Source organism: Nocardiopsis sp. NPDC058631 (assembly GCF_042716955.1).
In the GTDB taxonomy this organism is placed as follows: Bacteria; Actinomycetota; Actinomycetes; order Streptosporangiales; family Streptosporangiaceae; genus Nocardiopsis.
Map to the genome: position 1 here is coordinate 1 of NZ_JBHXQY010000028.1, position 55,986 is coordinate 55,986.

The following is a 55,986-nucleotide window of genomic DNA, read 5'->3' on the forward strand; positions in this document are numbered from 1 at the left end:
GGCTCAGAGCCCGCGTGGCCGAGCAGAGCATGACCCAGCCCGCCGTCGTGCCTCCAGCCTCGGAGAGCCCGGAGCGGGCGCCCCCTCGGCGGGCACCGACTCCGGGGGCACCGACTCCGGGGGGATCCCCTCCGGGGCCGGCTGCGTGGTCGGGGAACCCTCGGACGGGGGATCCGGCGACGGGGCCGCGGCGGACGCCGCGGCCCCGCCCGTCCCCGCCGGGAACGCACCCGGGGACGCGGGTCCGGTCCGGCCGGTGGTGCCCTACTGGCTCTCCCAGATCCCCTATCTGCTGGTCATGTCGGCCCTCGCCGCCGGGATCGTGGTCGTGGCGGCGGCCTACTTCAAGCGCGGTCCGGCGATCATCGCGGGCGCGCTGCTCCTGGCGGCGGCCTTCCGGCTGTTCCTGCCCAAGGACTGGATCGGCATGCTCGCGGTCCGCCGCCGCTGGGTCGATCTGCTCACCCTCGTCGGCCTCGCGGTCCTGCTGATCGTGCTGGCGTGGGTGGCGCCGCAACTCTCCTCCTAGGCGTCGAATAAGCTTGACGTCGAGATACCGCGACACTGACAAGCCACCGTCTCCCCGGCAGGCACGGACACCGGGCGGGATCAGGGGATCGCCGCGCGCGCGGACCGGCTCCGGCCACGAACCGGCAGCCGCCTCCGCCGCACGAGGCGGTGGCGAAGACTGAAGGGACAGCCACACAGCCATGGCCAAGATCAAGGTCGAAAACCCCGTAGTCGAGCTCGACGGCGACGAGATGACCCGGATCATCTGGTCCTTCATCAAGGACCGACTGATCCTGCCGTACCTCGACGTCGACCTGAAGTACTACGACCTGGGCATCGAGGAGCGCGACCGCACCGATGACCAGATCACCGTCGACGCCGCCAACGCCATCAAGGAGTTCGGCGTCGGCGTCAAGTGCGCCACCATCACCCCGGACGAGGACCGGGTCGAGGAGTTCGGCCTGAAGAAGATGTGGCGGTCGCCCAACGGCACCATCCGCAACATCCTCGGCGGCGTCGTCTTCCGCGAGCCCATCATCTGCGAGAACGTGCCGCGTCTGGTGCCCGGGTGGACCAAGCCGATCATCATCGGCCGTCACGCGCACGGCGACCAGTACAAGGCCACCGACTTCAAGGTGCCCGGCCCCGGCACGGTCACCATGACCTACACCCCGGCCGACGGCAGCCAGCCGGTCGAGTTCGACATCGCGAACTTCCCCGAGGGGGGCGGTGTCGCGATGGGCATGTACAACTTCCGCAAGTCGATCGAGGACTTCGCGCGCGCCAGCCTGAACTACGGCCTGGACCGCGACTACCCGGTCTACATGTCCACCAAGAACACGATCCTCAAGTCGTACGACGGCATGTTCAAGGACGTGTTCCAGGAGATCTACGACGCCGAGTTCAAGGAGCGGTTCGACGCCGCGGGGCTCACCTACGAGCACCGCCTCATCGACGACATGGTCGCCTCCGCGCTCAAGTGGGAGGGCGGCTACGTCTGGGCCACCAAGAACTACGACGGCGACGTCCAGTCGGACACCGTCGCGCAGGGCTTCGGCTCGCTCGGCCTGATGACCTCGGTGCTGCGCACCGCCGACGGCAGCACCGTCGAGGCCGAGGCCGCGCACGGCACGGTGACCCGCCACTACCGCCAGCACCAGCAGGGCAAGCCCACCTCGACCAACCCGATCGCCTCCATCTTCGCGTGGACCCGCGGTCTGGAGCACCGGGGCAAGCTGGACAACTCCCCGAAGGTCCTGGAGTTCGCCAACACCCTTGAGGACGTCGTCATCAAGACGGTCGAGGGCGGGCAGATGACCAAGGACCTCGCGCTGCTGGTCGGCAGCGAGCAGGAGTGGCTGACCACCGAGCAGTTCCTCGCCGCCCTGGACGAGAACCTCGCCAAGCGTCTGGCCTAGGCCGTGCCCTCCCGGGCCTTCGCCCCGGTCCGCGGCCGTGCCGCCGCGGGTTCGCGGAGTCCCGCGGAAGGCGCGGTCCGGGCGCGCCCGCGGACCGTCCTGAGCCGACGGTCCGAAGCCGCGTCCGGGTGAGACCTTGACCACGCCCGGGTGCCCCCGTCACGGGGGCGCCCGGGCGTCGGTGTGCCCGGACCCCGAAACCGGACCGAAGGCGTCGGGAAAGCGGTCTTCGCGGGTTTTGTGGTCGGAAACCGAGGGAAGTTTCCCGCGTGTTTCCCGTGTTCGGCGTACGCGCGGGGGCTCGTGGTGGGAGGATGGCGGTGCCGGATCAGCGGGGCGGCGTGACGGTGCGACGTAGGACACGTGAACTGGATTCGCCCCTTACGCGAACTTTGACCTATTGTGGAGACACGCCGGTGAGAACCGGCAGGCCAGAGCGGGTGAAAGCCCGCTCGGCCACACGGACCGACGTGCCGGCCGTGCGCCCGCTGGGGGGTAGGCGCGCACAGTACGGAACGTCACGAAGAAGGGCCCGCTGCTTCGGCAGCGGGCCCTTCGCCTTTCTCCGACCGGGGCGGTCCCGCTTCCCGGACCGCCCCTCGGCCCCGCCCCCCGGGGCGCCGGACGTCAGTCCTCGAATGCGCTCTCGGGGATCGGCTCGCCCTCGCGCATGGCGGAGAACATCTCCTCCGACCGGACCTCGTCCCAGAGCACGACCGAGCCGACCTGGTCGATGCTCGGAGTGCTGCCCACCGGAACGGCCGTGGTCTGCGTGCCGCCCCGCATCGCCAGCAGCATCGTGGCCAGGTGCCGAAGGTGGTCGCCCTCGTCGACCATGAAGGTGTCCGTGCCCGCCGTCACCAGCGGGAGCGCCTGGAACGGGTTGAACATCGTGGACGGGGCGCTCGCCTCCGCGACCAGCGCGGAGAAGAACTCCCGCTGGCGGGCGATCCGGTCCAGGTCGGCACGGGGGGTGGCGCGGGTGCGCACGTAGCCCAGCGCGGTGCCGCCGTCCATCGTCTGGCAGCCCGCCTCGATGTCCAGCCCGGCCTTGGGGTCGGCCATGGGCTCCTCGGGGCACAGTTCCACACCGCCGACCGCGTCCACGATGTCGACGAAGCCGCCCATCCCGATCTCGGCGTAGTGGTCGATCCGCACGCCCGAGGCGCGCTCGAAGGACTCCACGAGGGGGGCCGGACCGCCGCAGACCTCCTCGCCACCCTCGTCCGTGCCGCACACGGCGTCGGCGAAGGCGGTGTTGATCTTGTTGTCGGCGTAGCCGGGGATGGCCATCGGCACGTAGGAGTCACGGGGGACGCTGACGATGGTGGGCTCACCGTCGTCGGGGATGTACAGCACCATGATCGTGTCGGTACGGCGGCCCTCGGCACGGCCGGTGGCCAGCTCCTGGATCTGGTCGTCGTCCAGTCCGTCGCGGCTGTCCGAGCCCACGATCATGAACGTCGTGCCGGGCTGGCGGTCCGGGCGGCCCTCGTAGTCGAGCAGGGCCTCCACACGGGCCAGGCGGGAGTCCGCCCAGAGGTAGAGGGCGGCAGGGGGCACCACCAGGATGATGAGCACCACCACGAGGACGGTCACGAGGGTGTTCCGCGTCCGCTTCTGCCGCTTCTCCCGGGCCTGTCGCTTGGCCCCCGTGCCGTCGTACTCGCGCCCGGCGTGGTGGGTGCGGCGCTTCGGCCGCTTGGGTCGGACCGGGGGGACCTCGTCGGCGGCGGGGAGCCTCCGGGTCCCGCCGACCGCCTTCTGCTCGGACTCGCGCGAGCGGTAGAGCTTCTCGAACTCGTCCGCACGGCCCGGGGTGCCGCCGCGCCGGAACACGCCCTGCCGGTCGTGCTCGCCGGTCGAACCGGACTCACCCCGGTTTCGTCGGTCAGCCATCGAATCGCCTATCTGCTCCGCGCCGTGGAGCGCCTGGTCGCCGCTTGGACCCTGTCTGATCGCAGAAAGAGTAGCCGGGTTCGCGCGGATGCCCCTGAACCGGGACCGAGGCACCCCTAGGGGGAGCAACCGGTGCTCACCGCAGCCGGTGCGCCCCGGCCGCGGGGACGGCCGCGCGCACACGCGGGGGCACCCAGCCGCTCGCGGCGAACTCCCTGGCCAGAGCAGTGGCAACACCCTCCACCCGCTCCTCCGCCACCAGGGCGAGGGCGGTCCCGGCCCACCCCGACATCCGCACTCCGCGGGCCCCGGACCGCGCCGCGGTCTCGGCGGACAGGTCCACCTGGGGTGTGGGCAGCCCGAACCGGCGCAGCGAGAGGTGCGAGGCGGACAGGATCGGACCGGTCTCCCCGAACCGCCCCGCGCGCAGCAGGCCGACGGCCGCGTTGAGCCTGTGCACCTCCGTGACGGCGTACTCCACCCGGTCGCGCAGGGCGGGCTGGGGCAGGCGCCGCAGCGCCCCGGGAAGGTCCTGGACCGAGCGCAGCGGTCCCAGCGTCCGCTGGGCGCGTTCGAGCTCGGCGGAGCGGACGGACCGGAGGTCGCGCCGGGGCAGGGCGCCGGTGTCCACGACGACCAGGCGCATCCCCTCCCCGGCGAGGTCGAAGGGCAGGACGGTCGTGCGCATGCTCCTGAAGTTCACCCGGACGGCGCAGCCCGGCCTCGCGGCCAGGGCCACCCGCTGGTCGGCGGTGGCACCCTCCGGGGGAGGACCGCCGTCCAGGTCGGCCAGCGCGAGCGACACCGCCGCCCCCACCGCTCCCGCGTACCCCAGGGAGGCCTGTTCGGGCAGGTCCGCGCCGAGGAGCACCCGCAGGCCCGGGGAGGCGTCCAGCCCGCCCGCCCGGCGCGCGGAGGCCACCGCCTCGGCCACCGCCCGCGCGGCGGTCTCGCGTGCCCGCAGGGTGCCGCTCAGCGTCGCGACGCGCAGTCCCGGGGTCGGGGCGGGCCCGACCGCCGCCGTCACCCCCCAGGGCAGCGCCGTGTAGAGGCCGACGCCGCCGCTGGCGGCGGTGTGCTCTCCCATGACGGCGAGCCGCCCGGGCGCGTGCCACACGCCTACGGGCGCCTCCCCGAACCGTGCCCGGAACCCCTCCGCCAGCGCGTCGGGGTCCGGTGCCTCCCCGGGCCATGATCCCCGCGGCCCCGCGGACCGCACACCCAGAACCGCGCGCAACCGCGCCCCCGCGCCCCCCACCGCTGCCCCCTCTTCCCGCCGACCGAATGCCTCCAGTCTGCCCAAGCCGTGGGAGTGCCCGACCCGGCGTGGAGGGTTCCCGGGATCGGCGCGGCGCCGCTAGGGTGGCGGTCCATCGGCGGACGCGGGCGGGGAGGGAGCTTGGTCTCAGTGCGGGATCGGGCCGCGGGCGCGGCCCGGCACTACCGGAACCTGGCGATGGACGCCTACTGGGAGCTGCGGCGCCGGAGCCCGGGTACCGACCACCTCGTGCGCGCGTACGAGCGCTACGCCGACCGCAACGGCAGCCAGCTGGCCGGGGCGGTGACCTACTTCGCCTTCCTGTCGTTCTTCCCGCTCCTGGCGCTGGCGTTCGCCGCGGTCGGTTTCCTGGCGACGATGCAGGTGGAGGTGGGCGACTACCTCCAGACGGCGCTGGACGACGTGCTGCCCGGCCTGTCGGACCAGCTGCCGATCGACCAGATCGCGAACGCGCGCGTGGGCGCGAGCGTCATCGGCACGCTGGGCCTGCTGTACGCGGGTCTGAGCGCGGTGTCGGCGCTGCGCGAGGCACTGCACTCGATCTGGCTGAAGAACTTCAGGGAGGGCCCGAACTTCCTGCTGCGCAAGGCGGGTGACCTCCTGGTCATGCTCGGCCTGGGTGTGGCCCTGCTGTTCGCGGTGGCTTTCACGAGCATCGCTCAGGCCGCCACCCACTGGCTGCTGTCACTGGTGGGGCTGGACGGCTCGTTCCCGGCCAACCTGACACTGCGCCTGCTGGCCCTCGCGATCGCCGTCGCGGTCAACATGGGGATCTTCGTGCTGGCCTTCTCGCTCCTGTCGGGCAGCGGGCGGCCGGCCCGGATGATGTGGCGCGGCGCCCTGCTGGGCGCGGTCGGGTTCGAGATCCTCAAGGCCGCCGCCGCGCTTCTGCTCTCGGGGACGCTCAGCAACCCCGTCTACGCCTCCTTCGCGGTCCTCGTGGGGCTCCTGGTGTGGATCAACCTGGTGATGCGCCTGACCATGTTCAGCGCGGCGTGGACCGCCACGTGGCTGCCGATGCCTCCCCCCTACACGGGGATGCTCCCGCTGCCGGAGGAGAACGGGATGGACTGGACGAGGCCGGCACCGGTCCTGTGGGTCCCGCGGAAGGAGCTGTCCGAGCACCGGTGGGCCCAGCGGGTGCTTGCCGGGTCGTTGTCCCTGATGGGCGCGGCGGGGGCCGCCGGGGCCGCCGCGTGGGCTCTGCGCAACCGTCGCGGGGACGGCGCCTGAACTGAGCGGTCCTCTCGGGAATTCGCGTTATTGCGAGACTCTTGTCCTGTATGCGGGTGGTGTGCGGAGGGTAGTCCTCCTCTGCCCCGGTTGACCGGTTCGCCGGGGCGTGCACGTGCGGCGGCCAGGAAGGCCGGCGGACCCCCCCCACGGAGGACAGATGGGAATCACATTCACGTCGTCCGAGCGCGCGACGCTCGGGGTGGAGTGGGAACTCCAACTCGTGGACCGGCGCAGCCGGCACCTGCGGCAGGAAGCACAGAAACTCCTCTCCGAACTCCCCGAACTCAGTTCGGAGGGCGCCGCGCCCCCGCTGCGGCACGAACTCATGCAGTCGCAGGTGGAGGTCGTGACCGGGATCTGCGAGACGGTCGAGGAGGCCAAGAGCGACCTCGGCCGCAACATCGACCGCATGCGGGAGGTTCTCGCTCCCTGGGGAACCACCCTGACCTGCTCCGGGACCCATCCGATCGACGACTGGCGGGATCAGGAGCTCAGTCCCGGCAAGCGGTACGGCGAGCTCGTCGAGCAGATGCAGTGGCTGGCCCGGCGCATCCTCACCTGTGGGGTCCACGTCCACGTCGGGGTGCGCAGCCAGGAGAAAGCCGTGCCCATAGTGAATGCACTTGCGAAGTATCTACCGCATTTTCTTGCTTTGAGTGCTTCTAGCCCATTTTGGGGCGGTCGTGACACTGGTCTGGCCTCCGCGCGGTCCGTCGTCTTCGGCGCGCTCCCCACTTCCGGGCCGCCTCCGAACCTGCCGCACTGGGCGGCTTTCGAGGAATACCTCGAAACGCTTCTCAGGGCAGGTACCATCGCCTCTATCAAGGAAGTGTGGTGGGACATCCGTCCGCACCCGGACTTCGGCACCATCGAGATCCGGATGTTCGACGGGATTCCCACCCTGCGCGAGGTGGGAATGGCCGCCGCGCTCTCTCAGAGCCTGGTGGAGATGTTCGATCGCCAGCTCGACCGTGGGTACGGTCTGCCCAGCCCGCCGTCCTGGCTGGTGAAGGACAACAAGTGGCGTGCCACCCGCTACGGACTCGACGCTCGTGTCATCACGGACGCACACGGAACCACCGTTCCGATCCGTGACGACCTGTACGAGCTGGTCCGCGAGCTGAAGCCGGTCGCGACCCGCCTGGGTTGTGCCGAGGACCTGGACCTGGTCTCCGAGATCCTGGACAAGGGTGCCTCCTACGAACGTCAGCGCGCGGTCATCGCCGAGGGCGGTTCCCTCGACGACGTCGTGGACATGCTCGCCGCCGAGCTGCATGGCGGTCCCACTTACGCGGAGGTCGGGGAGCCGGGGCACGCAAGACGTGAATGAAGAGGGGACCCCCGGATGCAGGGACGTGACCTGCCGGAACAGTTGACCGCTTTTCTGGCGCGCCATGAGCGTGAGTTCACCGGCTTCCGCCGAGACCTGCACATGCACCCCGAACTCGCCTTCGCCGAACACCGCACCACCGGTCGGATCGCCGAACGCCTGCGTGATGTCGGTCTCAACCCGCGTGAGCTCCCCCAGGGCACCGGGCTCATCTGCGACATCGGCTCCGGGGCCGGCCCGCTCGTCGCCCTGCGGGCCGACATCGACGCCCTGCCCATCACCGACGAGAAGGACGTCCCCTACCGTTCGACCGTCCCCGGCGCGGCCCACGCGTGCGGACACGACGTGCACACGACGGTCCTGCTGGCAACGGGGATCTTCCTCGCCCAGCAGGACCGGGCGGGTGCGCTGCCCGGCCGGGTCCGGCTGGTGTTCCAACCGGCCGAGGAGCTCCCGGGCGGCGCCGTCGAGGTGGTCAACGCCGGGGCCATGGAGGGCGTCGACCGGATCTTCGCCCTGCACTGCGACCCGCGCCTCGTGGTCGGCCGCGTGGGACTGCGCACCGGCGGCATCACCGCCGCCTGCGACCAGCTCATGGTGCGGCTGTCGGGTCCGGGCGGCCACACGGCGCGCCCGCACCTGACCGCCGACCTCGTCTACGCCATGGGCAAGGTCGTCACCGAGCTGCCCGCCGCGCTGTCCAGGCGCATCGACCCCCGGGCCGGGTTCAGCCTGGTGTGGGGCCGGATCAGCGCCGGGTCGGCGCCCAACGTCATCCCCGACGACGCCGTCGCGGAGGGCACCGTGCGCTGCCTGGACGACGAGGCCTGGCACGCCGCCCCCGACATCGTCAAGGGCCTGGTGGAGTCCGTGGCCTCCGCGTACGGCGCCCAGGCCGAGGTGACCTACCGGCGGGGGGTGCCGCCCACCATCAACGAGGCGAACAGCGTGGACATCATGCGCGAGGCGGTCGCCCTCGCCCTGGGGCCGGACGCCGCCGCACCCACCCCGCAGAGCCTGGGCGGGGAGGACTTCGCCTGGTACCTGGAGCATGTCCCCGGCGCCCTGGCCCGCCTGGGAACCCACTCCCCGGACTGGGACGGGCCGATGCTGGACCTGCACCGGGGCAGTTTCGACGTGGACGAGCGCGCGATCGGTGTGGGGACCCGCTTCCTGGTCACCACCGCGCTGACAGCGCTGGGGGAGGCCGCCGGCCACAGCGTACGGGCGGACAGCCAGGAGGCCCTCGCCTAGGTCGTGTTTTTTTGGATCCTTCCGGGCTCGCGTCCACCAGGCTTCCTCTCGCCGCGCCTCTGCGCTCGTGAAGCACAACCAGGCTGAACTTCGCACATCGTCTTGCGAGAGATCGCCTGGACGGCCGCTCGCCGACCCGAAAACCTCCAAAAAACACTCCCTAGGGCCTGGACGATCTTGTACTTGTGGACGGGGGCGCCCACACCCGCCACAAGTACAAGACCACGGAGGGAGGGCCCGCCGGGGGTCACACCCCCGCAGGGCGGCCCTTGCGCATCAGCCCCGCCGCGCCGGCCGCGCGGGCCGTGGCCAGCACCGCGGCCCGGCGGCCGAGCAGCCGGGGCAGGGCCGTGGCGACGACGTTGCCCGCGCGCGACAGTGCGCTCGGCACCGACCGGCGGCGGTCCAGGACGCGTACCAGCGCCGCGGCGACCTCGTCGGGCGTCTGGAAGTGCCCCGAGTACCCCTCGGTGCCGATCCCGTCGAAGAACTCCGTCCGGGTCAGCCCCGGCGAGAACACCAGGGTGCGTGGCCCGCTCCCGCGCGTCTCCCACCACAGTGCCTCGGTGAAGCTCAGCACGAACGCCTTGCTCGCCGCGTACACCGCCATCCCCGGGATCGGCTGGTAGGCGGCCATGCTCGCGATGTTGACCAGGTAACCGTCCGTGCCCAGCCGTCCGACGAACGCCCGTGACACGTCCACCAGGGCGGTCACGTTGAGCGCGAGCAGGGTCTCCAGCTCGTCGGGATCCTGGTCGGCGAACGCTCCGTCCGCGCCGACCCCGGCGTTGTTGACGAGGCCGGTCACGCGGATGCCGCGCCGGTCGACCTCGGCGGCCAGGTCCCGGCCCGCCCCGGGGCGGCCGAGGTCGGCGGAGACGGTCTCCACGCGGACGCCGTGGGCCCCGCGCAGTTCGGCGGCCAGCGCCTCCAGGCGGTCTGTGCGGCGGGCGACGAGTACCAGGCCGGTTCCGCGTGCGGCGAGCCGGCGGGCCAGGGCCGCGCCGATACCGGAGCTGGCGCCGGTGATGAGCGCGGTCTGGGAGGAATGATCGATGGTCATGCCGACACCTTACGCCATATGTGGCACTTAGTGTCGACTTCGCCCCCGGGTGTCTTCTCTTGTAGGCTGGCGGGGTGACCACTGGAGAACCGACACCCGGCCTGCGGGAGCGCACGCGCCGCGCGGTCCACCGCGAGATCGCCGCGGCCGGGATGGCCCTCTTCCTGGAGCAGGGCTTCGAGGAGACGGCCATCGAGCAGATCGCCGAGGCCGCCGGGATCTCCCGCCGCTCCTTCTTCCGGTACTTCCCGACCAAGGAGGACGTGGTCCTCGGCGACATGATCGACCGGGGTCACCGCGTCAGCGCCGCGCTGGCCGCCCGTCCGGCCGGAGAGGAACCCTGGGCGGCGGTCCGGGCGGCTCTGCTGGCGCTGCGGGAGGAAGGGCCGTTCGACCCTGCCGTCGACCTGCGGATCGCCCGGATGATGCACCAGGCCCCGTCCCTGCGCGCACGCCACCTGGAGAAGCACCTCGCCTGGCAGGAGCTCCTCGTCCCCGAACTCGCCCGGCGCCTGCGCCACACGCACGGGTTCGACGAGGTGACCGCCGAGCACCGCGCCGCCGCGATCGTCGCCACCGCGCTCACCTGTCTCGACGTGGCTACGGCGACCTGGATGCGCCTGGACGGTGAAGTCCCCCTCGAAGGGCTGTGGGACGAGGCGGTCGCGGCGGTCCGGGCCTGACACCGCCACGGGCGGACGCCGAGCCCCGACCGGAACCACTGCGGGCGCGACGTCGAACGCGCGCCGGCCGGCCGGTCCCACGGCGGCCTGCGACCAGCGACCAGCGACCCCTCGGAACGCCCCCTGTGGTGGACCGCCCTGTTGCGTGAGGGGCCTCCGGCCTGGCCGGTCCTGTGCTCATGGCCGATGACCCGCAGCCGGTCCCGGCGCCCGACCCGCAGGTACGAGATCACGGCGGCGTGGCGAGGGCCGCCCCGAGCTGGTGGCATCCTGAATCCATGAACCAGCCACTCACAGTTGAGCAGATCCGGCGGGCGCCCAAGGTGCTCCTCCACGACCACCTCGACGGAGGGTTGCGCCCGGCCACCATCGTGGAACTCGCCAGGGAGGCCGGCTACACCGACCTGCCCACCTATGACCCGGCAGAGCTGGGCCGGTGGTTCCGCGACGCCTCCGACTCCGGTTCGCTGGAGCGCTACCTGGAGACGTTCGCGCACACCACCGCGGTCATGCAGACCCGTGACGCCCTCGTGCGCGTCGCAGCCGAGGCCGCGGAGGACCTGGCCGCCGACGGCGTCGTCTACGCCGAGCAGCGCTACGCCCCCGAACAGCACCTGGAGGGCGGCCTCACCCTGGAGGAGGTGGTGGAGGCGGTCCAGGAGGGCCTCGAAACGGGCGAGAAGCGCGCAGCCGACGCGGGCCGCAGCATTCGCACCGGGCAGCTGGTGACCGCGATGCGGCACGCCGCGCGCTCCTCGGAGATCGCCGAGCTCGCGGTCCGCTACCGCGACGCGGGCGTGTCCGGGTTCGACATCGCGGGGGCCGAGGCGGGCAACCCGCCCACCCGGCACCTCGACGCCTTCGAGTACCTGCGCCGCGAGAACTTCCACTTCACCATCCACGCGGGCGAGGCGTTCGGGCTCCCGTCCATCTGGGAGGCCCTCCAGTGGTGCGGGTGCGACCGTCTGGGGCACGGCGTCCGCATCATCGACGACATCGCGTCGAACGAGAACGGGATCCCGCAGCTGGGCCGCCTCGCCCAGTACGTGCGCGACAAGCGCGTGCCACTGGAGATGTGCCCCAGCTCCAACGTGCAGACCGGAGCCGCCGAGTCCATCGCGGCGCACCCCATCGGCCTCCTGCACGACCTGCGCTTCCGGGTCACCGTCAACACCGACAACCGCCTCCAGAGCGGCACATCCCTCTCCGAGGAGTTCGCGAAGCTCTCGGAGGCCTTCGGGTACGGCTGGGACGACCTCCAGTGGTTCACGGTCAACGCCATGAAGTCGGCGTTCCTGCCGTTCGACAAGCGCCTGGCGCTGATCAACGGCACCATCAAGCCCGGGTTCGCACAGCTCAAGTGGGCGGCGACCTGATGGAGGGACAGAACCCGACCAGCCACTACTCCACCTTCTCGCGGGTGGCGGCGATCGTCTGGATCGTCATCGCCGTCCTGCTGCTGCTGGACGTGCTCTGGCGGGGGGAGGGGCGTTCCTCCTGGATCGCCGGGGCTCTGCTGGTCGCGAGCATCGCCGTGGTCCACCTGGCGTGGCTGCGCCCGCGGGTGGTCTCCACGGAGCGCGGGCTGCGGGTCGTCAATCCCCTGCGGGAGACGTTCGTGCCCTGGCCCGCCGTGGTGTGGGTGGACGTCACCGACGTCCTGAGGGTGCACACCCCGGGGCGGATCATCCGCTCCTGGCCGCTGCGCGAGACCAAGCGGCACAGGGTCCGGGACAACATGCGCCGGGACTCGGGTTTCCTCGACCCGGGCCAGGACGACGAGGACCCCACGACGATGCGCCCGGTCGACCTGGCCGCGCGCCGGCTGCGCCAGGACGCCGAACAGCGCAAGGCCCGTCCGCTCAGCGGCCCCGTCAGGGACGTGGACGAGGCCGGGCCCGCCGCACTCGGGGCCGGGGACGAGCCGCAGACGATGGTCCCCGTCGAGGTGATCGTGGTCCTCGGAGCGACCGCGGTGCTGCTCATGGCGGTGTTCCTGCTCGCCTGAGGCGCGCCGGACCGGACCGGCCCCGGCCCTTCGCCGACGCGGGGGCGGCCGGGTCCGCCGTGTCCCCGGCGGGGGTTGACGCGAACCCGTGGGTTCTGGTTAGGTAAGGCATGCCTAAGGGAGAGGGTTCCGGGTGGGCGGGCTTCGCGCGGATGGCCACCTGACCGGAACCCCGATCCGAGGGCAACGCGCGGTTCAACTGAATATCGGGAAGTAGAGAAGGGTGTCGGAGTCGCGAGTCCAACGGGATCTGCGGGGATTTCGCGCGACAGACGACACCGGGGCAAGCACTGCCTCCGGCCGGACCGCGGCCGGTACCGTCCATCCCAAGGCCTCGGGGTGTACGCTCGCCACGCCGGTACCGGGCGGGTCCGGTCGGAGGCGCCCCACCACTTCACGACGCTTCGGGCGACCCACGCGGTCGGGGTCCGCGGGGACCCCGCGATACACGGGTTCCGAGCGCGACGTCCCACGCGCGGCAGGACCCGGCACACACGTGCCGGGTCCTGCTTCTGTTCCCGCCCCCGCCCCGCCGTGCCGTTCGCACACGCGAGACCGTTCAGGCACGCGAGAGCAGCTGGTTCAGGAGTTCGCCCAGCCTCCGCGCCCGCCGCGTGACGACCTCCAGCGCGCGCTCGGCCCCGAAGGGTTCGAGTACCGGGCCCACGGCGTCGTTGCTGACGATCGCCAGCCCCAGGACCTCCGCGCCCATCTCCACGGCGGCGATGGTCTCCAGGGCGAGCGACCGCCCCACCACGTCCGCGCCCGAGCGGACCAGCACGTGCAGCTCGGACGGCGTCTGCAGCTGGGGGCCGACCGTGGACGCGTACACGCCCTCGGCGAGCGAGGGGTCCACCTCGCGGACGAGCCGGCGCAGGCGCGGGCTGTACGCCTCGGACAGGTCCACGAACGACGGTCCGGTCAGCGGGGAGCGCGACGCCAGGTTGATGTGGTCCCGGACCACCACCGGCTGCCCCGGGGCGAAGTCCGCGCGCAACGACCCCGCCGACCCCGTGAGCACGGCCGTCGCTGCGCCCGCGGCGAGTCCGGTGCGCACCGCGTGGACGGCCTCCGCCGGGCTGTAGCCCTCGTAGACGTGCACGCGCCCCATGAACACGACGACCCGCTTGTCACCCACCCACATGCTGCGGACCTTGGAGGAGTGGCCCTGCGCGCCGGGCGCGTGGAATCCGGGCAGCTCCGTCGCGTCGAACTCGATGTCGGGGGAGCCCAGCGTGTCCGCCGCGCCCGCCCAGCCGGATCCGAGCACCACCAGGGCGTCGAAGCTGTCGGCGCCGGTCCGGGCCAGCAGGTCCTGGGCGGCGGCGGAGGCCAGGTCCTTCGCGTTCTCCGTGGTCGTCGGCCGCTGCTCTGGTTCGCTCACACGACGGATGCTATATCCGGGTGGCCGCACCGTGACGGAACGCAACGCAGGCCCGGCGCGCGGGCGGATCGGGGCCGGACTCACCCCTCGCCGGGCAGGCACTCCCGGGCGAGCAGGTCCGACACGTACGACCCGGGCGCCCCGGCCTTCTCCGCGGCGGCGGCCAGTCGGCCCAGTTGGACCGCGGTGGGCAGGCCGCCCTCGTAGGCGTCGAGCAGGTACGCCCACGCCGTCACCGTTCCCAGGTCGGTCGTCGTGGCGCGGACCGTGACCCTGCGGTACGCGCGGGCCTCCCCGGCTCCGCCCCTCTCCACGACGCCCTCCCACGCGTCCAAGTGGGGTTCGTCCCATTCCATGACGTCGTACAGCGCGACGAAGACCCGCTCTCCGGGATCCTCCACCAGGGTCGCCAGGGCGCCGGAGGAAGCGGGAGGGCCCTCGCCGAACGTCAGCCGCCAACCCTCCAACCAGCCCGTGGTCAACAGGGGCGAACGCGGAGCCCGGCAGGCCATCTGCGCGGGATCGAGATTGGTGCCGTACGCGGCGTAGATGGACACGGGCAACATCGTAGACCCGCTGACCGGGGGTGCCTGAGGATTTCGCCAGTTGACATGGCCGACAATGGGAGGAAGCGATGAAAACTGGCGGAGCCACACCATGCCCGAATATCGCCCGGACCGGGAACGCGCGTGGGGGCTCCGACGTAGAGGGAGTGAGGCAGAGTGACGAAGGTCGTGATCATCGGTGGCGGACCCGGGGGCTACGAGGCGGCCCTGGTCGCGGCGCAGCTCGGTGCGGACGTGACGGTGGTGGACCGCGACGGCATCGGCGGTGCCTGCGTCCTCACCGACTGCGTGCCCTCCAAGAGCCTCATCGCCACGTCCACCCGGACCACGTACGTGCGCGAGTCCGACAGCCTGGGCATCCACATCCCGGGCTCCGGGGACTCACCCGTCCAGGTGGACATCGACGAGGTCAACTGCCGGATCAAACGCCTGGCCCAGGCGCAGTCCGACGACACCGCCGCCCGCCTCCACAAGGAGGGCATCCAGATCGTCAGCGGCGAGGCCCGGCTGGTCGACCCCCACATCGTCGCCGTCGGCGACCAGCGCCTGCGCGCCGACGTCATCCTCATCGCCACGGGCGCCCACCCCCGTGAACTCCCCACCGCCGAGCCCGACGGCGAGCGCATCCTCACCTGGCGCCACCTCTACGACATGGAGGAGCTCCCGGAGAAGCTGATCGTGGTCGGCTCCGGTGTGACCGGTGCGGAGTTCGCCAGCGCCTACCAGTCGCTCGGCTCCGACGTCACCCTCGTCTCCTCGCGCGAGCACGTCATGCCGACCCAGGACCCCGACGCCGCCGAGGTGCTGGAGGAGGTCTTCATGCGCCGCGGCATGACCGTCCTCAACCAGACGCGGGCCGAGTCGGTCGTGCGCACCGAGAAGGGCGTCCTCGTCACCCTCTCGGACGGCCGTACCGTCGAGGGCAGCCACTGCCTGATGACGGTCGGCATGATCCCCAACACCGGCGACCTCGGGCTGGAGGAGGCCGGGGTCCGCCTGGGCCAGGGCGGGTTCGTCGAGGTCGACCGGGTCTCCCGCACCACCGTTCCCGGCGTGTACGCCGCCGGTGACTGCACAGGGGTGAACATGTTGGCGTCGGTCGCCGCCATGCAGGGCCGCATCGCCATGTGGCACGCCCTCGGCGAGGCAGTCTCCCCCCTCAAGCTGTCCACCGTCGCCTCGACGGTGTTCACCCATCCCGAGCTCGCGGCCGTGGGCGCCAGCGAGGACGACGTGCGCAGCGGCCGGATCGACGGCCGCTCGGTCACCCTGCCGCTCAACACCAACCCGCGCGCCAAGATGAACGAGGTCACGGATGGCTTCGTCAAACTGATCTGCCGTCAGCACACCGGCATCGTGTTGGGCGGCGTCATCGTCGGCCCGCGTGCCAGCGAACTCATCCTCGGCGTGTCCATCGCGGTGCAGCAGCGCCTGACGGTGGACGACCTCGCGCACACCTTCTCGGTGTACCCCTCGCTGTCGGGCAGCGTGACCGAGGCCGCCCGCTCGCTGATGCTGGCCTCGCCCGAGTAGGCTCCGATCCGCCGGGGCCGCCGCGTGCGCAAGCCCGCGGTGGACCCGGTTCCCTTAACCGTTTTTGACACGGATCAAGTAATGTCTTGACGTGATCTGTCCCAAGTGCCAAAGCACCATGCGTACGTTCGATCGTCAAGGCGTCCACATCGACCGCTGTGACGGCTGCCAGGGCATCTTCCTCGACCGGGGAGAGCTGGAGCGCATCGCGGACGGTGAGCAACGCCACTACGGCGTCGCGCCGCCCCCCGACCCCCATGTCCAGCCCCGCTCCTACCCGCCGCGGGGAGGCGGTTACCCCGACTCCCCCGGTGGCTACCGAGGGGGGTACCAGGACTCGCCTCGCGGCTACCGGGACTCGCCCCGTCCCTACCGCGGTCGCCGCAAGGGATTCCTGGAACAACTCTTCGACTAGTACAGCCGAACCATCCATGCACCCGTTGATCTGTACACACTGCGGGGAGTGGGACGAGACCCCCGACACGGGCGCGGGGGTCTCCCTGCTGCGCTGTGCCTCCTGCGGGCACACCCGGCCCTTCCTCCGCATGCCCCTTTACTGCGTCTCGGGACCGAGCGGCACCGGCAAGTCCACCATCGCCGGACTGCTGCTCGAACGCCTCCGGGACCGCTTCGTCGTGCTCGAACAGGACCTGCTGTGGGTCAGCGGCCTCCGCGACCCGGCGGGCCACCACCGCCACTTCCGGTCCACCTGGCTGCGCACCGCCGCGATGGTGCAGCAGAGCGGGCGGCCCGTCGTGCTCTGCGGGACCGTCGTGCCTCCGGAGTTCGAGCCACTGCCCGAGCGCGCCCTGTTCACCGGCATCCACTACCTGGCGCTGACCTGCGAACCCGAGACCCTGGCCGAGCGTCTGCGTGCCCGCCCGACCTGGCGCGAGTGGGACGGGGAGCGGATCGCCGACAACGCCGACTTCGCCGCCTGGGTGGCCGCCGAGGCCGCCCGCCTCGAACCGCCCGTGACCCTGGTCGACACCACGCACGCGGCCCCCGCCGACACCGCGGACGCCGTGTGCCGGTGGATCGGGGACCTGCACGCGGCCGAGACCGCCGGACGCTGAGGCGCGTCACCGGTCCTTGAAGTAGCGGAACAGATGCCTCTCCCGCACCAGCGAGACCGCCACCGCGGCTCCCGCGAGTGCGGCGAGCGCCGCGGCCGCGGGCCCGCGCGCGTCGACCATCACCGCGTCCCACGGGTCGGCGGGGTTGCCGAGGTGCGCGGCCACCACCAGGGAGCAGAGCGCCGGCACCAGCCCCGCCAGCGCCCACACGGCGGTCTCCAGGACCGCTCCCGCCAGGAGGGACCCCCGGGCCACGCCCACGTGCAGCGCACCGGCCAGCTCCAGTCGGCGCAGCCGTACCGAGACGAAGCCCAGCACCAGGCCGGCCAGGGCCGCCGCGGGCAGCGCGAACCGGGTGGGCCGCTCGGCGAACTCCGCCGACCCGTCGAAGGCGGCGCCCAGGGTCGAGTTGAGCTGGCCCTGGGTGACGGACAGGCCAGGGGCCGCCCCGGGGCGCACCGCCCACCGGAGCAATTCGTCCGCCCCGTCCGTCGGCGGGCGCACGTCCGCCCAGCACTGGTCGAACACCCCGGCCGCGGGCTCGGGCACGAGGACGGCGTAGCCGAGGCGGCTGTCGCGCCCGTCGTCGGGGTAGTCGAACACCCCCGCCAGGGTCACCGGCCCGGCGTCGGTCTCCACAACCTGCCCCGGGCCCGCCCTCAGGGTCTCCGCGGTCCGGGAGGACACCCACACCCCCGACGCCGACTCCGCGCGCACCCCCAGCACCGCGGCCATTCCCGGCGTGACCCGGTAGGCGGGCAGCCGGTTGTCGGGCATGGCGGCGAGCAGAAGGGTGCCGTCCTCGGCCAGAGCCCCGGAGGAGGCGACCCCGGGGACACCTTCGAGGGCGTCGCAGGCGTTGCCGTCGACGTTCGCGGCGACGCTCAGCACCCGGACCGAGGCGCCCGCTGCGACGAACTCGGCCGCGCGCTGGTGCAGAGCCACGACCGCGCGCGCGTCGGCGACCGCCAGGCTCCCCACGATTGCGGCGAAGGAGAGGCCGAACAGGGCTGCGCGGGAGGTGCCGGAGCGCAGGTTGCGCCACACCTCGCCGAGGAGTTCACGGCCGTTCATCCTCCACCGCCCCGAACGGCGGGTGGGAGGACCGCCGTGGTCGGCGGCACTGTCCTGCGGTGAGTTCTCACGAGTTCTTCCCTGATCTGGTCGTGGAGGGCGCCGCCCCGGGGCCGGTGGGCGGTGACCGGAGGCGCTATCCTGGCCGCAGCGGGACCGGGCGAGTGCGTTTCGCCCGGTCCCGTTCCGTGCGCCGCGTCGGACCGCCACGGGGTCCCCGGGCCTACGGGCACCGCCGTTCAGCGGACGGTGCGGACCTGGTCCTGGAGGTCGATGACGTGCGTGCAGGCGTCCCGGGTGTGCGGGTCGTGGGTGGCGATGACGACGATGGTCCGCTCCCGGGCGATCGCACCGAGCGTGGCGTTGACCGTCTCCGCGGTGCGCAGGTCCAGCTGCGCCGTCGGCTCGTCCACCAGGAGCAGGTCGGGGGCGGAGCACACGGCGCGGGCGAGCATGAGCCGCTGTGCCTCACCGCCGGACAGCTGGCGGAACGGCCGGTCGGCGACGGTGTCCAGCCGGAAGTCGCCCAGGACCTCGCGGGCGCGCTCCTCGGCCTCGCCACGCCGTCGGCCCCGGGCCAGCAACGGGAGCGTCACGTGGTCCAAGGCGGTGCGTCCCGGAACACCGTAGGGGTTCTGGAACACCCAGCCGGTGCGTTCCACCCCGGTCGTTTCGACACTCCCGGCGGTGGCCTCCACCCACCCCGCCAGGATCGAGAGCAGCGTGGACTTGCCGCAGCCGGACGGTCCGCACAATCCGGTGATCCGTCCTGGTTCAAGGGTGAAGGAGAGGTCCTCGAACAGCATCGGGTCGTCCCCGAAGCGGTGTCCCAGGCCGCTGGCCCTCACACTCCTCGTGTTCACGCGCCCCCCTCACAGGACTCCCGGGCCAGGGCGGAACCCAGGTCGACCTTGTCGGGCAGACCCGCGCCGTCCTCCACGGGAACGACGACGGAGCTGCCGACGCCCGAGCCGATGATCCGCACCGCGTAGAGGGAGCTGCCCGAGCGCAGGCAGCCCGTGTCACCGGAGACGCCGAACAGCGCGCCGGGCGGGACCCGCGAGGCGTCCACGTGCTCGTTGAGCGCCACTGAGCCGGTGAGGGGTTCGCCCTCGCCCGCCACGGCCGCCCGCGCCTCGGGCGTGTCCGCGAGCTCGCGCAGGAAGTCGGGGTCCTCGGCCACCCCCTCCTCGTCGATCGGTCCGGTGACCCCGGCGACGGTGAGCCGCCGGTCGCCGGGCACGTCCAGGTCGGGGACCGAACTGAGGCGTGCCCCCTCCAGCGCGCCGGGCACGCTGGCGAAGGAGCCGCCCGCGGACGCCGCGGAGCCGGGCGCGGCCTTGCACTCCTCGAAGGTCACCTTGGAGGAAGGTATCCAGACCACGTCGGCGAGCTCCACGGAGCCGCTGGGGTTCCTCACCCCCGCGTCCAGTTGGAGTTCGCGGACGGCCTGGTAGGTCTGCCACCCGTACACCCCGTCGACCGCCACCGGGTGGTCGAGCCGGCCCAGCTCCTTCTGGAGCGCCCGCACGTCGCCTCCGCGCGTCCCCCGGCGGAGGTCGCGGTACAGGGGCATGGACGTGGCCAGGGCGATGACCGGCCGGTCGTTCACGCGGGCGGCCTCCTCACCCGACGACAGGGTCGCCCCGTCCACGCACGCGGACGCCGTGACCCGGCCGGTCCCGCCGAAGGCGAGGTCGAGGGTGGGCGAGGTCGTGAGTTCGACCTCGACGCTGTGTGCGTCGTCGAAGGGTTCGTGGAGGACCGGTGCGCTGTCGATGTCCGTCGCGGCGGCGAGGTCGGCGGGCGGGTCTGCGGGACGGAGCAGGAATCCGGCGGTGCCTCCGGCGGCGAGCAGGAGCACCGCGGACAGCAGCACCATCCCACTGGGACGAGTCTTCACGTGCGTTTCCCGTGGTCGGCCCGCGGACCGGGGACGGTCCGCGGGAACGGAAGAGGTGTGGAGGCGCGTGGGAGGATCACTAGCCCACGCTGCCGTTGTCGCCTCCGGAGTCGTGCTGCAGACCGGCTTCGGACATGCAGTCGGCGAACGCCTCGCTCTCCACGTCGACGGAGGCCTCCTCGGGCGGGGACATCATGTCGGTGCCCAACTGCTCGACGGTGTAGGACTCCGGGGCCAGTCCCTCGTCGACGAGGCAGTCCACGACGGTGTCGCCCTCGGGGCCGAGGTCGGCCGCTCCGCCGGCGTTGGACTCCTCGGACACACCATTGTCACCCTGGGTGGTGGAATCCGTTTCGTCGACGGACACGGATCCACCCGGTTCGGAGGTGTCGCCCCCCGCCGCGCAACCGCCGGCGACCACTACCGCGGCAGCCGCGCAGAGGAGCGGAAGGACAATGTAATTCTGATTGTTTTTCATGTTTTCCTCGTTTTCGTCAGCCCGTGGATATGGCGAATCCCGCCATATAGAGACACAGGTTGGTTGCTTCGTCGGAAGGGTCGAACGGGGCGTCGGAGAAAGCGTCCTCCAGATCCTCGTCGAACTCGTCCGGCGTGTAGGAGTCCGGCTCGATGAGGCCCTTGTCCTCCAGGCACTGGATCGCGGCCTGACGCGGATCCTCGATGCCCTCGGGGTTGCCGAGCTGGAGCGAGTAGGCGCTCTCGATCAGCAGGATCGTGCCCTCGGCGCAGTCGGCGCTGGTCTCCATGTGGGCGTTGTTCGCCTCCTCGTATGCTTCCTGGTCCTGCGGGTCGGCGTCCACCTCCCACTCGGTCAGCTGGTAGAGCCCGTTGGGAAGCTTGGTGTAGGTCTCCCGCAGGCCCGCCGCGTCGGCGCACTCCGTGTACCTGTTGAACGCCTCCTCGTAGTCCTCCTGGGTGATGCCGCCGTCCTCGATGGCGCGGTCGAACACCTCCTGCTCGAAGTCGGTGCCCGCCCTCTCGCGGAGGCTCTCGAACTCGGTGAGCAGGCCGGGGCCCAGCGGGCTCTCGGTCTCCCCGCCCCCGCCCGAGCAGGCGGAGAGGGCGAGCGTGAGTAACAGTGCGCCGCGGAGGGCGCGCGCGGTCGTGGTCGACGCCATGGTGGTCAGCGGTTCCCTTCGGTCTTCCCGCCGTCCACGGCGGCCGCTCGGGGGCGGGACCGGGCGAGTGCGTTTCGCCCGGTCCCGCCGTTCAGCGGAGACTCAGTCCGTGGACCGGTCGGGTGTTAGCGGAAGGCGTATCCGGCCACACGGGGGTAGGAGCCGTAGCTGTCCGCCGCGCGGGCGCTGGAGCTGTGCGTGGTCCACCCGGTGGCGGCCGAGTAGTTGCCGTGGGTCGCCCAGGAGCGGCCCTGGTAGCTGCAGTCGGCGGTGTTGGTGCGGCCCCACGAGTAAGACGGGCCGATGGTGGCGGCGCCCCAGCGGCACGCCGCCTCGGCGGGGGTGGCCGTCGCGACGGTGGAGACGAGTCCGCCGCCCATCAGCAGGGTGAAGGCGAACAGCACACCGGCCATCCGCGCCCCCATTCGGGGGCGCGAAATGCCCGAACTTGTCTGGTTCGACATGTTTTTTTCCTTTTGAGTTAAAGTGATTATTCGCAGCGCTGCATTTCGTTTATACCCCAGCCCAACCGCGAATCCAATGTGGTTGTGTGCCCACTTGTGTCCGGCTACGGAAAGTCAGTTCGGACAGTGATCTCCGGATGGTCTCCGCGGAGGCCGTTACACACGGTCATCATGGCTCCGGGTAGTCGTGGCGACCTTGCGCGGAACTCCATCCTCATTACTGGGAGTAGTGGTTCTGGCCGGATGCGGTCGGTACGCCCGGCGGTCGAACGGCAACCCGGCCGGTGTCAGGACCAGGGCGAGGAGGACGGACGCGCCCAGCACCCCGGCCAGGCACGCGGCCAGCAGCGGCCAGGGCACGACCAGGGGCCACGTGGGGTTGGCGAAGCCCGCCCTGTAGGTCTCGGCGGCCACGCGCGCCGCGCCGACGCAGACCCCCGCGGCCGCCCCCCAGACCACGCCGACCGCCGCCACGACGCCGCTCTGGGCGGCACCCAGCCGTCGTCCGGTGCCCGGATCGGCCCCGACGGTCACCAGGACCACCGCGTCCCGCCGGGAGTCCGCCGCGGCCAGCCGGACCGACACCAGGCAGGCTCCCGTCGCGACCACCGCGGCCAGCCCCAGCATCAGGGCCATCTGTCGCGTCCGGGGGGAGGAGTACGGACTCTCCACGGACAGGTCGGCCCCCGCCGCCTCGCGCACGGCCGCGCGGGCGCGGTCGGCCTCCGACTCGGAAGGGGCGCGGGAGACCGGGCCCACCATCCCCACGGCGGTCGCCCCCAGGTCCCACTCCCGTGTCAACGCCGGGGGGACGATCAGCTCGTACTGGGCACTCGGCCAGTCCACGGCGGTGGCGGGCACCTCCAGGACCCGGCCCTCGTACCCGGTTCCCGGGCCGTCCGGCACATCGCCCTCGCGCATCCAGGCGAACTCCACGCGCGCGTTGCCGTCCGACCACAGATCGAGGTCGCGCGTCACGACCACACGACCCGCCTCCAGCGCCCGAGCCGCCTCCTCGGCGCCCGGTAGGTCCAGGGCCCGCACGAGGGTGCCGTCGTCGACCAGCGGGTTGATCCCGCCCTCGGTCTCCCACCAGGACAGACGGTTCTGGTCGCCGTTCTGCTTCATCGGCGCGCAGTCGGGTGAGTCCAGCGGCACCTCGTCCGGCACGGGTTCGGTCCGGATGCTCACCGGCGGCCACACCGCCCAGTCGGGGCAGGGCTGCCCGGGGTCGGGCAGGGGGTGCACCCACAGCGGGGTCTGCGCCATCAGGACGGTGACCGGGGAGCGCACGGGCAGGTGCTCCGTGAGGGCCGACGCCGTGTCGTCCGCGTCGTCCGCGCCGACAGGGCCGGGGAAGTGCACCAGGACGCTCCCCGTCGCGGCACGCGGGTGGTGCTCGGACCCCTCGAAGGCCACCGCCGACGCCGTCGTGACGGCCACCGCCACGAGGAGGGCCACCGCGGAGGCGACCACGGTGACCGCCGCCGTCGTGCGCTCCCGGTGGCGTCCCGCGTCCCGCAGCGCCAGCCTCCACGCCAGCGGAAGGCGGCCGGCGGCCCCGGTGAGCGCTCCGACACCCGTCGGAGCCCACAGCACCGCGCCGAGGGCCGAGGCCACGGCACCGGGCACGAACAGGTCCGCGCGGGGCAGGACGAAACCGCCCCCGACCAGGAGTGTGCCCGACAGGAGGAGGAGGGCGGACAGCACGGCGCGGCCCCAGCCCCGTCCGCGCGGGTCGGACGGGCGCTCCGCCAGCACCGCCGCCGGATCGGTCCGCCCCGCGCGCAGGGCGGGAGGGAGGGCCGCCACCAGGGACACGAGGACACCCAGCCCCAGGAGCAGAGCCGCGTCGCCGGGCGGAAGGACCAGTTCGGGGTACTGGGCGTCACCGCGCGACCGCAACACCGCCGCCACCGCCCACGCGCCTGCGACGCCGAGGGCCGCGCCGACCGCCCCGCCGACCACCCCGACGGCCAGGGCTCCGCAGAGCACGATCCCGCGCAGCGTCCGGGAGTCTGCCCCCTGGGCCGCGACCAGGGCCAGCGTGTGCTCCTCGCGCCTGGCGCGCACCGCGAACGCCGGTCCGACGATCAGGCAGGCCAGCAGGGAGGCACCCGCCACGAACCCCGCGTACGGGGCCAGCGAGTCGGGCCGGTCGGCCGACGGGCGCGCGGAGTGCAGGGGGACCGCGGAGTCAGGAGGAGGCGCCGCCACCACGTCCCGGCTCACCACGGAGGAGCCCGCCTCGTTGATCCGGAGTACGTCGTCCCAGGTGATCGGGGTTTCTCCGGTGACGAACCAGACGGCGGAGGCGGTGGGCGAATCCAGATCGCCCCCCGTGTCCACCAGGGTCCCCGGGGCCAGTACGAGGTCCGCGGGATGACGGGTGGCACGGTAGGCGCCGACCACGGTCACGGACGCCGAGCCCTTCGCGCCGTCGGTCAGCTCCAGCTCCGAGCCCTCGGCGAGGTCCAGGCGGCGGGCCAGGCCGAGGCTGACCGCGACCTCGCCGGGCTCGGCCGCCCCCCGCCCCCAGACAGGGACGAACATCCCCGCGAGGGGCCCGTCCGTGGCCGCCTCCAGGGCCTCCAGAGCACCGGTCGCCCGGTCGCCCGCCGAGGCCCGGACCGCCCCGGACGCCGCGCCGACCAGCTCCGAGCCCGGCGGGAGCAGGGCCAGGAGCCGGTCCTCGTACACGTCGCGGGACGGCTTCTCCTGGGAGTCGCTGCTGGCGAGCACGACGTCCTCGCGCGGGCTCTGGGTCACCACCCCGGGCATCTGCCAGGTGATCCTCGCCTGCGCCGCCTCGCCGAGCATCATGCGGTTGAACGTCTCGGGGGAGGGAGTCGAGGAACGCAGCAGGACGTCGGCGGCCAGGGCACCGCCGACCACGAGGGCGATGACGACCGCGACGAGGAGGGTCGAGCCCCGGTGGCGCAGGGCGTCGCGGCGCGCGAGGCGCAGTGCCGCGCGCCACCGCGCGGTGGGGGGCGCCCTCATCGGCCCTCCCCGTCCGACACGGGTCCCACCAGGGACTCCAGTCCGAGACGGCTGCCCGTGGAGGTGGTGATCCGGCCGTCGCGCAGGAACACGGTCCGGTCGGCCCAGGCGGCGTAGCGGGAGTCGTGGGTGACCATCAGCCCGGCGGCGCCCCGGTCCACCCGCTCACGGATGACCGCCACGACCTCCTCACCGGAGGCGGAGTCGAGCGCGCCCGTGGGCTCGTCGGCCAGGAGCAGGCTTCGGGGCCCGACCAGCGCGCGGGCGACGGCCACCCTCTGGCGCTGGCCCCCCGACATGTGCTCGGGGAAGCGGTCGTCGACACCGGCCAGGCCGACCTCGGCCAGGGCGGCGCGGGCCTCGCGCCGGGCGGCGCGGGTGGACGTCCCGTCCAGTTCCAGGGGGAGCGCGACGTTCTCGGCTGCGGTGAGCGAGGGGATGAGGTTGAACTCCTGGAACACGTAGCCGATCCGGCGGCGGCGGAGCCGGGCCCTGCCCCGCCCGTCGAGGGAGGCGAGGTCCCGCCCTCCGACCTCCACCCGCCCCTCGGTGGGGGAGTCGAGTCCTCCCGCGAGGGTGAGCAGCGTTGACTTGCCCGATCCGGAGGGGCCCATCACCGCGACGAGCTCTCCGGGCGAGACCGACAGGTCGACGCGGGTGAGCGCCACGACCGCCGTCTCCCCGTGGCCGTGGACCCGGCCGGCGCCGAGCAGAAGGAGTTCGGGGCCGGTTCCGCTCATGCGCGCACCTCCGGAGTGCGGTCGGGGCTCGGGGCGGGGGGCCCGGAGGGCGCGGGGGAGGCGGACCCGCGCCGTCCCGCCGCGCGGGAGAGGCGGGCCTCGACGTGGTCCAGCCACTGCATCTCGGCCTGGGCGGCGAAGATCAGCGCGTCCAGGACCAGATGCCACGCGAGGTCCTCGTCGGGTTCCGCCTCCTCCGCCGCGCGGTGGCCCCCGGTCCGTTTGAGCCGTGTGTAGTCCTGGAGGCCGCGCAGGGTCTCGGCCCGCTGGGCGTCCACCAGGGCGTCGACGTCCACGCCGGGGGTGGTGACGGCGAGGGCGAGTTTGAGCGCGAGTTCGTCACGGGCGGGAGCGCCGCGCGTGACGGGGCTGCGCCACCACGACTCGACCTCGTCGTGTCCTGGGCCGGTGAGGACGTAGCGCTCGGGGGCTTCCGCGGCACCGTCGCGCACGGCGGTGATCAGGCCGTCCCGCTCCAGGCGTTGCAGGGTGGTGTAGGCCTGCCCGATGTTGAGCGGCCACGTGCCCCCGGTGCGGGCCTCGAACTCGGCGCGCAGCTGGTACCCGTGCTTGGGGCCGTGGGAGAGCAGGGCGAGGAAACCCTGGCGAACGGACATGATCGACACCTACTTACTCGGTAACTACACAGCACAATAGTTACCGGGTAACTACCCCGCCAGGGGTTGGCCCGATCCGGCCACGCGAAAGACCCCGGGCGATGCCCGGGGTCCTCGGTACCGCACGCGTCGTGCGACGCGGACGGGTCAGAAGTCGAAGCCTCCGAAGTCGCCCATGTCGCCGCCTCCGCCGAAGTCCCCGCCGAAGTCGTCTCCGCCGCCCATGTCGCCCTCGGACGCCACGTCTCCGCCGCCCATGCCCATGCCCATACCCATGCCCATCATCGACCCCATCATGGAGCCCATCATCATGCCGGTGAACATGCCCATCATCATGTCCGTGCCGAAGTAGCCGCCGGCGTAGGGGGAGTAGGCCGGGCCTGCGTCGTAGTACGGACGGCGCTCGCCGTCGACCTCGACCAGGCGCACGTCGGGCTGACCACCCGTGCGCACCGCCTGGGCGCAGGCGGCGCACGCGGTGACCTCGCGGGGCGCGCCGCCGGGCGGGGCCCAGGTGACGTCCTCCACGGAGGGACCGTGCTGCGGGTTGAAGAAGCAGGGGCCGCGCCGCGCGGGCACCGGGTCGCCGTTCATGCGGGCCCGGGTCGCGGACATGTAGTAGCGGCCGTCCTCCAGGGCGCTGGTGACCATCCGGACCTGCTCGGGCTCCTGGATGGTGTCCAGCAGCGTCTTGGCCTGGTCGTAGGCGTCCATGGCCTGCGAGTAGTCGTTGCGGGTGGCGTCGTCGACCTTGGACACGTCGATCTCCAGGCGGGAGACGTCCTCGCCCAGCCGGACGACGTCCTCGGTCGCCATCTGCTTGATCTCCTGGAGCTGCTTGGCCTTCTCGGCTGCGCGCTTCTTGCGGCTGTTGTAGACGAAGAAGCCGCCCGCGGCAACGACCAGGAGGAGCACGCCGAGCAGGACCAGGCCCGAGGTGGCGCCGGCCGCCTCGGAGGCCTCCAGCTCGGCCGCCGCGTCGGGGACGGCGGCCAGGGTGTCGACCTGGTTGCCCCCGCCCTCCCGGACGGCGATCTCCCGGATGCCCTCGGTGTCCTCGATGTCGGGGGAGAGGACCAGGAAGTCCTGGTTGCCGGCGAAGACGGCGTAGGCGCCGTCGCCGACCTCGTCCATGACCGGGTCCATGAGGGTGTCGAGACCGGTCTGGGAGGCGACCGCGTCCGACGGCAGGATCACGTAGTAGACGGGGATCTCCGAGTCCGCGGAGGCCGCCTCCAGGGCGCCCTCCTCGGCTGAGGGGATCGCGTCGATGCTCGGGTCGATGAAGACGCCGTCGCCCTCAAGCTCCTCGACGACGGCCTGGGACTCTGGTAGCTCCGGCTGGGCGTCGGCCGAGGCGGGCACCACCGAGGCGCTCACCACCGCCGCCGCGATACCGGCGGTCAGCACTGCGGGTGTTACCAAGCGGCGCAACATGTCGTTCCTCTCGCCTTCCTCACTGACTCGGACGAACGAGGATCCCCCACAGTTCCCGCTGTGCCCGTTCTCACCAGACTATGCGTGCCCCGGTACGCGGCGGGGCCCGCCGGAGATTTCCGGCGGGCCCGGTCGCGGGGAGGTGGGACGTCAGCCCTTGGCGGAGGTTCCGCTCGCGGCGGTCTCCCGCTCGGCGACCGTGTCCGCTCCGTCCTCCGCGGACGCCGCGGCGGTGTCGGGGACGGCCGGCTCGTCCAGCGGCACGAAGCCGGAGGCGTCGGGGCTGGCGTCGTAGCGGGCCTGGTCCAGGATGCCCTCGCGCTTGGCGACGATGGTCGGGACCAGCGCCTGGCCGGCGACGTTGACCGCGGTGCGGCCCATGTCCAGGATCGGGTCGACGGCCAGCAGCAGGCCGACGCCCTCCAGGGGCAGGCCCAGCGTGGACAGGGTCAGGGTCAGCATGACGGTCGCGCCGGTGGTCCCGGCGGTCGCGGCGGAGCCGATGACCGAGACGAACACGATCAGCAGGTAGTCGGTGACGCCGAGGTCCACCCCGAAGAACTGGGCGATGAAGATCGCCGAGATCGCCGGGTAGATCGCGGCGCAGCCGTCCATCTTGGTGGTGGCGCCGAACGGGACCGCGAACGCGGAGTAGTAGCGCGGAACGCCCAGGTTCTGCTCGGTGACGCGCTGCGTGACGGGCATGGTGCCCATGGACGATCGGGACACGAAGGCGAGCTGGACGGCGGGCCAGACACCGCTGAAGTACTTCGCCGGGGACAGGCCGTTGAGCCGGGTGATCACCGGGTAGACGACGAACAGCACCAGGGCGAGGCCGATGTAGATGGTGAGCGTGAACTTGCCGAGGGCGCCGATGGTGGTCCAGCCGTAGCTGTACACGGCGTTGCCCAGCAGGCCGACGGTGCCGATCGGGGCCAGGCGGATGACCCACCACAGGGCCTTGAGCACGACCTCCAGGGCGGAGGAGGTGAAGTTGATGAACGGCTCCGCCGCCTTGCCGACCTTGACGGCCGCGATGCCCAGGACGATCGCGATGACGATCAGCTGGAGGACGTTGAAGCCCAGCGAGGTGCTGATGGTGCCGTCGTCGGCGGTGGAGGTGTTCGCGGCCAGGCCGAGGAAGTTGGCGGGGACGATGCTCTCGATGAACGCCATCCAGGAGCCGGTGCCGGAGGGGTCGCCCGCGCTGGAGGCGTCGACCGCGCTGTTGAGGCCCGGCCGGATGGTCAGGCCGAGGACGATGGCGATGGCCACCGCGATCAGGGCGGTGATGGCGAACCACAGCAGGGTCCTCCAGGCCAGCCGCGCGGCGTTGGTGACGTTGCGCAGGTTGGCGATGGAGGAGATGACGGCGAGGACGATCAGCGGCGGGACGATCGTCTGGAGCAGGGTGACGAAGGTCGAGCCGATGGTCTGGAGGGTGACGGCGAGCCAGTTCGGGTCGCCCTCCTCACCGACGGGGCCGATCTGGAAGGCGACGACGCCGAGGACGATACCGAGGACCAGGCCGAGGAGGACCTGGGCCGCGAAGGGGAAACGGAAGCCTCTGCGCTTCGTGGGCGCGTCGGTGCTCTGTGCGGACACGGGATGTGACTCCAGGTGGTGAAGGCAGCCGGAGGCGCGCACGACGACGCGGTCGGCGTCGTGGGGCGTGGATCCGGCTCGGGGAAGGGCGGGATCACCAGGGGCTGGTGACGGGAGGGGAGGGGTGGAGCGGCGCGCTGCCCGGACGGGCGCGCGTGGACCTAGCTACACGCCTGACAGCCGCGACGGCACAGGTCGATGTGCCACCGTCGTGTCAGTCCCCAGATGTTCGTCACGATCAAGGACAATAGCCTCGATCCCTTACTTATTCCATACATGGGTGTCGACGTCTTGCTGTCCCAGAGGCCACACTGTCGACACCGTGGGCTTTTCGGGGCAGCCGTTCCACCCGGATGGGGCGAGGATCACGTGCCGACGCCGGGTCCGGGGAACAATCCCCGGAAAACACCATGACGGAGTGACAGCGATGGCTACCGTGGGCGACGAGAACGATCCGACGACCGGAGGCAGCGACATGTCTGTTCCAACCGTGGCCGAGCGCCCGGTCTCCGAATTCGGCGAGGTGACGATCCCGAGGCCCCCTCAGCAGGGTTTCACCGCCGACGACCTGGACCGCATTCCGGATCTTCCGCCGCACACCGAACTCATCGACGGAAGCCTGGTACTGGTGAGCCCCCAGAAGCGCTTTCACATGTTCGTGCTCAAACTGCTCGAACAGCAGTTGGACGCCCAGATCTCCGAGGACATGGTGACGTACCGGGAGATGACGGTCAGGCTCGCCAAGCGGCAGCGGCCCGAACCGGATCTCATGCTCGTCCGCGAAGGCGACGGGCAGGGGATCCACGACACCTGGATCGAACCGCAGCTGGTCGCGTTGGCGGTCGAGGTGATCTCTCCGGAGTCCGAGGTGCGTGATCACGAGCGCAAGCCACAGCTCTACGCGGAGGCGGGAATCCCGCACTTCTGGCTCGTCGAGGAGGAGGGCGACATGGAAGCGGTGGTGTACGCCTACGAACTCGATCCGGTCAACAAGAAGTACGGCAATCTGACCGTGCACCGGGAGCGGCTCAAGACCAGCGCGCCGTGCGACCTCGACATCGACCTGACCGACGTCGCCCGTGCCGGGAGGAGGAGCCCGACCCGGCGTGACGCATGAGGGAGGCGCCGGCCACCGGCGCCTCCCCGAGCGGCCGGACCCTACGCGTCCTTGATCTCGCAGACCACCGCGCCGTTGCCCACGGTCTCCCCGGCGGCGATCTTCAGGCCGGTGACCACGCCCGCCCGGTGCGCGCTCAGCGGCTGCTCCATCTTCATGGCCTCGATCACGACCACCGTCTCGCCCTCGGCCACGCTCTGCCCCTCCCGCGCGACGACCTTGACCACGGTCCCCTGCATCGGTGACACCAGGGAGTCCCCGCTCGCGGCGGCGGTACCCGCGCCGCCCTTGCGCGAGGCGCGCTTCCTGCGGGTGTCGCCGCCGGAGGTCGGAGCGGCGGCGGCGCCCAGCCCGGCGGGCAGCACCACGTCGATCCGCTTGCCGCCCACCTCGACGGTGACCGTCTCGCGCTCCGGTGCCCCCGCCTCGCCGGGGGTGCCCGACCACGGCTCGATCGTGTTGTCGAACTCGGTCTCGATCCACCGGGTGTACACCCCGAACGGCTGCTCGGGGTCGGCGGGTGCGAACGCCTCGTCGACCACGACCGCCTGGTGGAACGGGATCACCGTGGGCATCCCGCCCACCTCGAACTCGGCCAGCGCCCGCCGCGACCGCGCCAGCGCCTCGGCACGGGTCCGCCCGGACACGATGAGCTTGGCGACCATGGAGTCGAAGGCCTGGGGGACGGTGAACCCGGCCTCGCAGCCGGTGTCGACCCGTACGCCCGGCCCCCCGGGCAGCCGCAGGTCGGTGATGGTGCCGGGGGCCGGCATGAAGCCCCGGCCGGCGTCCTCGGCGTTGATGCGGAACTCGAAGGAGTGGCCGCGCACCTGCGGGTCGCCAAAACCCAGCGCCTCCCCGTCCGCGACGCGGAACATCTCCCGGACCAGGTCGATCCCGGTGACCTCCTCGGTCACCGGGTGCTCCACCTGCAGGCGCGTGTTGACCTCCAGGAAGGAGATGGTGCCGTCCACGCCCACCAGGAACTCGCACGTGCCCGCGCCCACGTACCCCGCCTCGGCCAGGATCGCCTTGGACGCGGCGTAGAGCTGCTCGGTCTGCGCCGCGCTCAGGAACGGGGCGGGGGCCTCCTCCACCAGCTTCTGGTGGCGGCGCTGGAGCGAGCAGTCGCGGGTGGACACGACCACGACGTTGCCGTGGGTGTCGGCCAGGCACTGGGTCTCCACGTGCCGGGGCCTGTCCAGGTAGCGCTCCACGAAGCACTCGCCCCGCCCGAACGCGGTGACGGCCTCGCGCACCGCGGACTCGTAGGCGTCGGGCACCTCCTCCAGGGTGTGGGCGACCTTGAGTCCGCGCCCGCCGCCGCCGAACGCGGCCTTGATCGCGATGGGCAGCCCGTGCTCGGTGGCGAAGGCCACGACCTCGTCGGCCGACTCCACCGGGTCGGGGGTGCCCGCGACCAGGGGGGCGCCGACCTTCTGCGCGATGTGGCGGGCCTGGACCTTGTCGCCCAGGGCGGTGATCGCGGACGGGGGCGGGCCGATCCAGGTGAGCCCGGCGTCGATGACGGCCTGGGCGAAGTCGGTGTTCTCGGCCAGGAACCCGTAGCCGGGGTGGACGGCGTCGGCGCCCGAGGACGCCGCCACGGCCAGGAGCTTGGCGATGTCCAGGTAGGAGTCGGCGGGGGTCGATCCGCCCAGGGAGTGGGCCTCGTCGGCGAGCTTGACGTGGAGCGCGTCCAGGTCGGGCTCGGCGTAGACGGCGACGCTGGCCAGCCCGGCGTCGGAGCAGGCGCGGGCGATGCGCACGGCGATCTCGCCGCGGTTGGCGATCAGTACTTTACGCACGGTGGGAAGTCCTTCTGCTGTGGCGTGGGGCGGAGGAGCACCGGCCGCTCCCTGCGACGTCTGGGTGGTGGTGGAGCACGGAGGACGTCACCTCGTGCTCAGGCGCCAGGCGCCGGGCCCGGGGCGCAGCGGGGCGCGCAAGCCCCGGGAGCGGTCCCCCCACCCCGAGGGGCGCGGGGTCTCCTCGGGCGCGTCGGCGGCGGCGCGGGCGGCGTTGACCCGTGCGGTGAGGACCGCGGTGAGGACCGCGACCTCCTCGGCGGTCGGCTCGCCCCGGACGACGACCAGGTGCGGGGCCGGGTGCGGCGCCTTCCTCGGCGCGCTCACAGCGGGATGTTCCCGTGCTTCTTGGGCGGCAGCTGCTTGCGTTTGTTCCGCAGCGCCCTGAGGGCCTTGGAGATCTGGTCCCGTGTCTCGGACGGCATGATGACGCCGTCCACGTACCCGCGCTCCGCGGCGGAGAAGGGGTTGAGCAGGGTGTCCTCGTACTCGCCGACGAGACGGGCGCGTTCGGCCTCGGCGTCGTCGGCGGCGGCGAGGGTGCGCCGGTGCAGGATGTTCACCGCGCCCTGGGCGCCCATGACCGCGATCTGGGCGGTGGGCCACGCCAGGTTGACGTCCGCGCCCAGGTGCTTGGAGCCCATGACGTCGTAGGCGCCGCCGAAGGCCTTGCGGGTGATCACGGTGATCAGCGGCACGGTGGCCTCGGCGTAGGCGTACAGCAGTTTGGCGCCGCGCCGGATGATGCCGTCCCACTCCTGGTCGGTGCCGGGCAGGAAGCCGGGCACGTCCACGAAGGTGAGGACGGGGACGTTGAAGGCGTCGCAGGTGCGCACGAAGCGCGCGGCCTTCTCCGAGGCGTCGATGTCCAGGCAGCCCGCGAAGCTCATGGGCTGGTTGGCGACGATGCCGACGGAGCGGCCGTCCACGCGGCCGAAGCCCACCACGATGTTGGTGGCGAACTGGGCGTGGACCTCCAGGAAGTCGCTGTCGTCCAGGACGGCCTCCACGACGGTCCTGATGTCGTACGGCTGGTTGGCCGAGTCCGGGATGAAGGTGTCCAGGGCCAGGTCGGTGTCGGTGACCCCGTCGCCCCGGTCCTCCTCGGGCGCCAGGAGCGGCGCCTCCTCCAGGTTGTTGTCGGGCAGGTGCGAGAGCAGGGTCCGGACGTAGTCGATGGCGTCCTGCTCGTCGGCGCCCATGTAGTGCGCCACACCCGACTTGGTGTTGTGGGTGCGCGCGCCGCCCAGCTCCTCCATGGAGACGTCCTCGCCGGTGACGGTCTTGATGACGTCGGGCCCGGTGATGAACATCTGCGAGGTCTGGTCGACCATCACCACGAAGTCGGTGAGGGCGGGGGAGTAGACGTGTCCGCCCGCCGCGGCACCCATGATGAGGGAGATCTGCGGGATGACGCCCGAGGCGTGGGTGTTGCGCTTGAAGATCTCCGCGTACAGGCCCAGCGCGACGACGCCCTCCTGGATGCGCGCGCCGCCGCCCTCGTTGATGCCCACGACGGGGCAGCCGTTGGTGAGGGCGTGGTCGAGGACCTTGACGATCTTCTCGCCGTAGACCTCGCCGAGAGAGCCCCCGAAGACGGTGACGTCCTGGCTGAAGACGGCCACGGGGCGCCCGTCCACGGTGCCGTGCCCGGTGACGACACCGTCGCCGTAGGGGCGGTTGCCCTCCAGCCCGAAGCTCGTGGAGCGGTGGCGGGCCAGGGCGTCGAACTCCACGAACGACCCCGGGTCGAGGAGCGCGTCGATCCGCTCGCGGGCCGTCATCTTGCCTTTGGCGTGCTGTTTCTCAACGGCTCGCGCGGACCCGGCGTGGACGGCTTCGTACCGGCGTCGTTGCAGGTCGGCGAGCTTGCCAGCGGTCGTGTGGATGTCGATCTCGTCCGCGGACAGCGGTTCTGGGGCTTCGGTGGCCATAACTACGCAGGTTAACCGCGAGCGTGCCGAACGGGGGCACGCGGCCCTGGTTACTCGCCAGTAGGTGGGGTTCGGCACAGGCCCGCCCGGGCCCCTGGGGAGGGCGTGGGTCCGGCCCCCGCGACGCCGGAACGGCGTGAGTAAATGTGCCCTCTTTTCCTCTCCGCAACAATGTTTAACGCTCGGGCAAAGTGCGCCGGAAAAGTGCCCCCGCGCACCTGGCGGCGGGTGCGATCTCTGTAGTGTCGGGCCCATGACAGCGGTAAGCGCAGAACGTGACAGTGCCCGGCAGGAAGTTCCCGAACAACTCAGGAATGACGTCAAACTCCTCGGGGAGATGCTCGGAAAGGTCCTCGCCGAAAGCGGCGGCGAGGAACTGCTCGCCGATGTCGAGAAGCTCCGACACGCCGTGATCGGTGCCCGCGACGGCTCCGTCACGGCCGAGCAGATCACGGCGATCGTCGCCGCCTGGCCCCTCGAACGCGCCAAGCAGGTGGCCCGCGCCTTCACCGTCTACTTCCACCTGGCCAACCTGGCCGAGGAACACCAGCGGATGCGGGCCCTGCGCGAGCGCGACGACGAGGCCAACCCGCCCCGCGAGTCCCTGGCCGCGGCCGTGCGCGCCATCCGGGAGAACGACGGGGGAGAGGAGCGCCTCAACGAACTCGTCGCCGGGATGGAGTTCCACCCGGTGCTCACGGCCCACCCCACGGAGGCCCGCCGCCGCGCCGTCTCCACCGCCATCCAGAGGATCAGCGCCGACCTCGACGCCTGGCACACCTCCCACCAGGGCAGCAGTGCCGCCGCCGATGCCCACCGCCGCCTGCTGGAGGAGGTCGACCTGCTCTGGCGCACCTCCCAGCTGCGCTACACCAGGCTCGACCCGCTCGACGAGGTCCGCACGGCCCTCGCCGCGTTCGACGAGACCATCTTCTCCGTCATCCCGCAGGTCTACCGGAGCCTGGACGCCGCCATCGACCCCGAGGGCACCGGCGTCCGTCCCCCGCGCGCCGCACCGTTCGTCCGCTACGGGAGCTGGATCGGCGGCGACCGGGACGGCAACCCGTACGTCACCCACGACGTGACCCGCGAGGCCATGCTCATCCAGTCCGAGCACGTACTGCGCGGGCTGGAGAGCGCCTGCGGCCGTGTCGCCCGTACCCTCACCGTCTACTCCAACCTCACCCCGGCCAGCCCGGCGCTGCTCGACGCGCTGTCCGCCGCCCGGGCCGGCCACCCCGCGCTGATGGCCGAGACCGGTGAACGCTCACCCAACGAGCCGCACCGCCAGCTCCTGCTGCTGGCCACCGCACGCCTGCGCGCCACCCGCGAACGCGACGCCGACCTGGCCTACCCCGACGCCGACGCCTTCCTCGACGACCTGCGCACCGTGCAGGACTCCCTGGTCGACGCGGGTGCCGTCCGCCAGGCCTACGGCGAGCTCCAACACCTCGTCTGGCAGGCGGAGACCTTCGGCTTCCACCTCGCCGAACTGGAGATCCGCCAGCACAGCGAGGTGCACGCCGCCGCGCTGGAGGAGCTGCGCGCGGGGAAGGCCCCCTCCGAGCGCACCGAGGAGGTCCTCGCGACCATCCGGGTGATCGCCTGGATCCAGGAGCGCTTCGGCGTGGAGGCCTGCCGCCGCTACATCGTCAGCTTCACCCGCACCGCGGAGGACGTCGCCGCCGTCCACGAACTGGCCTCCTACGCCCTCCCGTCCGAGCGGATGCCCGTCCTCGACGTCATCCCGCTGTTCGAGACCGGCGCCGACCTGGACGCCTCGCCCCACGTGCTCGACGGCATGCTCCAGGTGCCCCAGATCCAGCGCAGGCTCGACCAGACCGGCCGCCGTGTCGAGGTCATGCTCGGCTACAGCGACTCCGCCAAGGACGTCGGCCCGGTCAGCGCCACCCTGCGGCTGTACGACGCCCAGGCCCGCCTGGCCGCGTGGGCGGACCAGCACGACGTACGGCTCACCCTCTTCCACGGCCGGGGCGGATCGCTCGGCCGCGGCGGCGGTCCGGCGAGCCGCGCCCTGCTCGCCCAGGCGCCGGGGTCGGTCGGCGGCCGGTTCAAGGTCACCGAGCAGGGCGAGGTCATCTTCGCCCGCTACGGCCAGCCCGCCATCGCCCGCCGCCACATCGAACAGGTCGGCCACGCGGTGCTCATGGCCTCCACCGACGCGGTGCAGGAGCGGGAGCGCTCCGCCGAGGAGAAGTTCCGCGGGGTCGCCGACGCCATCTCCAGAGCCGCCCAGGAGACCTACCTGGAGCTGATCAACACCGAGGACTTCGCACTGTGGTTCTCCCGGGTCAGCCCCCTGGAGGAGCTCGGGGAACTGCGGCTCGGCTCGCGCCCCGCGCGTCGCGGGGCGGCGCGCGGACTCGGCGACCTGCGCGCGATCCCGTGGGTGTTCGCCTGGACCCAGACCCGGGTCAACCTGCCCGGCTGGTACGGACTGGGCACCGGCCTGGCCGCGGTCGAGGACGTGTCCGCCCTCCAGGCCGCGTACCGCGAGTGGCCGATGTTCGCGTCCCTGCTCGACAACGCGGAGATGAGCCTGGCCAAGACCGACCGCGCCATCGCCGAGCGCTACCTGGCGCTGGGCGGACGGCCGGAGCTGACCGGACGGGTGCTGGACGAGTACGACCTCACCCGCAGCCTCGTCCTGCGGGTGACCGGGCACAGCCGCCTGCTGGAGAACCGGGCGGTGCTGTCGCGGGCGGTCGACCTGCGCAACCCGTACGTGGACGCGCTGTCCCACCTGCAGCTGCGCGCCCTGGAGACGCTGCGGGGCGAGGAGGCGGACTCGCTCTCGGAGAAGGACCAGCAGCACCTGGAACGGCTGCTCCTGCTCTCCGTGAACGGCGTCGCCGCCGGGCTCCAGAACACCGGCTGACCCCTGCACGCGACGGCGCCCCGCACCCGGAAGGGATGCGGGGCGCCGTTGTCGGCCCCGGAGTCCGCTACTCGGGGAAGCCGCCGGTGTCGAGTGTGATGCCGAACGGCTCGGGAAGCCGGATCTCCTTGCCGAACGGCACCTTCGTCGCGCTGGTGTACCTTCCGTTCTCCGGACCGGAGAAGAGGGTGACCTCGCTCCTGTCCGACTCCGGGTCCCAGCGGTCCACGAGCAGGTACAGGGGTATACCGGCGTTGGCGTAACCCCAGAGCTTGGGCTTGCGGTCCCGGTCGGCCGTGCTCTTGGACGTGACCTCGACCACGAGCAGTGCGTCGGAGACCAGGTTCCCCGGGTCGTACTCCATCACGGGATGCGGTAGGACCAGGAGGTCGGGGACATACAGGCTGCTCCGCAACGGCACACGCACGTCCACGGTCTGGTGGACCCCTGCTTCCGCGATCCGGCTTCCATCGCGCAGGATCTCACGAGTCAGTGCCTTGCTGATCTGCCACACGATCTGGCTGTGTTCGGGCTTCGGGGGGCCACGAGGATGAGCGCGCCTTCGATGATCTCGGCCCGGCATCCCTCGGGCACGTCCAGTTCTTCCCAGGTGCGCAACATGAACTGCCAGGAGAGCAGGGTCTCGCCTTCCACCGCCGCGATACTCATCTGCCGCGTCACCTCCGGTAGCTGAACCTGGCGAAGCACGATCACCGATGTGCTGGTTTCAGACTAACCGGCGGGCTTCCTGCGCACAGAGGTGCCCGGAGCGGGTTTCGGCGCTGCTGTAATGGGCGTATGACCAGCGAACCCGAGTCCTTCCCGCGCCCGCCGCTCGACACGGCGGCGCTCGACGCCGTCCTCGTCCGGCCGGGCGGACTGTGGCGGCGGATCGAGGTGCTGCCCGAGACCGGGTCCACCAACACCGACCTGGCCGCGCGGGCCGCGGCCGGGGCCCCGCACGGGAGCGTCCTGGTGACCGAGCACCAGACCGCGGGGAAGGGACGGCTGGGGCGCGGGTTCAGCGTCCCCCCGCGCGCCGCCCTCACCGTCTCCCTCCTGGTGCGGCCCATGGCGCCCGTCGGCCACCTGAGCTGGCTGTCCCCGCTCATGGGTGTGGCCGGCGTCGGTGCGGTGCGCCGCCTGGCCGGGGTGAAGGCGTCCCTGAAGTGGCCCAACGACGTGATCGTCCCCGCCGGGCTGCGGGCCGGGGCCGGGAGGGCCGACGGAAAGCTCGCGGGCATCCTCGCCGAGGTCGACTTCTCCTCCGGGAGCCCCGCCGTGATCGTCGGCATCGGCCTCAACGTGTCCCAGGCGCGCTCCGAGCTGCCCGTGGACAACGCCGTCTCCCTGCGGGGGGAGGGCTCCACCGCCCTGGACCGGGACGCGCTGCTCGCCGCCGTCCTGGGAGAGTTCGAGGAGCTGTACACCGTGTGGGCCGCGGCGGGCGGCGACGCCGAGGCAGCCGGCCTGGCCCCCGTCTACCGGGACATGTGCGCCACCATCGGGCGCCGGGTACGGGTCCACCTGCCCGGGGGGCGGACGCTGGAGGGGACCGCGACAGGGGTGGACTCCGAGGCACGCCTGCTGGTGCGGGGGCCGGGCGGGGAGCGGGCGCTGAGCGCGGGCGACGTCGTCCACGTACGCCCGGGCGACTGACCAGGACCCGTCCCCGCGGGTCCGTCGGCCGGGGCGTCCGCGGGCGGCCGGGCGACCGGCCGTGGCCGGGGTTGTCCACAAGGGCGCTTCTTCGCACTCCCACCGTCGACCGCCTTGTGCCATCATCACCGTTATGGCTATCGCGGACCGTTATCTTTCCGACGACGAGGAGCTCGTCCACGTCGTCCGCCAGCACTGGACCCTGCTGGTGGGCGAGTGCGCGGCACTCCTCGCCATCGTCGCCGTCGCCGGTGCCGCCCTGTGGTTCGTGCCCTGGGACGAGGAGTGGAGCCTGATCGCGGCCGGGGTCGTCGTCGCCGTCGCGGTGGTCGCCGCGCTGGTCTTCTGGCTCGTCCCCGTGCTCAAGTGGGCGACCACCGTGTACATCCTGTCCAACCGGCGGCTGATGGTGCGCGAGGGCCTCATCTCCAAGCAGGGCCGCGACATGCCCCTCACCCGGGTGAACGACGTCTCGTTCGACATCTCCCTGTGGGAACGCATCATGCGGTACGGCACGTTGTCCGTGCAGTCGGCCTCCGAGCAGGAGGGGATAGTCCTGCGCCGGGTGCCCAGACCCGAGTGGTTCCAGGCGGAGATCTACAGGCAGGTCGACGTCGCCCAGCGGCCGGAGTACCCGGCGGGACCACGGGGGTGACCGACCATTCGCCTCCGGCGCGCGCCCATCCTCCTTCAAGGAGTGACCACAGGCGTAAGCTAAAGGTGATCCGCGCCGCGTCACGGCACGGTGACGAGGTGATTGCTCCCCGCCATCCGGGGTTGATCCGTGAAAGAGAACGTATGCCCTCGCGTCCGGACCCCAAAGCGATCGAGGCCGCCCTGCTGGGCGGCGAACCGGTCTACACCAGGGAACAGGCGATCGAGCTCGCCGGTGCCGACCCCGAACTCGCCGGTCGTATCTGGCGCGCCCTCGGATTCCCCAACCAGGGTGACGAGACGGTCACCTTCGCAGAGAGCGACGTCGAGTCGCTGCGGATCGCCAACAGCCTCCTCCAGGAGGGAATCCTGGACGAGGAGGGCGTGGTCCGCTTCGCCCGCGCGATGGGCCAGACCATGGCCCGCCTCGCGGACTGGCAGACCAGCATCCTGAGCACGCTCATCTACAAGGAGGGCGTGGACTCGGCGACCCCCCTGATGAACCAGGTCAAGGAGCTGCTGCCCGACGTCGAGCGCCTCCTGCTGCACATCTGGCGCCGCCAGCTCTCCGCCTCCACCGCCCGCACCCTCGCCGTGATGTCCAACGGCAACGACGGGGTGCCCAACTACTACCCGCTGGTCGTCGGCTTCGCCGACCTGGTCTCCTTCACCACGCTCAGCCGCGAGCTGGACGAGGTGGAGCTCGCCGGGGTGGTGGAGGGCTTCGAGGCCACCGCGGCCGACATCGTCGCCTCCGGCGGCGGGCGCGTCGTCAAGACCCTCGGTGACGAGGTGCTCTACGTGGCGGACTCCCCGGCCGAGGCCGCCGACATCGCCCTACGCCTCGCCTCCGGTGTCAAGACCCACGTGGAGGTGCCCGACGTGCGGGTCGGCCTGGCCGCGGGCCCGGTCCTCACCCTCCACGGCGACGTGTTCGGCACGACCGTCAACCGCTCCAGCCGGCTGACCTCCTTCGCCCGACCCGGCACCGTCCTCATCGACGAGAGCCTGGCGGAGAGCCTCGACGACGAGGACGGCCTCCAGGTCGTGAGGGTGAGGGCGCGTCACGCGCACGGCCTCGGACTCATCCAGCCGTACGCGCTGCGCCGCAACTTCGAGCCCAGCGGCCCCTGACTCTCACTCCCCTCTTACCGAACCGGCGTGTGGGGACGGCGCGGGAGGGATAGGCTCGGACTCGCCGTACCGCCCCACAAGACGTCAGGTGATGAGCTCTGTGAGCGTGCTTCCTCCCGTCCAACGCCTGCGCACCTCGGGCATCTTCAGCCTGGAGGGCGGCGAGTTCGATGTCGAGAACAACGTGTGGGTCGTCGGGGACGACGACAGCGCGATCGTCATCGACGCCGCGCACGACCACCAGGCGATCGCGCGCGGCCTCGGCGACCGGGAACTGATGGCCATCGTGTCCACCCACGGGCACAACGACCACGTCAACGCCGCCGTCGCACTCGCCGACCTCACGCACTCCCCGATCCTGCTGCACCCCGACGACGCGGAGCTGTGGCACCGCGTCCACCCGAACCGCGAACCGGACGCACCGCTGCTGGACGGTGAGGCGCTGCTGGTCGGGGGCGTCGAAATCCAGATCCTGCACACCCCGGGCCACACCCCCGGCGGCGTGTGCCTGTACGCGCCGGAGCTGGGCGCGGTCTTCACCGGGGACACCCTCTTCCCGGGCGGGCCGGGCGCCACCGGGCAGCCCTTCTCCGACTTCCCCACGATCATCGCCTCGATCCGCGACCGGCTGGTGAACCTGCCGGGGGAGACGGTCGTCCACCCCGGCCACGGCGAGTCCACGACCATCGCCGAGGCGGCCGAACACCTGGACTCCTGGGCCGCGCGGGGCTTCTGACCCCGCAACGGACCCCGCCCTGGAGAACGAACCCCGCCTCGGAGCCAGGTTCGACCGCTCCGGTGACTCCAGGGCGGGGGTCGGCCGTGCTGTCGGACCGGGTAGTCATGGGGTCGGGGGCGTGCCCGGTGGGGTTGACGGAGGTCCACGCACAGCCCAGGACCGGGCATCGCCAGTAGGAGGCGGGGCGGGCACGGGCGATGACCGCCTGCGCGTGCCTGATCCGATGGTCCAGCCCGCGCGGGGTGGTGTCCGAGAGCGGTGGGAGGTCGGCGTCGCCCTGGTAGAAGGCGAAGTACCGGCGGGCGCCCGGCCCCTCAGCCGTCACCTGAACAGTGACCCTCAGAAAGCGAATCACAAGGACGCTGCGTACACCTGTCACTGTCGCCGTTCCCTTCGATCCCGGCCCATCGGTACGCGAGGAGTCGGCAGGCCCGCACGAGTTCGCGCGGGCGGACGTCGGTGAGTTCGGTGTCGAAGGTGGCGAGGATGCCGGCTACGCCGGCCCAGGACCAGGCGCCGAGGATCAGTCGGCAGTGGTCGGAGTCGAGGTGTTCGACGACCGAGCCGCCCGGTGCCCAGCGGGCGACGACGTCGGCGGGCAGGTTGAGCCGCGCACTCCCGTTGCATTGCCAGGCGGCGAGGGTGTCGCCGCGGTCGTGGCTGCTCATGACGAATCGGGCGAGGTCGTCTCCGGGAAGCTCTCGTGCGGCGAAGCGGTGCGTCGTCGGGCGGGGACGGAGCCGGTCGACGCGGTGCACCCGCCACTCGTGGTCCTCGACGTCATAGCCGACCAGGTACCACCGGCCGGCCCAGATGACCAGGTGGTGCGGCTCGATACGGCGTGCGGGTACGAAATCGTCGTCGCCGGGTTCCGGGCGTGAGCGGTCAGCGCGCAGTGTTTCGGCGACGAGTACGCGGCGGTGGCGTACCGCGGCCCCCACCGCGGTGAGCGAGGTCGAGTCGATGGGCGGTGCCGGGAACTCCCAGTAGTTCTGCAGCCTGGTCAGGCGCAGGGACTCCATGGACGCCCGCAGCGGAGCGGGCATCACCTGTTCGATGGCGGCCAGCGCCCTCGCCGCGTCGTCCCCCAGGCCGAACACCGTACTGGGCGCGGTCTGCAGAGCCAGCGCGACCGCGAGGGCCTGATCGTCGTCGAACAGCAGCGGGGGGAGAGTGTGTCCGGCACCGAGCTGGTAGCCGCCGTCGGGTCCGTGGACGGTGGTGATCGGGTAGTCGAGCCGGCGCAGGGTCTCGATGTCGCGGCGAACCGTGCGCTCGCTGGCGTCGAGTCGGGTGGCCAGCTCACGCAGCGGCCACCGCCGGCGCGATCCGAGAAGGGACAGCAGCCGCAGCGCCCGCCGTGAGGTGCTTGCCATGGCCCCAGTATGAACCAGTACCGGCCACTCGGCGTCCACTACCGCTGCCATCGTCGAGTTGCAGGCAAGGAGCGGTGAAAGGGGACGAATGGTTATGCGCGTCGTTGTTGTCGGTGGCGGAATCGGTGGTCTGGCACTGGGGGCGGGGTTGCGTCGCCGGGGGTTCGAGGTGGCCGTGTTCGACCGCGACACGGATGTGGCGGCGACGGGCGGCTACCACATCACCCTGGACGAGCGGGCGCAGTCAGCGCTGCGGGAACTGGTGGCGCCGCAGATCATGGAGCGGCTGCTGGCGTCGGCCTCAGCGCTGCGGCTGCGCGACCGCGACGCGTTCTGGGACCGTCGGGGCCGACTGCTCGGCTACGGGCCCGACCTCGGTCATGATTCCAGCGTCGACGTCGACCGTGTCACCCTGCGCACGCTGCTGGCCGACGCGGTCGGCGATGATCTGCACCTGGGGCGGACCGTGACGGGCGTCGGTCACGATGAGGACGGCACGCCCCAGGTGCGGTTCGCCGACGCCGCGCCGGTCCCGGCTGATCTGGTGGTGGGCGCGGACGGCACCCACTCCCTCGTCGCGCGGCACCTGGCGGGAGGTCCGACCAACAGCCCGGCGGGCATCATCGGGTTCTCCGGCCGCACCCCTCTCGGTGACCTGAGCCCCCGTGAACGACAGCGGCTCGGGCCACGGTCGGGACTGGCGGTCGGCCCTCGGGGCGCGGCACTCTATGTCGGCTTCCTCGACCCGGTCGGCAACGCCGTGCTCGACGCACCCGAGCTGCGGATGTCCATCACAGACGGACCCACCTACATCTGGGGCGCCATGTTCCCCGAATCCGCCACCACCGACACCCTGCGTCACCTGCGTGGTGACGAATTGCGGGCCGCCCTGCTGGACCGGTTCCGTGGGCGGGGCTGGGCCGAGCACACGCTCGAGGTCATCGCCCGCGCCGACCCGCGCAGCGTGGCCGCGTTCCGCTTCAACGCCGCCTCGACCCGCGCATCCGACCTCGCGCCGTGGCCAGCGGGCCGTATCACCGCACTCGGTGACGCCGTCCATGCGACACCGCCCACGGCCGGAATGGGTGCCGGCGCGGCCATCCGCGACGCCGCCGACCTGCTTGAGCAACTGAGCGAAGCCGCCGACGGCGCCGCCGCCCTCACCGTGGCCGTCAGCCGGTTCGAGGAGGGCACGCGCCGACGCGGCAGCGAGATCCTCACCTTGGCCATGAGGACGGTCCGTTGGATCCTGGCCACCGATACCACGTTCGGTGCGGCCGCCACCGTCGTGACCGCCCCGATTCTGGCCGCGGCTACCCAGATGCGCCGACGTCCAGGACCCCGCGCTAGTGCTCAGAAGTAGGGCGTCGTCCAACGGATCCGTAGGCGTCGTAGGAGGCCAACGCTTCGGTGGCCGGGCTCCCGGTGAAGGCGCCCAGCACGGTGAAGGCGTTCATCGCCTCCCGTCCCCGCTTGGGGCACACGCCCCGGAGAGCGGGTCGGCGCTGGTGGCGCTTCCGCAGGGAAGCGCCACCCCTTTCCCGTGCCCCGGATTCGCGGCGTACGCGAGGCCGATGCCACCGCCCTATCCGCTTCTCCGTGCCTGTATAAATACTTTCAATCCGGGCTAAAGGGATTCTTCTGGCGCGATGCGCGAATGGGGTCGACCTTTTCTCGGTTGCGACCTGACCTGCCAGGACGTCGGGCCCGGTGAAGTTTTCCCGGGCTGGTTCGCGGAAAAGTTCTCCCCCGCCTTCCGCGTGCCCTACTGTTCTACCGAACACCCAACTCCATACACGGATGACCCCGCGACGGTTAACCACCGCCCGGGGTCGTGGCCAGCAACATTCACACCTTTAACCCAAGGAATTGCCAGCATGCGCAACTATAGCGCGGCCTTCCTCAGCCTTGCCATGGGCCACCTGAAGGCACTTCTCCTTCCCGCGCGGGGCCGACACTCGGCCGCCGCCCGTCGCCGCTCCACCCGGGTCCGCCGCTACGCGCCGGTTTCCGCCCCCGCCCCCGAACAGGTGAGCGCGTCCCTGCCGGAGCCCCCTGCCCCCGCGCCCCGCCCGGCTCCGCCGAGCGCACCGTTCCCGGCCGAGAACGGCCCCCTCGTCCGGCCCTACTTCTTCGCGCGGGAACTCGAACGCGAACGTGAACTCGAACGCGACCGGATCCAGGCCGAGGCGACGGTGCGCCTGCGGGCGTGGGTTCCGGGGCCCCGCCCTTCCGGGGACCTCCTCGCCACTCCCACGACCACGGGACCCGCCAGGCCCGAGGCCCACCCCAACCTCGTGCGCACCTGGCGGGCCCAGCGGCTCCAGCAGCCCCGTGAGCCGCAGAACCTCCCGCACCCCCACCGGGCCCGGCACCGGAGCGGGGCCACGGCATGAGCACCCTGGACCCGGTCCGCGCGGTGCCCTCCCCACGGGGCACCGGCGTCCACGGGCGCGCGTGCCCCGGGTGCGGAGGGGGCCGGATCAGCCGTCCGCGCGGGGGCGGACGTTGGGGACGACCGGGGTGTCCTTCGGGCGGACGCCGATCTTCGAGCCCAGCCACACCAGCGGGTCGTACTTGCGGTCGGCGACCCTCTCCTTCATCGGGATCAGGGCGTTGTCGGTGATGTGGATGCCCTCCGGGCACACCTCCGTGCAGCACTTGGTGATGTTGCAGTACCCCAGGCCGAACTCGTCCTGGGCGATCGCCCGGCGGTCCGCGGTGTCCTCGGGGTGCATCTCCAGCTCCGCCACCCGCATGAGGAAGCGCGGGCCCGAGAAGTGCTCCTTGTTCTCCTCGTGGTCCCGGATCACGTGGCACACGTTGTTGCACAGGAAGCACTCGATGCACTTGCGGAACTCCTGCGAGCGCTCCACGTCCACCTGCGCCATGCGGAAGTCGCCCGGTGACGCCTCCGGGTCCGGGGTGAACGACGGGATCTCCACCGCCTTGCGGTAGTTGTACGACACGTCGCACACCAGGTCCCGGACCACGGGGAAGGTGCGCATCGGCGTCACCGTCACCACCTCGTCCTCGTCGAAGACGCTCATCCGGGTCATGCACGACAGCCTCGGCCGCCCGTTGATCTCCACCGAGCACGAACCGCACTTGCCCGCCTTGCAGTTCCACCGGACCGCCAGGTCCGGGGTCTGCGTGGCCTGGAGCCGGTGCAGGACGTCCAGCACCACCTCGCCCTCGTTGACCTCGACCCGGTACTCGGCGAGTCCGCCCTCTCCGGAACCCCGCCACACCCTGAACACGCGCTCGCTCATGACCGGCCCTCCTCGGGCAGCTCGGCTTCCGTCAGGTACTTGGACAGCTCCCCGCGCTCGAAGAGAGCCAGCAGCTCGGCGGGGATGTCGGCGACCGGGCGCCGGGACAGCGCCACCCGGTCGGCCCGGTCGGCCCGCACCTCCAGGTTCACCCGCCGCCACTCGGCCGACATGGCCGGGAAGTCGTCCCGGGTGTGCCCGCCGCGTGACTCCTCGCGCTCCAGGGCGGCCGCGGTGATCGCCCGCGACACCAGGATCATGTTGGGAAGGGCGAGCGCCAGGTGCCACCCCGGGTTGTAGACGCGGTCGCCGGGGGCGCTGAGCATGGACGACCGCTCCTTCAGGGAGTCCAGCCGGGCGGCGGCCTCCTCCATCTCGGGTCCGCGCCGGATGATCCCCACCAGGTCGTTCATGGTGTCCTGGAGTTCGGAGTGGAGCGTGTAGGGGTTCTCCCCCTCGCCCTGCTTGAGGAAGTCCAGCGCGTACCCGGCCGACTCGGCGGCGACCCGGTCCACGGCCTCCCTCGGGACCGCGACGCCCTCCAGACCGTCCGCGTACGCGGCGGCGGACAGGCCGGCGCGGCGCCCGAACACCACCAGGTCCGACAGCGAGTTGCCGCCGAGCCGGTTGGAGCCGTGCATGCCGCCCGCCACCTCACCGGCGGCGTACAGCCCCGGCACGTCGGAGGCCGCGGTGTCGGCGTCCACCCGCACCCCGCCCATCACGTAGTGGCAGGTCGGCCCCACCTCCATGGGCTCGGCGGTGATGTCCACGTCCGCCAGTTCCTTGAACTGGTGGTGCATGGACGGCAGCCGCCTGCGGATCTCCTCGGCCGGAAGGCGCGTGGACACGTCCAGGAACACGCCGCCGTGCGGGGAGCCGCGCCCCTCCTTGACCTCGTCGTTGATGGCCCGCGCCACCTCGTCCCGGGGCAACAGCTCCGGCGGCCTGCGGTTGTTCGCCGGGTCGTCGTACCAGCGGTCCGCCTCCTCCTCGGTCTGCGCGTACTGGGAGCGGAACACGTCCGGCACGTAGTCGAACATGAACCGCCGGCCCTCGGAGTTGCGGAGCACGCCGCCGTCGCCGCGCACCGACTCGGTGACGAGGATGCCCTTGACCGACGGCGGCCAGACCATCCCGGTGGGGTGGAACTGGACGAACTCCATGTTGATGAGCGAGGCCCCGGCCCGCAGCGCCAGCGCGTGGCCGTCCCCGGTGTACTCCCAGGAGTTGGACGTGGTGCGAAACGCCTTGCCGATGCCGCCGGTGGCGAGGACGACCGCGGGCGCCTCGAACACCACGAACCCGCCGTCCACCCGGCGGTAGCCGAACGCGCCGACGATCCTGCCCCCGTCGGTGAGGAGCTCGGTGACCGCGGTCTCGGCGAACACCCGGAGCCGGGCCTCGGGGTCCCCGAACTCGGCCGCGTCGGCCTGCTGGAGGGCGACGATGCGCTGCTGGAGGGTCCGGATCATCTCCAGCCCGGTGCGGTCGCCCACGTGCGCCAGCCGCGGGTACTCGTGGCCGCCGAAGTTGCGCTGGCTGATCCGCCCGTCCGCCGTGCGGTCGAACAGCGCCCCCCAGTGCTCCAGTTCGAGGATGCGCTCCGGCGCCTCGCGGGCGTGGAGTTCGGCCATCCTCGGATCGTTGAGGAACTTGCCGCCGCGGATGGTGTCGCGAAAGTGCACGCGCCAGGCGTCGTCGGGGTTGGCGTTGCCCAGAGCGGCGGCGGCGCCTCCCTCGGCCATCACCGTGTGGGCCTTGCCGAACAGCGACTTGGAGATGACGGCGGTGCGCTTGCCCTGTTCGCGGGCGGCGATCGCGGCGCGGAGCCCGGCTCCGCCCGCCCCGATCACCACGACGTCGTAGGTGTGCCGGGTGATGTCGGTGTCTGCTGTGGGGGGCATGTGGGTGTGCCTTTCCAGGGGACGGCCCTCCCCGGGGCTCAGTTGAGGATCCGCAGGTCGGTGATGGTGCCGCTGGCGACCAGGGCCACGTAGGCGTCGGTGGCGATCAGGGACGCGATGCTGAACCAGCCGAAGTGCATGTGCCGGTTGTTCAGGGTCGAGATCCGGCTCCACGCCCAGTAGCGGACGGGGTGCCGGTCGAAGCTGCGCAGGCGCCCGCCCATGATGTGGCGGCACGAGTGGCAGCTGAGCGTGTAGCCCCAGAGCATCACCGCGTTGACGACCATGACGAGGTTGCCGAGCCCGATGCCGAAGCCGCCGTCCGTCCCGTGGAAGAAGGGGACCGCCATGTCCCACGTGTTGACCAGGGTGATGGCGAGGGCGACGTAGAAGAAGTAGCGGTGGCCGTTCTGGGGGAGCATCAGCGGCCGGGTCTCACCGGTGTAGCGGGCGTGCGGCTCGCGCACGGCGCACGCGGTGGGCGCCTGCCAGATCGACCGGTAGTAGGCCTTGCGGTAGTAGTAGCAGGTCACCCGGAACAGCAGCAGGAACGGCAGGCTGAGCAGGGCGTAGGGGACCAGGGGCGGGAACTCGAAGGGGAGGCGCCCCAGCAGAGCGGCCTCGGGTGCGCACTGCTGTGCCAGGCACGGTGAGTAGAACGGGGTCAGGTAGTGGTGCTCCGCCACCCAGTAGTGGTCCTGTTGGAACACCCTGAGGGTGGCGTAGACGACGAAGGTGGCCAGGCCCAGGGTCGTGAGGACCGGGCCGAGCCACCATCGGTCGGTGCGCAGGGTTCGTCGGGGGATGCGCGCCCGGACGGCTCCTGGGCGCGCGCTGTCGTTGGGGGTCACCGAGGTCTCCACCTCCTGAGGAGAGGGCGCCGGCCGGGAGCGGAACGGGGTGGGGGACCCTGTTCCCCGGCGGTGACCGCTCTCCGTGAGTGCTGGACGGCTGCGGGAGAAGCTGTAGGACCGGTCTGCAACGCCACGTTAGGACGTTGTGATCACGGTCACGTCCCGGCTCTGGGGAAACCCCTGGGAAGTGGATGTGAAATAGGCCACTTTTAGGATTTTGTTTGTTGCCTTTTGTCATAAAAGGAAGTCGAACATCCCCGAGTGTCATATTTGGTGCTTTTGACAACGGAGTGACGCGTGGGGCTGATATTGCTCTGTGCCCCTGGGGGAAGGCGGTCAGGTCGTTTCCTCGGCACCCCTGCCGGAGAACCTTTCCTCCTCCGGGCCGCCCGCGCCCGCGTCCGAGATCAGCACCTCCAGGTCCGGCCCCAGGTTGTCCTTCGACATCCCCAGCAGGTACTCGTTGAGGTGCCGCCGGAAGGCGTCCGCCGAGTGCGAGGGCTCCACGTCCTTGCGCCGCGCCAGGGCCACGGTCCGGAGCAGGCGCGGCCTGGCCAGCGGCGTCCCCCGCAGCCCCGGCCGGTTCTTCAGCACCATGCTGGGCACCACCGCCAGTCCCAGCCCCGCCTCCACGAACCGCAGGACGGCGTCCATCTCCCCGCCCTCCACCGCCAGGTCCGGCTCGAACCCGGCGGCCCGGCAGGCGCGCAGCGTCGCCTCCCGTACGTCGTAGCCGCGCCGGAACATCACCAGCGCCCGCTGCCGGAGCTCGGTGATGCGGATCGACGCCCTCCCGTTGGGGGAGGGCTCCGACATCGGGCTCACCACGACCAGGTTCTCCCGCAGGATCGGTGTGGTCGAGAAGTCGGGGTCGCTGCTCTGGAGCGGGAGGATGATCAGCGCCAGGTCCAGCTCGCCCCGCCCCAGGTCGCGGATCAGGTCGCGCGAGCCGCTCTCCTCCACCTGGAGTTCGATCCCGGGAAAGCGGGTATGGAAGTCGGCGAGCACGTCCGCCAGCAGCCCCGCGCACAGCGACGGGGTCGCCCCCAGGCGTACCCGGCCCCGGCGCACGCCGGCCAGCTCCGCCACCTCCCGGCGGGCCGTCTCCAGGTCGGTGAGCATGCGCTGGGCCAGCGGAAGCAGCGCCTCGCCCGCCGGAGTGAGTGTGATGTTTCCCCGGGCACGACTGAATAACGGCGCGCCCAGCTCGCGCTCAAGGCTGCGGATCTGTTTGCTCAAACTCGGCTGGGCGACGCGGGAAAGCTCGGCTGCACGGGTGAAATGGCGTGTGCGGGCCACGGCGACGAAGTACGCCAGCTGCTGGAACTGCATGCTCCATAGCCTACGGCTATCGACACCAGGGGCCTGATGACTTGGACGTCGACCCGGCTCGAAATTTAGGGTGGCAAGCTGTGGCGAACAGTACCTTGACCAAAAAGCGATCGACGGCCTACAGGTCCACGGTGGCGCTCAAATCCGCGATGGCGGTCACCGGCGTGATCCTTGTGCTGTACCTGATCGCGCACATGTACGGCAACCTGAAAGTCTTCTCGGGCCAGGAGGCGTTCGACGGCTACGCGCACGGACTCCGTGAGCTTGGCTACCCGCTTCTGCCCGAGAACGGCTTCCTGTGGATCGCGCGCATCGTTCTACTGGCGAGCATCCTCATCCACATCTACTCCGCTGCGGTTCTCACGATTCGCGCCCGCGGGGCCCGCACCCAGCGCTACCAGGTGAACAAGCGGGTGCAGCGCACCTACGCCTCGTACACCATGCGCTACGGCGGCGTGCTCATCGCGCTCTTCGTGATCTTCCACATCCTGCACCTGACGGTGAACGTCATCGCTCCCGGCGGTAAGTCGGACAGCCCGTACGAGCGGCTCGTGAACGGCTTCCAGCCCGAGTTCTGGTACGTGACGCTGTTCTACCTCGCCTCCGTGATCGCGGTCGGATTCCACCTGCGGCACGGTGTGTGGAGCGGGACGCAAACGCTCGGTTTCAACAAGGCCAGCCGTCAGGGCAAGATCAACGCGGTCGCCCTGGCGATCGCCGTGGTCGTGACCGTCGGCTTCCTGCTTCCGCCCCTGGCGGTCACCTTTGGACTGGTGAGTTAATTGTCTGAGAACGACCTGTACATCGAGGGCGCCCCGATCCGGGACGAGAAGGCCCCCGCGGGCCCGATCAACGAGCGCTGGGACAAGCGACGCTTCGGCGCCAAGCTGGTCAACCCCGCGAACCGGCGCAAGCTCTCCGTGATCATCGTCGGCACCGGCCTCGCCGGTGCCTCCGCGGCCGCGACCCTGGGCGAGGCGGGCTACAAGGTCACCTCGTTCTGCTACCAGGACAGCCCCCGGCGCGCGCACTCCATCGCCGCGCAGGGCGGCATCAACGCCGCGAAGAACTACCGCAACGACGGCGACAGCATCTACCGGCTGTTCTACGACACCGTCAAGGGCGGTGACTTCCGCTCCCGCGAGTCGAACGTCTACCGCCTGGCGCAGGCCAGCGTCGAGATCATCGACCAGTGCGTGGCCCAGGGCGTCCCGTTCGCCCGCGAGTACGGCGGCCTCCTCGACAACCGCTCCTTCGGCGGCGTGCAGGTGTCCCGTACCTTCTACGCGCGCGGCCAGACGGGCCAGCAGCTCCTCATCGGTGCCTACCAGGCCCAGGAGCGCCAGATCGCGGCCGGCACCGTCCAGATGAACACCCGCCACGAGATGCTCGAAGTCATCGTCGTGGACGGCAAGGCGCGCGGCATCATCGCCCGTGACATGGTCACCGGTGAGATCGAGACGCACTTCGCCGACGCCGTGGTCCTGGCCACCGGCGGCTACGGCAACGTCTTCTTCCTGTCGACCAACGCCATGGGCTCCAACGTCACCGCCGCGTGGCGGGCCCACCGCAAGGGCGCGCACTTCGCGAACCCCTGCTACACGCAGATCCACCCGACCTGCATCCCGGTCAGCGGCGACTACCAGTCCAAGCTGACCCTGATGAGCGAGTCGCTGCGCAACGACGGCCGTATCTGGGTGCCCAAGGTGGGCGGTGACGACCGGGACCCGCGCCAGATCCCCGAGGAGGAGCGCGACTACTACCTGGAGCGCATCTACCCGGCCTTCGGCAACCTGGTGCCCCGCGACATCGCGTCCCGCGCCGCCAAGAACGTCTGCGACGAGGGCCGCGGCGTCGGCCCCGGAGGCCTGGGTGTGTACCTGGACTTCGCGGACGCCATCGGGCGCCTGGGCCGCGAGGCGGTCGAGGCCAAGTACGGCAACCTCTTCGACATGTACCAGCGCATCACCGGGGAGAACCCGTACGAGCTCCCGATGCGCATCTACCCGGCCGTGCACTACACGATGGGCGGGCTGTGGGTCGACTACGACCTCCAGAGCACCATCCCGGGCCTGTTCGTGACGGGTGAGGCCAACTTCTCCGACCACGGCGCCAACCGCCTGGGCGCGAGCGCGCTGATGCAGGGTCTGGCGGACGGCTACTTCGTCCTGCCGAACACCATCAACGACTACCTCTCGGCCGGCCCCTTCGAGGCGATCGACGAGAGCCACCCCGAGGCCGTCGCGGCCAAGGCGGACGTCACCGCGCGCATCGACAAGCTGCTCTCCGTCAACGGTTCCCGCACCGTCGACTCCTTCCACAAGGAGCTCGGCCACATCATGTGGGACTACTGCGGCATGGAGCGCAACGAGGAGGGCCTGCGCAAGGCCATCGAGCTCATCCGTGAGCTGCGCGCCGAGTTCTGGCGCGACGTCAAGGTGCTCGGGGCCAACGAGGAGTTCAACCAGGCTCTGGAGAAGGCCAACCGTGTGGCCGACTTCCTGGAGCTGGGCGAGCTCATGTGCATCGACGCCCTGCACCGGCGCGAGTCCTGCGGCGGTCACTTCCGCTCCGAGAGCCAGACCGAGGACGGGGAGGCCCTGCGTCACGACGACGAGTTCGCCTACGTCGCGGCCTGGGAGTTCGGTGGCGTGGACAGCAAGCCCGTGCTCCACAAGGAAGACCTGGAGTACGAGTACGTCGAGATGAAGCAGCGGAGCTACAAGTGAACATCACCCTGCGCGTGTGGCGCCAGAAGGGCCGTGACGACGAAGGTCGCATGGCCACTTACAAGCTCACCGACGTCTCGCCGGACATGTCCTTCCTGGAGATGCTCGACGTCCTCAACGAGAAGCTCACGCTGGAGAACGAGGACCCGGTCGCGTTCGACCACGACTGTCGCGAGGGCATCTGCGGTGCCTGCGGCGTCGTGATCGACGGCGAGGCCCACGGCCCCGAGCGCACGACCACCTGCCAGCTGCACATGCGCAGCTTCAAGGACGGCGACACCATCACGGTGGAGCCGTGGCGGGCCACGGCGTTCCCCGTCGTGAAGGACCTGGTCGTCGACCGGGGAGCGTTCGACCGCATCATCCAGGCGGGCGGCTTCATCAGCGCCCCGACGGGTACCGCGCCGGACGCCCACGCCAACCCGATCCCGAAGCCGGACGCCGACCGCGCCTTCGACGCCGCGACCTGCATCGGCTGCGGCGCGTGCGTGGCGGCCTGCCCCAACGCGTCCAGCATGCTGTTCACCGCCGCGAAGGTCACCCACCTCGGCATGCTCCCGCAGGGGCAGCCGGAGCGGGCGTCGCGCGTGGTGAAGATGGTCAACCAGCAGGACGAGGAGGACTTCGGCGGCTGCACCAACATCGGTGAGTGCGCCGCGGTCTGCCCGAAGGGCATCCCGCTGGACACGATCTCGCAGCTCAACCGCGACCTGCTGGGCTCGCTCAGCAAGGGCATCGGCTAGGAACCCCGCTCCCGCACCGCGCCGTCCAGGCCCGGGACGGGGCCGGGCTCCTGGCGGAGCCGCGTCCGCACGGCCGAACGGGGCCGCACCCCTGCAGGGGGGCGCGGCCCCGTCCTTGCGTCCTGGCCCCACCAGGGCACGGAGGCCTGCCGTGCACCTACGGGGCACTGCTGGGGGACACGAGCCCTCTCAGCCGCTCGGCGATCTCCGGGATGTCCACCAGCTCTCCCGTGGTGACGGCGATCACCAGGTCGTAGGAGGCGTTCTGGTCGACCGGGCCGAAGCCCTCCCCGTTGAGTCGCAGGAACGCCCTGGCACTGGTCCAAGCCAGCCTCTTGTTGCCGTCGGACAGCGGATCTCCGATGACTACCGACTGCATGAGGGCAGCGGCCTTATGCCACAGGTCCGGGTACGCGTCCTCTCCGAACACGGTCGTCTGCGGACGCAGAAGGGCGGCCTGGAGCAGTCCGACGTCCCTCATGGCGGTGGTGGAGGGAAGGACCACCTGGATGATCGCGGTGACGTCGGCTCTCGTGAGGTAGTGCGTCACTCGGCCAGCCTCGCCAGGAGTTCGGCGTCCTCCTGGGCGATCTCCAGGGCGTACTGGCGCACCCTCTCGGTCTGGCGGCGTGCGAGGTACTCCCTGACAGCGAGGACGACCTCGGAGTTCACGCTGTTGCCGTCCTCCTCGGCCGCCTCCTTGATCCGGGCGTGCACGTCCTCCGGGAGGCGGAGATTCATGTTCATAGGAGCATGGTACGCGGACACGGTACCAATGAGTGGTGCTACCAGGCCGTGTCCCTCATGACCACGGTGGAGGGAGGACCCACCGCACGGCCGCCCGCGTCCGCCTCAGGACGCCGCGGGGCGGACCATGCAGTACGCCGACGGGGCCCGCGGGTTGTTGATCGCCCGCACCACGCGGAATCCGTACCGCTCGTAGTAGCCGAGGTTCGCGGAGTTCATCGTCTCCAGATGGACGGGGACGCCGTCCGCGTCGGCCCGCGCGAGGCCCGCGCACAGCAGGTGCGCGCCCACACCGGTCCCGCGCGCCGCCGGGTCGGTCCCCAGCATGGACAGGTACCAGTGCGGCTCGTCGGGGGCGGACGCCCTGAGTTCGGCGGTGTAGCGCGCGATCTCGGGAAGGCGTGACAGGCCGACCAGGCGGATCCAGTGGGGGAGCGAGCGGAGCATCACGGCGAAACCCTCCGAGGACGCGTCCGGCGGAACCCACAGGGCCGCGCCCCGGACCACCGGTCCTCGCGCGGAGTCCTCGCGGCTCTCGACGACCGTGGTATAGCCGCTCGGGACGTGGCCGAACCCCGCCATGAGCGCGCACGCGCGCGTCGTCTGTGTCTTGCGCAGGTACTCGTCGGGGAAGAACCAGCGGAAGAAAGGGTCGCTCTGGAAGGCGCGCCCCAGGGCCCGGGCGACCCCGGGGACGTCGTTCGTGGTTGCGGTGCGGACGGCCCGCGCCGATGCCGTGGGCGTCACGGATGGTGCCTCTTCCCTCGTCGCGGGGCTCTGGTCACCGCTCATGGTAGATCGCCCAAACGTCACCGGTGGGGTGTTTTCCAGGAAGGTGACGACAGATCCACCGGGCCCGGCCCCGTCACGGCGGCCGGGCGCCACCCGGTCCCGTCACCGCTCAGGAGGGGTCGCGGAGCAGGTAGTAGTGGGTCCCCGCGTCCGGGCTCTCCACCTCGCGGGACACACGGAAGCCGAACCGCTCGTAGAAGCCGACGGTCTTGTCGTCGAGGGTCTGGGTGAACACGGGGATCCCCTCGGAGTCCGCGCGGTCCAGCCCCTCGGCGAGGAGCCCGCCCGCCATGCCGGTTCCGGCCGCCGCGGGATCGACCCCCAGCGCGGCCAGGTACAGGTGGGGTTCCTGGGGCGCCGCCAGCTTCCACTCGGCGAAGACCCGCACGAACGCGGTGAGCCGCGCCCGGCCGATCAGCGAACCCCAGTGCGGCCAGGTGCGCAGTGAGACCAACTGCCCCTCGGGGTTCGCCGTGGGCGGCGCCCACAGTGCCGCTCCGCGCACCACCGGCGCGGAGTCCTGGTCGTCCCTGGTCTCGGCGACCCGGGTGTGGCCCGTGGGAACGTAGCCGAACCCGGCGGTCAGGGCGAAGAAGCGCCGTGTCCTGGCCATACGGAACTCGTCGTCGGGGAACAGCCAGCGGAAGAACGGGTCCTCGTGGGCGGACCTGCTCAGGACGCGGGCGACCCCGGCGACGTCGTCGGGCGTGGCGGGACGGGCGGTGGAGGTGACGATCATGCGTCCTGCTCTCTGATAGGGGGCGGCCTCTCGCACATGGTAGATCACGGAACCATCACGACAACGCGGTGGTGGGTGCGGCGGGGGACCGTCCGGACACCGGTTGGTCGAACACGTGGGCCCGTACCCAGGCGTGCATCGCGATCGCCGCGGCGGCACCGGCGTTGATCGACCGGGTCGAACCGAACTGGGCGATGGACAGCACCGCCTGGCACACCTCCCGCACCTCCTCGGACAGCCCCGGCCCCTCCTGCCCGAACACCAGAACGGCGTCGCGCGGCAGCGGGTAGGTCTCCAACGGCACCGCGCCAGGCAGGTTGTCGATCCCGA

At 71.4% G+C, this 55,986-nt stretch carries 53 protein-coding genes (1 of these 53 only partly in view); 22 read left to right on the forward strand and 31 right to left on the reverse strand.

Translation table 11 applies throughout. The annotated features are described in order from the left end of the window. Window positions 1–145: 145 nt before the first annotated feature. Window positions 146–529, forward strand: a complete 384-nt coding sequence (locus ACFWTE_RS11980; RefSeq protein WP_378779400.1) for a DUF3017 domain-containing protein — start codon at window positions 146–148, stop codon at window positions 527–529. Between the two features lie 181 nt (window positions 530–710). Continuing rightward, window positions 711–1,928, forward strand: a complete 1,218-nt coding sequence (locus ACFWTE_RS11985) for an NADP-dependent isocitrate dehydrogenase (RefSeq protein WP_378779343.1) — start codon at window positions 711–713, stop codon at window positions 1,926–1,928. Between the two features lie 627 nt (window positions 1,929–2,555). On the opposite strand, the gene ACFWTE_RS11990 is transcribed toward ACFWTE_RS11985, so the two are convergent. Both ACFWTE_RS11990 and ACFWTE_RS11995 read right to left on the reverse strand, forming a co-directional pair. Further along, the gene (locus tag ACFWTE_RS11990; RefSeq protein ID WP_378779344.1) at window positions 2,556–3,827 is read right to left on the reverse strand and encodes an LCP family protein; all 1,272 of its coding nucleotides are present in this window, start codon (window positions 3,825–3,827) and stop codon (window positions 2,556–2,558) included. Between the two features lie 136 nt (window positions 3,828–3,963). Next, window positions 3,964–5,085, reverse strand: a complete 1,122-nt coding sequence (locus tag ACFWTE_RS11995; protein WP_378779345.1) for a galactokinase family protein — start codon at window positions 5,083–5,085, stop codon at window positions 3,964–3,966. A gap of 150 nt (window positions 5,086–5,235) precedes the next feature. Between ACFWTE_RS11995 and ACFWTE_RS12000 the strand changes: the two genes are divergently transcribed. The 3 genes from ACFWTE_RS12000 to ACFWTE_RS12010 all read left to right on the forward strand — a co-directional run bounded on the left by ACFWTE_RS12000 (window position 5,236) and on the right by ACFWTE_RS12010 (window position 8,926). Beyond that, complete coding sequence (locus ACFWTE_RS12000; protein ID WP_378779401.1) at window positions 5,236–6,339, forward strand: YihY/virulence factor BrkB family protein; 1,104 nt, start codon at window positions 5,236–5,238, stop codon at window positions 6,337–6,339. 160 nt (window positions 6,340–6,499) lie between these two features. Next, entirely contained in the window at window positions 6,500–7,672 is a 1,173-nt protein-coding gene (locus tag ACFWTE_RS12005) for a glutamate--cysteine ligase (RefSeq protein WP_378779346.1), read from the forward strand. Window positions 7,673–7,687: 15 nt separating this feature from the next. Further along, window positions 7,688–8,926 (forward strand): M20 family metallopeptidase, encoded by a 1,239-nt coding sequence (locus ACFWTE_RS12010; protein ID WP_378779347.1) that lies wholly within the window; start codon window positions 7,688–7,690, stop codon window positions 8,924–8,926. A 247-nt stretch (window positions 8,927–9,173) separates the two neighbouring features. On the opposite strand, the gene ACFWTE_RS12015 is transcribed toward ACFWTE_RS12010, so the two are convergent. Next, the gene (locus ACFWTE_RS12015; RefSeq protein ID WP_378779348.1) at window positions 9,174–9,989 is read right to left on the reverse strand and encodes an SDR family NAD(P)-dependent oxidoreductase; all 816 of its coding nucleotides are present in this window, start codon (window positions 9,987–9,989) and stop codon (window positions 9,174–9,176) included. Between the two features lie 74 nt (window positions 9,990–10,063). Here ACFWTE_RS12015 and ACFWTE_RS12020 point away from each other — a divergent pair, with 74 nt between their 5' ends. The 3 genes from ACFWTE_RS12020 (at window position 10,064) to ACFWTE_RS12030 (ending at window position 12,680) form a co-directional block, all read left to right on the forward strand. Continuing rightward, entirely contained in the window at window positions 10,064–10,672 is a 609-nt protein-coding gene (locus tag ACFWTE_RS12020) for a TetR family transcriptional regulator (RefSeq protein ID WP_378779349.1), read from the forward strand. Between the two features lie 278 nt (window positions 10,673–10,950). Further along, window positions 10,951–12,048: an adenosine deaminase gene (locus ACFWTE_RS12025; protein ID WP_378779350.1), complete on the forward strand. Its 1,098-nt coding sequence runs from the start codon at window positions 10,951–10,953 to the stop codon at window positions 12,046–12,048. Continuing rightward, window positions 12,048–12,680 (forward strand): PH domain-containing protein, encoded by a 633-nt coding sequence (locus ACFWTE_RS12030; RefSeq protein WP_378779351.1) that lies wholly within the window; start codon window positions 12,048–12,050, stop codon window positions 12,678–12,680. The genes ACFWTE_RS12025 and ACFWTE_RS12030 overlap by 1 nt, the downstream gene beginning before the upstream one ends. A 559-nt stretch (window positions 12,681–13,239) precedes the next feature. On the opposite strand, the gene ACFWTE_RS12035 is transcribed toward ACFWTE_RS12030, so the two are convergent. Beyond that, on the reverse strand, window positions 13,240–14,064 hold the full coding sequence (locus ACFWTE_RS12035) for a purine-nucleoside phosphorylase (RefSeq protein ID WP_378779352.1): 825 nt from the start codon (window positions 14,062–14,064) through the stop codon (window positions 13,240–13,242). 80 nt (window positions 14,065–14,144) lie between these two features. Beyond that, window positions 14,145–14,621 (reverse strand): gamma-glutamylcyclotransferase family protein, encoded by a 477-nt coding sequence (locus ACFWTE_RS12040; RefSeq protein WP_378779353.1) that lies wholly within the window; start codon window positions 14,619–14,621, stop codon window positions 14,145–14,147. 165 nt (window positions 14,622–14,786) lie between these two features. Between ACFWTE_RS12040 and ACFWTE_RS12045 the strand changes: the two genes are divergently transcribed. The 3 genes from ACFWTE_RS12045 (at window position 14,787) to ACFWTE_RS12055 (ending at window position 17,239) form a co-directional block, all read left to right on the forward strand. Then, entirely contained in the window at window positions 14,787–16,163 is a 1,377-nt protein-coding gene (locus ACFWTE_RS12045) for an NAD(P)H-quinone dehydrogenase (protein WP_378779354.1), read from the forward strand. A gap of 91 nt (window positions 16,164–16,254) precedes the next feature. Continuing rightward, window positions 16,255–16,578: a zf-TFIIB domain-containing protein gene (locus ACFWTE_RS12050; RefSeq protein WP_378779355.1), complete on the forward strand. Its 324-nt coding sequence runs from the start codon at window positions 16,255–16,257 to the stop codon at window positions 16,576–16,578. 16 nt (window positions 16,579–16,594) lie between these two features. Then, window positions 16,595–17,239, forward strand: a complete 645-nt coding sequence (locus ACFWTE_RS12055) for an AAA family ATPase (protein WP_378779356.1) — start codon at window positions 16,595–16,597, stop codon at window positions 17,237–17,239. A 6-nt stretch (window positions 17,240–17,245) separates the two neighbouring features. On the opposite strand, the gene ACFWTE_RS12060 is transcribed toward ACFWTE_RS12055, so the two are convergent. The 11 genes from ACFWTE_RS12060 to ACFWTE_RS12110 form a co-directional block, all read right to left on the reverse strand. Then, a complete protein-coding gene (locus tag ACFWTE_RS12060) occupies window positions 17,246–18,313 on the reverse strand; it encodes a hypothetical protein (RefSeq protein ID WP_378779357.1) in 1,068 nt (355 codons plus the stop codon). A gap of 239 nt (window positions 18,314–18,552) precedes the next feature. After that, window positions 18,553–19,176: an ABC transporter ATP-binding protein gene (locus ACFWTE_RS12065; protein WP_378779358.1), complete on the reverse strand. Its 624-nt coding sequence runs from the start codon at window positions 19,174–19,176 to the stop codon at window positions 18,553–18,555. Beyond that, window positions 19,173–20,216 (reverse strand): peptidoglycan-binding protein, encoded by a 1,044-nt coding sequence (locus ACFWTE_RS12070; RefSeq protein WP_378779359.1) that lies wholly within the window; start codon window positions 20,214–20,216, stop codon window positions 19,173–19,175. The genes ACFWTE_RS12065 and ACFWTE_RS12070 overlap by 4 nt, the downstream gene beginning before the upstream one ends. A 79-nt stretch (window positions 20,217–20,295) precedes the next feature. Continuing rightward, window positions 20,296–20,583, reverse strand: a complete 288-nt coding sequence (locus tag ACFWTE_RS12075; protein WP_378779360.1) for a hypothetical protein — start codon at window positions 20,581–20,583, stop codon at window positions 20,296–20,298. 127 nt (window positions 20,584–20,710) lie between these two features. Beyond that, window positions 20,711–21,355 (reverse strand): hypothetical protein, encoded by a 645-nt coding sequence (locus tag ACFWTE_RS12080; protein WP_378779361.1) that lies wholly within the window; start codon window positions 21,353–21,355, stop codon window positions 20,711–20,713. Between the two features lie 125 nt (window positions 21,356–21,480). Beyond that, window positions 21,481–21,819: a hypothetical protein gene (locus ACFWTE_RS12085; RefSeq protein ID WP_378779362.1), complete on the reverse strand. Its 339-nt coding sequence runs from the start codon at window positions 21,817–21,819 to the stop codon at window positions 21,481–21,483. A gap of 156 nt (window positions 21,820–21,975) precedes the next feature. Beyond that, on the reverse strand, window positions 21,976–24,822 hold the full coding sequence (locus tag ACFWTE_RS12090) for an FtsX-like permease family protein (protein WP_378779363.1): 2,847 nt from the start codon (window positions 24,820–24,822) through the stop codon (window positions 21,976–21,978). Then, window positions 24,819–25,562, reverse strand: coding sequence for an ABC transporter ATP-binding protein (locus tag ACFWTE_RS12095; RefSeq protein WP_378779364.1), 744 nt, complete (start codon window positions 25,560–25,562; stop codon window positions 24,819–24,821). The genes ACFWTE_RS12090 and ACFWTE_RS12095 overlap by 4 nt, the downstream gene beginning before the upstream one ends. After that, window positions 25,559–26,179: a PadR family transcriptional regulator gene (locus ACFWTE_RS12100; RefSeq protein ID WP_378779365.1), complete on the reverse strand. Its 621-nt coding sequence runs from the start codon at window positions 26,177–26,179 to the stop codon at window positions 25,559–25,561. Before ACFWTE_RS12100 ends, ACFWTE_RS12095 begins: the two co-directional genes overlap by 4 nt. Window positions 26,180–26,326: 147 nt before the next feature. Beyond that, a complete protein-coding gene (locus ACFWTE_RS12105; protein ID WP_378779403.1) occupies window positions 26,327–27,589 on the reverse strand; it encodes a chemotaxis protein CheA in 1,263 nt (420 codons plus the stop codon). 177 nt (window positions 27,590–27,766) lie between these two features. After that, entirely contained in the window at window positions 27,767–29,221 is a 1,455-nt protein-coding gene (locus ACFWTE_RS12110) for a dicarboxylate/amino acid:cation symporter (protein ID WP_378779366.1), read from the reverse strand. Window positions 29,222–29,696: 475 nt separating this feature from the next. Here ACFWTE_RS12110 and ACFWTE_RS12115 point away from each other — a divergent pair, with 475 nt between their 5' ends. Continuing rightward, a complete protein-coding gene (locus tag ACFWTE_RS12115; protein ID WP_378779367.1) occupies window positions 29,697–30,338 on the forward strand; it encodes a Uma2 family endonuclease in 642 nt (213 codons plus the stop codon). 41 nt (window positions 30,339–30,379) lie between these two features. Here the strand turns inward: ACFWTE_RS12115 and ACFWTE_RS12120 are convergent, their stop codons facing one another. The 3 genes from ACFWTE_RS12120 to ACFWTE_RS12130 form a co-directional block, all read right to left on the reverse strand. Then, window positions 30,380–32,146, reverse strand: a complete 1,767-nt coding sequence (locus tag ACFWTE_RS12120; RefSeq protein WP_378779368.1) for an acetyl/propionyl/methylcrotonyl-CoA carboxylase subunit alpha — start codon at window positions 32,144–32,146, stop codon at window positions 30,380–30,382. A gap of 87 nt (window positions 32,147–32,233) precedes the next feature. Then, entirely contained in the window at window positions 32,234–32,473 is a 240-nt protein-coding gene (locus ACFWTE_RS12125; RefSeq protein ID WP_378779369.1) for an acyl-CoA carboxylase subunit epsilon, read from the reverse strand. Continuing rightward, on the reverse strand, window positions 32,470–34,080 hold the full coding sequence (locus ACFWTE_RS12130; protein WP_378779370.1) for an acyl-CoA carboxylase subunit beta: 1,611 nt from the start codon (window positions 34,078–34,080) through the stop codon (window positions 32,470–32,472). The genes ACFWTE_RS12125 and ACFWTE_RS12130 overlap by 4 nt, the downstream gene beginning before the upstream one ends. 337 nt (window positions 34,081–34,417) lie before the next feature. Between ACFWTE_RS12130 and ACFWTE_RS12135 the strand changes: the two genes are divergently transcribed. Then, window positions 34,418–36,979, forward strand: a complete 2,562-nt coding sequence (locus ACFWTE_RS12135) for a phosphoenolpyruvate carboxylase (RefSeq protein WP_378779404.1) — start codon at window positions 34,418–34,420, stop codon at window positions 36,977–36,979. A gap of 67 nt (window positions 36,980–37,046) precedes the next feature. Here ACFWTE_RS12135 and ACFWTE_RS12140 read toward each other — a convergent pair whose 3' ends face one another. After that, window positions 37,047–37,493 (reverse strand): Uma2 family endonuclease, encoded by a 447-nt coding sequence (locus ACFWTE_RS12140; RefSeq protein WP_378779372.1) that lies wholly within the window; start codon window positions 37,491–37,493, stop codon window positions 37,047–37,049. After that, the gene (locus ACFWTE_RS12145) at window positions 37,469–37,648 is read right to left on the reverse strand and encodes a hypothetical protein (RefSeq protein WP_378779373.1); all 180 of its coding nucleotides are present in this window, start codon (window positions 37,646–37,648) and stop codon (window positions 37,469–37,471) included. The genes ACFWTE_RS12140 and ACFWTE_RS12145 overlap by 25 nt, the downstream gene beginning before the upstream one ends. Window positions 37,649–37,777: 129 nt before the next feature. Here ACFWTE_RS12145 and ACFWTE_RS12150 point away from each other — a divergent pair, with 129 nt between their 5' ends. The 4 genes from ACFWTE_RS12150 to ACFWTE_RS12165 all read left to right on the forward strand — a co-directional run bounded on the left by ACFWTE_RS12150 (window position 37,778) and on the right by ACFWTE_RS12165 (window position 41,162). Continuing rightward, the gene (locus ACFWTE_RS12150) at window positions 37,778–38,638 is read left to right on the forward strand and encodes a biotin--[acetyl-CoA-carboxylase] ligase (protein ID WP_378779374.1); all 861 of its coding nucleotides are present in this window, start codon (window positions 37,778–37,780) and stop codon (window positions 38,636–38,638) included. Window positions 38,639–38,771: 133 nt separating this feature from the next. Beyond that, window positions 38,772–39,293, forward strand: a complete 522-nt coding sequence (locus ACFWTE_RS12155) for a PH domain-containing protein (protein ID WP_378779375.1) — start codon at window positions 38,772–38,774, stop codon at window positions 39,291–39,293. 143 nt (window positions 39,294–39,436) lie between these two features. Then, entirely contained in the window at window positions 39,437–40,426 is a 990-nt protein-coding gene (locus ACFWTE_RS12160; protein ID WP_378779376.1) for an adenylate/guanylate cyclase domain-containing protein, read from the forward strand. A gap of 91 nt (window positions 40,427–40,517) precedes the next feature. Next, the gene (locus tag ACFWTE_RS12165) at window positions 40,518–41,162 is read left to right on the forward strand and encodes an MBL fold metallo-hydrolase (protein ID WP_378779377.1); all 645 of its coding nucleotides are present in this window, start codon (window positions 40,518–40,520) and stop codon (window positions 41,160–41,162) included. A gap of 317 nt (window positions 41,163–41,479) precedes the next feature. On the opposite strand, the gene ACFWTE_RS12170 is transcribed toward ACFWTE_RS12165, so the two are convergent. Beyond that, window positions 41,480–42,541: a helix-turn-helix transcriptional regulator gene (locus tag ACFWTE_RS12170; RefSeq protein ID WP_378779379.1), complete on the reverse strand. Its 1,062-nt coding sequence runs from the start codon at window positions 42,539–42,541 to the stop codon at window positions 41,480–41,482. 94 nt (window positions 42,542–42,635) lie between these two features. Between ACFWTE_RS12170 and ACFWTE_RS12175 the strand changes: the two genes are divergently transcribed. Further along, the gene (locus tag ACFWTE_RS12175) at window positions 42,636–43,904 is read left to right on the forward strand and encodes an FAD-dependent oxidoreductase (protein ID WP_378779380.1); all 1,269 of its coding nucleotides are present in this window, start codon (window positions 42,636–42,638) and stop codon (window positions 43,902–43,904) included. Window positions 43,905–44,418: 514 nt separating this feature from the next. After that, the gene (locus tag ACFWTE_RS12180) at window positions 44,419–44,937 is read left to right on the forward strand and encodes a hypothetical protein (RefSeq protein ID WP_378779381.1); all 519 of its coding nucleotides are present in this window, start codon (window positions 44,419–44,421) and stop codon (window positions 44,935–44,937) included. 87 nt (window positions 44,938–45,024) lie between these two features. Here the strand turns inward: ACFWTE_RS12180 and ACFWTE_RS12185 are convergent, their stop codons facing one another. From ACFWTE_RS12185 to ACFWTE_RS12200, 4 genes are all read right to left on the reverse strand, one after another. Further along, the gene (locus tag ACFWTE_RS12185; protein WP_378779382.1) at window positions 45,025–45,813 is read right to left on the reverse strand and encodes a succinate dehydrogenase/fumarate reductase iron-sulfur subunit; all 789 of its coding nucleotides are present in this window, start codon (window positions 45,811–45,813) and stop codon (window positions 45,025–45,027) included. Next, window positions 45,810–47,720 carry a fumarate reductase/succinate dehydrogenase flavoprotein subunit gene (locus tag ACFWTE_RS12190; protein ID WP_378779383.1) on the reverse strand — a complete coding sequence of 637 codons (1,911 nt, stop codon included), beginning with the start codon at window positions 47,718–47,720 and terminating at the stop codon, window positions 45,810–45,812. The genes ACFWTE_RS12185 and ACFWTE_RS12190 overlap by 4 nt, the downstream gene beginning before the upstream one ends. Window positions 47,721–47,758: 38 nt before the next feature. Beyond that, window positions 47,759–48,571, reverse strand: coding sequence for a hypothetical protein (locus ACFWTE_RS12195; RefSeq protein ID WP_378779384.1), 813 nt, complete (start codon window positions 48,569–48,571; stop codon window positions 47,759–47,761). A 339-nt stretch (window positions 48,572–48,910) separates the two neighbouring features. Beyond that, the gene (locus tag ACFWTE_RS12200; RefSeq protein ID WP_378779385.1) at window positions 48,911–49,906 is read right to left on the reverse strand and encodes a LysR family transcriptional regulator; all 996 of its coding nucleotides are present in this window, start codon (window positions 49,904–49,906) and stop codon (window positions 48,911–48,913) included. Window positions 49,907–50,037: 131 nt separating this feature from the next. Here ACFWTE_RS12200 and ACFWTE_RS12205 point away from each other — a divergent pair, with 131 nt between their 5' ends. Genes ACFWTE_RS12205 through ACFWTE_RS12215 form a run of 3 tightly spaced genes read left to right on the forward strand, consistent with a single transcriptional unit; the run spans window position 50,038 to window position 53,378 of the window. Continuing rightward, window positions 50,038–50,688, forward strand: a complete 651-nt coding sequence (locus ACFWTE_RS12205) for a succinate dehydrogenase cytochrome b subunit (protein ID WP_378779405.1) — start codon at window positions 50,038–50,040, stop codon at window positions 50,686–50,688. Next, entirely contained in the window at window positions 50,689–52,635 is a 1,947-nt protein-coding gene (locus ACFWTE_RS12210; RefSeq protein ID WP_378779386.1) for a fumarate reductase/succinate dehydrogenase flavoprotein subunit, read from the forward strand. After that, window positions 52,632–53,378, forward strand: a complete 747-nt coding sequence (locus tag ACFWTE_RS12215; RefSeq protein ID WP_378779387.1) for a succinate dehydrogenase/fumarate reductase iron-sulfur subunit — start codon at window positions 52,632–52,634, stop codon at window positions 53,376–53,378. Before ACFWTE_RS12210 ends, ACFWTE_RS12215 begins: the two co-directional genes overlap by 4 nt. Before the next feature lie 157 nt (window positions 53,379–53,535). Here the strand turns inward: ACFWTE_RS12215 and ACFWTE_RS12220 are convergent, their stop codons facing one another. From ACFWTE_RS12220 to ACFWTE_RS12240, 5 genes are all read right to left on the reverse strand, one after another. After that, window positions 53,536–53,928 carry a type II toxin-antitoxin system death-on-curing family toxin gene (locus tag ACFWTE_RS12220; protein ID WP_378779388.1) on the reverse strand — a complete coding sequence of 131 codons (393 nt, stop codon included), beginning with the start codon at window positions 53,926–53,928 and terminating at the stop codon, window positions 53,536–53,538. Beyond that, window positions 53,925–54,125, reverse strand: a complete 201-nt coding sequence (locus ACFWTE_RS12225) for an Arc family DNA-binding protein (protein ID WP_378779389.1) — start codon at window positions 54,123–54,125, stop codon at window positions 53,925–53,927. The genes ACFWTE_RS12220 and ACFWTE_RS12225 overlap by 4 nt, the downstream gene beginning before the upstream one ends. A 105-nt stretch (window positions 54,126–54,230) precedes the next feature. Then, window positions 54,231–54,872: a GNAT family N-acetyltransferase gene (locus ACFWTE_RS12230; RefSeq protein WP_378779390.1), complete on the reverse strand. Its 642-nt coding sequence runs from the start codon at window positions 54,870–54,872 to the stop codon at window positions 54,231–54,233. A gap of 154 nt (window positions 54,873–55,026) precedes the next feature. Then, entirely contained in the window at window positions 55,027–55,656 is a 630-nt protein-coding gene (locus tag ACFWTE_RS12235) for a GNAT family N-acetyltransferase (protein WP_378779391.1), read from the reverse strand. A 55-nt stretch (window positions 55,657–55,711) separates the two neighbouring features. Then, on the reverse strand, window positions 55,712–55,986 hold the 3' end of the coding sequence (locus ACFWTE_RS12240; protein WP_378779392.1) for a TrmH family RNA methyltransferase. Its footprint extends 457 nt past the window's final position; only the last 275 of its 732 coding nucleotides appear in the window; its start codon lies beyond the right edge, outside the window; its stop codon occupies window positions 55,712–55,714.

Bases quoted from the DNA above. Each gene is read 5' to 3' on its own strand.
- ACFWTE_RS11985 (WP_378779343.1), top strand. From the start codon at position 711: ATGGCCAAGATCAAGGTCGAAAACCCCGTAGTCGAGCTCGACGGCGAC.
- ACFWTE_RS11990 (WP_378779344.1), bottom strand. From the start codon at position 3,827: ATGGCTGACCGACGAAACCGGGGTGAGTCCGGTTCGACCGGCGAGCAC.
- ACFWTE_RS12005 (WP_378779346.1), top strand. From the start codon at position 6,500: ATGGGAATCACATTCACGTCGTCCGAGCGCGCGACGCTCGGGGTGGAG.
- ACFWTE_RS12010 (WP_378779347.1), top strand. From the start codon at position 7,688: ATGCAGGGACGTGACCTGCCGGAACAGTTGACCGCTTTTCTGGCGCGC.
- ACFWTE_RS12015 (WP_378779348.1), bottom strand. From the start codon at position 9,989: ATGACCATCGATCATTCCTCCCAGACCGCGCTCATCACCGGCGCCAGC.
- ACFWTE_RS12025 (WP_378779350.1), top strand. From the start codon at position 10,951: ATGAACCAGCCACTCACAGTTGAGCAGATCCGGCGGGCGCCCAAGGTG.
- ACFWTE_RS12030 (WP_378779351.1), top strand. From the start codon at position 12,048: ATGGAGGGACAGAACCCGACCAGCCACTACTCCACCTTCTCGCGGGTG.
- ACFWTE_RS12055 (WP_378779356.1), top strand. From the start codon at position 16,595: ATGCACCCGTTGATCTGTACACACTGCGGGGAGTGGGACGAGACCCCC.
- ACFWTE_RS12060 (WP_378779357.1), bottom strand. From the start codon at position 18,313: ATGAACGGCCGTGAACTCCTCGGCGAGGTGTGGCGCAACCTGCGCTCC.
- ACFWTE_RS12080 (WP_378779361.1), bottom strand. From the start codon at position 21,355: ATGGCGTCGACCACGACCGCGCGCGCCCTCCGCGGCGCACTGTTACTC.
- ACFWTE_RS12085 (WP_378779362.1), bottom strand. From the start codon at position 21,819: ATGTCGAACCAGACAAGTTCGGGCATTTCGCGCCCCCGAATGGGGGCG.
- ACFWTE_RS12090 (WP_378779363.1), bottom strand. From the start codon at position 24,822: ATGAGGGCGCCCCCCACCGCGCGGTGGCGCGCGGCACTGCGCCTCGCG.
- ACFWTE_RS12095 (WP_378779364.1), bottom strand. From the start codon at position 25,562: ATGAGCGGAACCGGCCCCGAACTCCTTCTGCTCGGCGCCGGCCGGGTC.
- ACFWTE_RS12100 (WP_378779365.1), bottom strand. From the start codon at position 26,179: ATGTCCGTTCGCCAGGGTTTCCTCGCCCTGCTCTCCCACGGCCCCAAG.
- ACFWTE_RS12115 (WP_378779367.1), top strand. From the start codon at position 29,697: ATGTCTGTTCCAACCGTGGCCGAGCGCCCGGTCTCCGAATTCGGCGAG.
- ACFWTE_RS12130 (WP_378779370.1), bottom strand. From the start codon at position 34,080: ATGGCCACCGAAGCCCCAGAACCGCTGTCCGCGGACGAGATCGACATC.
- ACFWTE_RS12135 (WP_378779404.1), top strand. From the start codon at position 34,418: ATGCTCGGAAAGGTCCTCGCCGAAAGCGGCGGCGAGGAACTGCTCGCC.
- ACFWTE_RS12145 (WP_378779373.1), bottom strand. From the start codon at position 37,648: ATGAGTATCGCGGCGGTGGAAGGCGAGACCCTGCTCTCCTGGCAGTTC.
- ACFWTE_RS12150 (WP_378779374.1), top strand. From the start codon at position 37,778: ATGACCAGCGAACCCGAGTCCTTCCCGCGCCCGCCGCTCGACACGGCG.
- ACFWTE_RS12155 (WP_378779375.1), top strand. From the start codon at position 38,772: ATGGCTATCGCGGACCGTTATCTTTCCGACGACGAGGAGCTCGTCCAC.
- ACFWTE_RS12160 (WP_378779376.1), top strand. From the start codon at position 39,437: ATGCCCTCGCGTCCGGACCCCAAAGCGATCGAGGCCGCCCTGCTGGGC.
- ACFWTE_RS12165 (WP_378779377.1), top strand. From the start codon at position 40,518: ATGAGCTCTGTGAGCGTGCTTCCTCCCGTCCAACGCCTGCGCACCTCG.
- ACFWTE_RS12170 (WP_378779379.1), bottom strand. From the start codon at position 42,541: ATGGCAAGCACCTCACGGCGGGCGCTGCGGCTGCTGTCCCTTCTCGGA.
- ACFWTE_RS12175 (WP_378779380.1), top strand. From the start codon at position 42,636: ATGCGCGTCGTTGTTGTCGGTGGCGGAATCGGTGGTCTGGCACTGGGG.
- ACFWTE_RS12180 (WP_378779381.1), top strand. From the start codon at position 44,419: ATGCGCAACTATAGCGCGGCCTTCCTCAGCCTTGCCATGGGCCACCTG.
- ACFWTE_RS12185 (WP_378779382.1), bottom strand. From the start codon at position 45,813: ATGAGCGAGCGCGTGTTCAGGGTGTGGCGGGGTTCCGGAGAGGGCGGA.
- ACFWTE_RS12190 (WP_378779383.1), bottom strand. From the start codon at position 47,720: ATGCCCCCCACAGCAGACACCGACATCACCCGGCACACCTACGACGTC.
- ACFWTE_RS12200 (WP_378779385.1), bottom strand. From the start codon at position 49,906: ATGCAGTTCCAGCAGCTGGCGTACTTCGTCGCCGTGGCCCGCACACGC.
- ACFWTE_RS12225 (WP_378779389.1), bottom strand. From the start codon at position 54,125: ATGAACATGAATCTCCGCCTCCCGGAGGACGTGCACGCCCGGATCAAG.
- ACFWTE_RS12235 (WP_378779391.1), bottom strand. From the start codon at position 55,656: ATGATCGTCACCTCCACCGCCCGTCCCGCCACGCCCGACGACGTCGCC.